This is a genomic window from Nocardia sp. NPDC005998, from assembly GCF_040614395.1.
GTDB lineage: Bacteria > Actinomycetota > Actinomycetes > Mycobacteriales > Mycobacteriaceae > Nocardia.
Map to the genome: position 1 here is coordinate 111,826 of NZ_JBEXUI010000007.1, position 57,671 is coordinate 169,496.

The 57,671-nt window shown below is 64.8% G+C and carries 37 protein-coding genes and 3 pseudogenes (1 of these 40 running past the window's edge); 24 read left to right on the top strand and 16 right to left on the bottom strand.

Annotation, left to right across the window (positions count from 1 at the left end):
- Positions 1-519 precede the first annotated feature (519 nt).
- Entirely contained in the window at positions 520-2,166 is a 1,647-nt protein-coding gene (locus tag ABZ293_RS13145) for an N-acetylmuramoyl-L-alanine amidase (RefSeq protein WP_355180179.1), read from the top strand.
- Positions 2,167-2,324: 158 nt separating this feature from the next.
- Here ABZ293_RS13145 and ABZ293_RS13150 read toward each other — a convergent pair whose 3' ends face one another.
- Positions 2,325-3,146, bottom strand: a complete 822-nt coding sequence (locus tag ABZ293_RS13150; RefSeq protein WP_355180372.1) for an HAD family hydrolase — start codon at positions 3,144-3,146, stop codon at positions 2,325-2,327.
- A 106-nt stretch (positions 3,147-3,252) separates the two neighbouring features.
- Complete coding sequence (locus ABZ293_RS13155; RefSeq protein WP_355180181.1) at positions 3,253-4,467, bottom strand: hypothetical protein; 1,215 nt, start codon at positions 4,465-4,467, stop codon at positions 3,253-3,255.
- 162 nt (positions 4,468-4,629) lie between these two features.
- Between ABZ293_RS13155 and ABZ293_RS13160 the strand changes: the two genes are divergently transcribed.
- The 9 genes from ABZ293_RS13160 to ABZ293_RS13200 all read left to right on the top strand — a co-directional run bounded on the left by ABZ293_RS13160 (position 4,630) and on the right by ABZ293_RS13200 (position 15,810).
- Entirely contained in the window at positions 4,630-5,607 is a 978-nt protein-coding gene (locus ABZ293_RS13160) for an ABC transporter permease (RefSeq protein ID WP_355180183.1), read from the top strand.
- A complete protein-coding gene (locus ABZ293_RS13165; RefSeq protein ID WP_355180185.1) occupies positions 5,604-6,545 on the top strand; it encodes an ABC transporter permease in 942 nt (313 codons plus the stop codon). Before ABZ293_RS13160 ends, ABZ293_RS13165 begins: the two co-directional genes overlap by 4 nt.
- On the top strand, positions 6,542-8,410 hold the full coding sequence (locus tag ABZ293_RS13170; RefSeq protein ID WP_355180187.1) for an ABC transporter ATP-binding protein: 1,869 nt from the start codon (positions 6,542-6,544) through the stop codon (positions 8,408-8,410). Before ABZ293_RS13165 ends, ABZ293_RS13170 begins: the two co-directional genes overlap by 4 nt.
- Positions 8,411-8,422: 12 nt before the next feature.
- Complete coding sequence (locus ABZ293_RS13175; RefSeq protein WP_355180189.1) at positions 8,423-10,105, top strand: ABC transporter family substrate-binding protein; 1,683 nt, start codon at positions 8,423-8,425, stop codon at positions 10,103-10,105.
- The gene (locus tag ABZ293_RS13180) at positions 10,102-11,784 is read left to right on the top strand and encodes an ABC transporter family substrate-binding protein (protein ID WP_355180191.1); all 1,683 of its coding nucleotides are present in this window, start codon (positions 10,102-10,104) and stop codon (positions 11,782-11,784) included. Before ABZ293_RS13175 ends, ABZ293_RS13180 begins: the two co-directional genes overlap by 4 nt.
- Positions 11,785-11,795: 11 nt before the next feature.
- A complete protein-coding gene (locus ABZ293_RS13185) occupies positions 11,796-13,469 on the top strand; it encodes an ABC transporter family substrate-binding protein (RefSeq protein WP_355180193.1) in 1,674 nt (557 codons plus the stop codon).
- Positions 13,466-14,164, top strand: coding sequence for a hypothetical protein (locus ABZ293_RS13190; protein WP_355180195.1), 699 nt, complete (start codon positions 13,466-13,468; stop codon positions 14,162-14,164). Before ABZ293_RS13185 ends, ABZ293_RS13190 begins: the two co-directional genes overlap by 4 nt.
- A gap of 93 nt (positions 14,165-14,257) precedes the next feature.
- The gene (locus ABZ293_RS13195; RefSeq protein ID WP_355180197.1) at positions 14,258-14,995 is read left to right on the top strand and encodes a FadR/GntR family transcriptional regulator; all 738 of its coding nucleotides are present in this window, start codon (positions 14,258-14,260) and stop codon (positions 14,993-14,995) included.
- A 104-nt stretch (positions 14,996-15,099) separates the two neighbouring features.
- On the top strand, positions 15,100-15,810 hold the full coding sequence (locus ABZ293_RS13200; RefSeq protein WP_355180199.1) for a sterol desaturase family protein: 711 nt from the start codon (positions 15,100-15,102) through the stop codon (positions 15,808-15,810).
- Between the two features lie 316 nt (positions 15,811-16,126).
- Here ABZ293_RS13200 and ABZ293_RS13205 read toward each other — a convergent pair whose 3' ends face one another.
- Positions 16,127-16,684: a TetR family transcriptional regulator gene (locus ABZ293_RS13205; protein WP_355180201.1), complete on the bottom strand. Its 558-nt coding sequence runs from the start codon at positions 16,682-16,684 to the stop codon at positions 16,127-16,129.
- A gap of 137 nt (positions 16,685-16,821) precedes the next feature.
- On the opposite strand from ABZ293_RS13205, the gene ABZ293_RS13210 reads away from it, so the two are divergent.
- From ABZ293_RS13210 to ABZ293_RS13225, 4 genes are all read left to right on the top strand, one after another.
- Positions 16,822-17,559, top strand: coding sequence for a carboxymuconolactone decarboxylase family protein (locus tag ABZ293_RS13210; RefSeq protein WP_355180203.1), 738 nt, complete (start codon positions 16,822-16,824; stop codon positions 17,557-17,559).
- Between the two features lie 191 nt (positions 17,560-17,750).
- Positions 17,751-17,969 (top strand): heavy metal-associated domain-containing protein, encoded by a 219-nt coding sequence (locus ABZ293_RS13215; protein ID WP_355180205.1) that lies wholly within the window; start codon positions 17,751-17,753, stop codon positions 17,967-17,969.
- A 23-nt stretch (positions 17,970-17,992) separates the two neighbouring features.
- Entirely contained in the window at positions 17,993-18,913 is a 921-nt protein-coding gene (locus ABZ293_RS13220; RefSeq protein WP_355180207.1) for a hypothetical protein, read from the top strand.
- A gap of 34 nt (positions 18,914-18,947) precedes the next feature.
- Positions 18,948-21,200 (top strand): heavy metal translocating P-type ATPase, encoded by a 2,253-nt coding sequence (locus ABZ293_RS13225; RefSeq protein ID WP_355180209.1) that lies wholly within the window; start codon positions 18,948-18,950, stop codon positions 21,198-21,200.
- A 95-nt stretch (positions 21,201-21,295) separates the two neighbouring features.
- Here the strand turns inward: ABZ293_RS13225 and ABZ293_RS13230 are convergent, their stop codons facing one another.
- Together ABZ293_RS13230 and ABZ293_RS13235 are read right to left on the bottom strand one after the other, a co-directional pair.
- Entirely contained in the window at positions 21,296-22,174 is an 879-nt protein-coding gene (locus ABZ293_RS13230; protein ID WP_355180211.1) for a hypothetical protein, read from the bottom strand.
- Positions 22,175-22,728: 554 nt separating this feature from the next.
- On the bottom strand, positions 22,729-24,408 hold the full coding sequence (locus ABZ293_RS13235; RefSeq protein WP_355180213.1) for a protein kinase: 1,680 nt from the start codon (positions 24,406-24,408) through the stop codon (positions 22,729-22,731).
- Between the two features lie 446 nt (positions 24,409-24,854).
- On the opposite strand from ABZ293_RS13235, the gene ABZ293_RS13240 reads away from it, so the two are divergent.
- A complete protein-coding gene (locus ABZ293_RS13240; protein ID WP_355180215.1) occupies positions 24,855-26,261 on the top strand; it encodes a protein kinase in 1,407 nt (468 codons plus the stop codon).
- A 353-nt stretch (positions 26,262-26,614) separates the two neighbouring features.
- Here ABZ293_RS13240 and ABZ293_RS13245 read toward each other — a convergent pair whose 3' ends face one another.
- Together ABZ293_RS13245 and ABZ293_RS13250 are read right to left on the bottom strand one after the other, a co-directional pair.
- Positions 26,615-26,962, bottom strand: coding sequence for a DUF5655 domain-containing protein (locus ABZ293_RS13245; RefSeq protein ID WP_355180217.1), 348 nt, complete (start codon positions 26,960-26,962; stop codon positions 26,615-26,617).
- A 788-nt stretch (positions 26,963-27,750) separates the two neighbouring features.
- The gene (locus ABZ293_RS13250; RefSeq protein ID WP_355180219.1) at positions 27,751-28,104 is read right to left on the bottom strand and encodes a DUF4870 domain-containing protein; all 354 of its coding nucleotides are present in this window, start codon (positions 28,102-28,104) and stop codon (positions 27,751-27,753) included.
- Between the two features lie 203 nt (positions 28,105-28,307).
- On the opposite strand from ABZ293_RS13250, the pseudogene ABZ293_RS13255 reads away from it, so the two are divergent.
- Positions 28,308-28,415 (top strand): annotated as a pseudogene (locus ABZ293_RS13255) (VOC family protein); the annotation flags it as partial.
- A 207-nt stretch (positions 28,416-28,622) separates the two neighbouring features.
- Here ABZ293_RS13255 and ABZ293_RS13260 read toward each other — a convergent pair.
- Entirely contained in the window at positions 28,623-29,810 is a 1,188-nt protein-coding gene (locus ABZ293_RS13260) for an epoxide hydrolase family protein (protein WP_355180221.1), read from the bottom strand.
- A 734-nt stretch (positions 29,811-30,544) separates the two neighbouring features.
- Between ABZ293_RS13260 and ABZ293_RS13265 the strand changes: the two genes are divergently transcribed.
- The 3 genes from ABZ293_RS13265 to ABZ293_RS13275 all read left to right on the top strand — a co-directional run bounded on the left by ABZ293_RS13265 (position 30,545) and on the right by ABZ293_RS13275 (position 34,915).
- Complete coding sequence (locus ABZ293_RS13265; RefSeq protein WP_355180223.1) at positions 30,545-31,621, top strand: serine hydrolase domain-containing protein; 1,077 nt, start codon at positions 30,545-30,547, stop codon at positions 31,619-31,621.
- Positions 31,622-32,751: 1,130 nt separating this feature from the next.
- On the top strand, positions 32,752-33,171 hold the full coding sequence (locus ABZ293_RS13270; protein ID WP_355180225.1) for a hypothetical protein: 420 nt from the start codon (positions 32,752-32,754) through the stop codon (positions 33,169-33,171).
- A complete protein-coding gene (locus ABZ293_RS13275) occupies positions 33,110-34,915 on the top strand; it encodes a caspase family protein (RefSeq protein WP_355180227.1) in 1,806 nt (601 codons plus the stop codon). The genes ABZ293_RS13270 and ABZ293_RS13275 overlap by 62 nt, the downstream gene beginning before the upstream one ends.
- Positions 34,916-35,406: 491 nt before the next feature.
- Here ABZ293_RS13275 and ABZ293_RS13280 read toward each other — a convergent pair.
- A pseudogene (locus ABZ293_RS13280) lies at positions 35,407-36,292 on the bottom strand (IS5 family transposase).
- A 550-nt stretch (positions 36,293-36,842) separates the two neighbouring features.
- On the opposite strand from ABZ293_RS13280, the gene ABZ293_RS13285 reads away from it, so the two are divergent.
- From ABZ293_RS13285 to ABZ293_RS13305, 5 genes are read left to right on the top strand one after another with little or no spacing between them, the layout of a single operon-like run.
- On the top strand, positions 36,843-43,082 hold the full coding sequence (locus ABZ293_RS13285) for a protein kinase (RefSeq protein ID WP_355180229.1): 6,240 nt from the start codon (positions 36,843-36,845) through the stop codon (positions 43,080-43,082).
- A gap of 3 nt (positions 43,083-43,085) precedes the next feature.
- Positions 43,086-46,016 (top strand): DEAD/DEAH box helicase, encoded by a 2,931-nt coding sequence (locus ABZ293_RS13290; RefSeq protein ID WP_355180231.1) that lies wholly within the window; start codon positions 43,086-43,088, stop codon positions 46,014-46,016.
- A gap of 2 nt (positions 46,017-46,018) precedes the next feature.
- A complete protein-coding gene (locus ABZ293_RS13295) occupies positions 46,019-50,182 on the top strand; it encodes a DNA methyltransferase (protein WP_355180233.1) in 4,164 nt (1,387 codons plus the stop codon).
- Positions 50,183-52,039, top strand: a complete 1,857-nt coding sequence (locus tag ABZ293_RS13300; RefSeq protein WP_355180235.1) for a DUF4357 domain-containing protein — start codon at positions 50,183-50,185, stop codon at positions 52,037-52,039.
- Entirely contained in the window at positions 52,036-53,256 is a 1,221-nt protein-coding gene (locus ABZ293_RS13305; RefSeq protein ID WP_355180237.1) for a hypothetical protein, read from the top strand. The genes ABZ293_RS13300 and ABZ293_RS13305 overlap by 4 nt, the downstream gene beginning before the upstream one ends.
- A gap of 1,162 nt (positions 53,257-54,418) precedes the next feature.
- Here ABZ293_RS13305 and ABZ293_RS13310 read toward each other — a convergent pair.
- The 7 genes and pseudogenes from ABZ293_RS13310 to ABZ293_RS13340 form a co-directional block, all read right to left on the bottom strand.
- Positions 54,419-54,754 (bottom strand): hypothetical protein, encoded by a 336-nt coding sequence (locus tag ABZ293_RS13310; RefSeq protein WP_355180239.1) that lies wholly within the window; start codon positions 54,752-54,754, stop codon positions 54,419-54,421.
- A gap of 97 nt (positions 54,755-54,851) precedes the next feature.
- On the bottom strand, positions 54,852-55,376 hold the full coding sequence (locus tag ABZ293_RS13315) for a hypothetical protein (protein ID WP_355180241.1): 525 nt from the start codon (positions 55,374-55,376) through the stop codon (positions 54,852-54,854).
- Positions 55,377-55,471: 95 nt separating this feature from the next.
- Positions 55,472-55,639 (bottom strand): hypothetical protein, encoded by a 168-nt coding sequence (locus ABZ293_RS13320; protein WP_355180242.1) that lies wholly within the window; start codon positions 55,637-55,639, stop codon positions 55,472-55,474.
- Positions 55,636-56,397: a hypothetical protein gene (locus ABZ293_RS13325; RefSeq protein ID WP_355180244.1), complete on the bottom strand. Its 762-nt coding sequence runs from the start codon at positions 56,395-56,397 to the stop codon at positions 55,636-55,638. Before ABZ293_RS13325 ends, ABZ293_RS13320 begins: the two co-directional genes overlap by 4 nt.
- The gene (locus tag ABZ293_RS13330) at positions 56,394-57,005 is read right to left on the bottom strand and encodes a hypothetical protein (protein WP_355180246.1); all 612 of its coding nucleotides are present in this window, start codon (positions 57,003-57,005) and stop codon (positions 56,394-56,396) included. Before ABZ293_RS13330 ends, ABZ293_RS13325 begins: the two co-directional genes overlap by 4 nt.
- 56 nt (positions 57,006-57,061) lie before the next feature.
- Positions 57,062-57,253, bottom strand: coding sequence for a helix-turn-helix domain-containing protein (locus ABZ293_RS13335; protein WP_355180374.1), 192 nt, complete (start codon positions 57,251-57,253; stop codon positions 57,062-57,064).
- An 84-nt stretch (positions 57,254-57,337) separates the two neighbouring features.
- A pseudogene (locus ABZ293_RS13340) lies at positions 57,338-57,671 on the bottom strand (recombinase family protein) (its annotated part continues 76 nt past the right edge of the window); the annotation flags it as partial.

Sequence of the window (57,671 nt, forward strand, 5' to 3'; positions counted from 1 at the left end):
GGCCAATCGGCTCCCGGCCGATCAATCCCAGGCCAATCGGCTCCCGGTCAAACCTTCTCCGGCCAAACGACTCCGGGTCATTCCGCCCCTGGCCAGGCCATTCCCGGCCAAACCACGCCGGGCCAGAGCCCCAACACCAGACAAGGCACCACCCTCGGTCAGGGCACCACACCCAGCCAATCCCTTCCAGGCCAACCGGTTCCGAACCAACCTGTTCCGGCCCAATTGGCTCCCGGGCAAACCTTCCCCAGCCAACCGACTCCAGGGCAATCCGCCCCTGGCCAGGCCATTCCCGGCCAAACCACGCCGGGCCATAGCCCCAACACCGGTCAGGGCACCGCCCATGGTCAGAGCATCACACCCAGCCAAACCACGCCGGGTCAAAGCCCCCGAACAAGTCAGCGCCCCGACACAGGTCGAGGCACCCTCGGACAGGGCATCACTCCAGGCCAAACCGGTCCCGCGCAGTCCGGCCAACGTCATCCTTCGGCCGCCGCCTTCATCGCCGACGAGGACCAGTTGGAACCCGGAATCACCCCGGACACACCCGCACTGGCACCCGGCGCTGTCCCACCGGAACTGCTCAGCCAGGTCGGTGCGCAGGTCAAGGAAGTCAGTCGGGATACACCGTTCAGCCTCGTCGCATTGACCGCGCACGATCTGGTGGACACCAAGGTGATGATCCGGGCCCGTCAGTCCGATGACACCTGGGGCCCCTGGTACGACAGCCAAGCCGTCGATACGCGTCGCAACGATCGAGTGGCGGCGGGCGGCACCACCGGCACCGAACCGATCTATGTTGGCAATACCAAGTCGGTGCAGATTCTGGTGACCCGCAAGCCGACCCCGGCCACCTCACCGCATTCCCCGATCGCGGATGATGCCGAGGGCGCGGTGCCGATGCGGCCCACCCAGGCCGCCCCTCGCTCGGATGATCCGGCTCAGACCGCTGCCGCACTGACGGCTGTGCTGATCGATCCGGGCCGAGGGGCCATCGACGGCACGCTCACCGATGTCGCGGCGGCGCTGCCCGGCGGCGGACCCAATGTCATCACCCGATCCCAGTGGGGCGCCGACGAATCCATTCGCTGCGAAGACCCCACCTACGACGACCAGGTCGGCGGCATCACGGTGCACCACACCGCGGGCCGCAACGACTACAGCAAGGCCGAATCCGCGGGCATCGTCCGCGCGATCTACACCTATCACGCAAAGACGTTGGGCTGGTGCGATATCGGTTACAACGCACTGGTCGACAAGTACGGCCAGATCTTCGAGGGCCGCTTCGGCGGACTGGACCGTCCGGTGCAGGGTGCGCACGCAGGTGGGTTCAACGAGAACACCTCGGGTGTGGCATTGATGGGCAACTACGAGTCCGAGGAGCCCTCCGCGGAGGCGCTCGACGCGGTCGGCCGGTTCATCGGCTGGCGGTCCAAGATTGCGGGCCTCGACCCCAAGGGTTCCACCACGATGTACTCCGAGGGCACCGAATTCACCCCCTATCCGGAGGGCGAGGCGGTCCGGCTGCCGGTGGTGTTCGCGCATCGCGACGTCGGCAATACCAGTTGCCCCGGTGACGCGGCCTATGCCGATATGGATCGCATCCGCGATATCGCCGCGGGCGTATCGGGCGCTTCCGGCACGTCGAGCAAACCGCAACAGCAGGCGCAGGCACCCCAGCAGCAGGCGCAGTCGCAGACCGCCCCGCGCCCCCAGCCGGATATCGCAACGCTGGCCGCGCTGACCGCCAAACTGCTCGGCATGGTGAATCAGAACCCGATCGCCAAACATTGGGCCGATAAGGGCGGTCCGGACGGCCCGCTCGGCGCGGCTGTATCGGAGCCGCTGCCCGCCACCCAGGGGCAGCAGTACGCCAAATTCGTCAACGGGTATGCCTACACCGGCGCGAATGGTCAGGTGTACGAGGTGATGGGCGCGATCCTGGACCGCTTCCTCGCCCTCGGCGCCGACGCTGGCTTCCTCGGCCTCCCGCTGAGCAATACCTATCCGGTGCCGAACGGACTGCGCACCGACTTCCAGTACGGCTCACTGATTCTCAACCAGCTGACCGGCATCATCACCACCGTCTGGAAGGCCTACAACGAAACCAACCAACAGCAGATCAGCCGCAATCCGGTCGGCCAGGCCAGCGCACCCGCTGGCTGACCAGCGCACCACGCCGAGCCCAGCTGCGACGACCGCGTCGACCAGTTGGGCTCGGCGCATTTCTGCACCGGAAACCGCCTGGGCCGCTTCGATATCTGTGCCCAGCCGGCCGAACTCTGCAACGGCTCACCGGGATTCGGTCAGTCCCGCTGACCAGCTCAGACCCACCAGCGCTCGAGTACTTGCGCCACACCGTCTTCGGAGTTCGCGGCGGTGACTTCGTTTGCGGCCGCGAGCGCCTCCGGGTGTGCGTTGGCCATCGCGACACCGTGGCCGACCATGGTAAGCATCGGTACGTCATTGGGCATATCACCGAACGCGATAATGGCTGAATGTTCGACGCCGAGGCGCTGGGCCACTATCGCCAGGCCGGACGCCTTGGTGACGCCGGGGGCGGAGAGTTCGATCAGGCCGTGGTCGGTCGAGTAGGTGATATCGGCGCGGTCGCCGATCAGCGGTGCGAGGACCGAGCGCATATCGGCGCTTCGGGTGCCGCGTAGTCGAACAAGCATCTTGATCGCGGGCGCATCGATGACTTCCATGCGCGAGACCTCGGTGTCATCCGGATTGAGCCATGCGTGCTCGTATTCCGGCGAGCTCACGAATTGCGGCGTCACCGCATCGTGCGCGCTGGCACCGACGCGTTCGGCGGCGAGGCCGCAGCCGGGCAGCGCGCGTTCGGCCAGATCCGCGATCCAGGACAGGGTGTCCACGTCGAGCGTGCGGCTGGCGAGCACCCGATCGGCGGCGCTGTCGTAGATCACCGCACCATTGCCGCAGACACACAGCGGCGCGTAGCCGAGCCCGTCGACCACCGGATCGATCCAGCGGGGCGGCCTGCCGGTGGCAAGGACGAATGGCACACCGTCGGTGATCAGCGCGGCCACCGCCGCCTTGGTTCGCGCGGTAACCCGCTCGTCGTGATCGATGAGGGTGCCGTCCACATCGGTGGCAACCATCTTCGGCTTGGGCAGGTGCAGGCGCGTCACCTATTCCATCCTGCCGGAAGACCATCTCGGCGAGGTCGCGGCTATCACCACGGCCTCGATCCGTGCCACCACGATCGGCTCGCGCAGTGTGCGGCTGTCACTTGGATGGCGGTCGCCGCCATACGGAGTCGTCGGCCTGCACTGTCGGGTCGGGCTGTTGTTCAGCCTGGTCAGGCTGTGGTTTCGCCAGATCAGGCCGCGGATGTGCAGGGGCTGCGGCGGGATTCGCCGACGCGCCCGGGTGTGTGCCCGGGGGTGCGGCATGTGGCCCGGCCTGACCCGGCGGCGGATATGCAGGCACACCCAAGGGATTCGCCGACCAGTCCGAGTACGTACCCGCCTGGGATGCGGCCTGACCCGGCCGCGGATATGGAGGGACTGCTGGAGGATTCATCGACCGGTCCGAGGGTGTGGCCGCCAGAGACGCGGCCTGCGCCGTCTGATCGGGCGGCGGATATGCGGGGGCCGCAGGAGGATTCGCCGACCAGTCCGAGGGCGTGCCCGCCGGAGACGCGGCCTTTGGCCCAGCCTGATCGGATGCCGGAGATGCAGGCCCTATCGAGGGATTCGCCGACCAATCCGAGGGCGTGCCCGCCGGAGATGCGGCCTGGGTTCCTGCCTGGTCGGTTCCCGAATAGGCGGAACCCGCGTGAGGATACGGTGCACCGGGGCTGTACTGCGGATAACCGGTCGACGCGGGCGGGTAGGGCGCCGCGCCCGATCCGGATGAATACAGCGCTGGTCCGGGAGGTGGCGCGGCAGGTCCGTACGGGTACCCGGCCACCGGTGGTGGGTAGGCGCTCGCCGGGTCATAGTTCAACCAGCGCGTCGTCGGGGCGATGAGGGCGAGGACCGCGGTGGCGATCGGGAAGACCAGCCCGATCAGACCGCCGACGCCACCGCTGATCGCTGCCGCGCCACCGCCCGAGGTGGTGTAGCGCAGTGTCACCGTGTACTCCGCGATTCCGGCGATCACGACCACCGCACACCCCGCCACGACCAGCACCCGGCCGAGCGGCTTCCTGGTGAACATCATGACTGCGCCGACACCGAGCAGGATCGCCGTGATCAGCGCGATAACACCGGTCACCAGCGCATATGTCCTGAACCACGGCTGCGCGAACAGGCCGGTCGAGTCGTAGTCGGCGAGGTCGGTCCCCAGGTCCGTGACCCCGAGCACGATATTCATACCGCCGCCGAGCAACTGGCCCGCGCTGCCGATACTCGCCAGCACTCCGGCGCTGATCGCGGTGCCGCCGCCGGGCGCGGGCGCCGGAGCCAGCGGATACGGCTCATATTGCGGATAACTCATTACGGTCCCCCTTAGAGCGCCGAGAAAAGCCTGGACGCACCGGCAACGACAGGATAAGGGACATGCCGATCTCACACGAGTCACGCACGGTCGCACCCACGTCCTTATGATCAGGGACTAATACTCGATGCTGGCCCGACCAGCCGTAAGACCAGAGGACTGATGACCGGCTTCCTGCTACGACGCGCGTTCAATTATGTCGTGCTGTTGCTGCTGGCTTCGTTCCTGACGTTCAGTCTGGCGTCACTGACGTTCAAGCCGCTGGACAGTCTCGAACAGCGCAATCCACGTCCGCCGCAGGCGGTGATCGATGCCAAGGCCGAACAGCTGCATCTCAACGAGCCGATCCCACAGCGCTATATCAGCTGGCTGAAGGGCATCCCGAAGGGTGACTTCGGCGAGACGCTGGCCGGACAGCCGGTCAGCGAGGAGCTGCCGCGGCGGGTGCTGGTGAGCCTGCGGCTGCTGATCATCGGTTCGATCGTGGGCACGGTGCTCGGGGTGTTGATCGGTGCGGCCGGGGCGATCCGGCAATACAAATTCAGTGATTACTTCACCACGGTCGTCTCGCTACTGGTGCTGAGCACGCCGGTGTTCCTGCTCGCCACCCTGTTGAAGTACGGTGCGCTGGAAGTGAATACGCTGACCGGATCGCAGATCTTCCTCTATACCGGTGAGACCTCGGCGAACAAGATCAACGGCTTTTTCCCGCAATTGCTCGACCGGCTCCAGCATCTGGTGCTGCCGACCGCCACTCTGGCCCTCGGCGCGATGGCCGGTTACAGCCGCTATCAGCGCAACGCCATGCTCGACGTATTGCAGAGCGATTTCATCCGCACCGCCCGCGCCAAGGGTCTGACCCGCAATAAGGCCCTCTACAAGCACGGTCTGCGCACCGCGCTGATCCCGATGGCGACGCTGTTCGCCTACAGCCTCGGCAGTCTGATCACCGGCGCGACGTTCACCGAGAAGATCTTCGGCTGGCACGGCGTCGGGGAATGGTTGGTCAACTCGATCAATGCCCAGGACCTCTACGTTGTCGTCACGGTGACGGCATTCGCCGGTCTGGTGGTGCTGGTTTCGGGCCTGCTGTCCGATGTGGTGTACGCGATTCTCGACCCCAGGGTGCGTGTGGGATGACGGAAGCCGAGATCATTGTCCAGGGCGCGCCGGAGGTCGCGGCCGCCACCGGTCGGCGCAGGCTCGTCCTGCGCCGCTTCCTGCGCAATAAGCCCGCCGTCGCCGGTGTGCTCGTGCTGCTGATCCTGGTGCTGGTCGCCTATGTGCTGCCCTACTTCTGGACCTGGGACTATCAGGAACTCGATGGCACGGCGCTGCGCAAACCGCCGAGTGCGAAACATCCCTTCGGCACCGATGCCATCGGCCACGACGTACTCGCACAGACCCTGCGCGGGATGCAGAAGTCGCTGATCATCGGCTTCTGTGTCGCCATTATCAGCACCACCATCGCGGCGCTGACCGGTTCGATCGCCGGGCTCATCGGCGGTTTCACCGATCGGGCCATCATGTGGCTGGTGGATCTGCTGCTGGTGGTGCCGAGCTTCATCATCATCGCGCTGTTCGCGCCGAAGACCAAGGGCAGCGGCTCGATCCTGCTGCTGATCCTGCTGCTGAGCGTCTTCGGCTGGATGATCAGCGCGCGCATCGTGCGCGGTCTGACGATGAGTCTGCGCGAACGCGAATTCGTGAGGGCCGCACGGTATATGGGCGCGCCGACGAGGACGGTGATCCTGAGCCATATCCTGCCGAATATCGCCTCGATCCTGATCATCGACACCACGCTGTCGGTGGGTGCTTCGATCATGGCCGAAACCGGTTTGAGCTTCCTCGGATTCGGTGTGCAGTCGCCGGATGTTTCGCTCGGCACGCTCATCGCGTCGGGCACCGCGTCGGCGCTCACCTTCCCGTGGCTGTTCATGTTCGCCGGTGGACTGCTGATCGTCATCGTGCTTTCGGCGAATCTGGTCGGTGACGGATTGCGTGACGCGTTCGATCCCAGCGCGAAACGGGCTCGTTCGCGGAAGAAGGCGGCGTCGGAAAAGAAGGTCGGGGCATGACGGGCGATATGGCCGCCATCGAAAAGAACTCCACCGCACCGCTGTTGGAGGTCTCCGATCTGCGGGTTTCCTTCCCGAGCGAGGAGGGACGGATCGACGCGGTGCGCGGGGTGAACTACACCGTCTCCGACGGTGAAGTGCTCGCCATTGTCGGCGAATCCGGTTCGGGTAAATCGGTTTCCTCGCTCGCGGTGATCGGGCTGCTGCCGGAACAGGCGCGGATCAATGGCTCCATCCGGCTGCGCGGACGCGAACTGCTCGGACTCGGCGATCGTCAATTGTCCAAGCTGCGTGGACGCTCCATCAGCATGGTGTTCCAGGACCCGCTCTCGGCGCTGACCCCGGTCTACCGGGTCGGCGATCAGGTGGCCGAAGCCCTGCTCGCGCATACCGATATGACCAGCCGCGAGGCGTCGGCGCGGGCGGTGGAGCTGCTGGATATGGTGGGCATTCCCGATCCGGCGGTGCGCGCTAAGGCATTTCCGCACGAATTCTCCGGCGGCATGCGTCAGCGGGTGGTCATCGCCATGGCCATCGCCAATGATCCGGCGCTGATCATCTGTGATGAACCGACCACCGCACTCGATGTGACGGTGCAGCAGCAGATCCTGAATCTGCTGCGCAAGGCGCGTGATATCACCGGCGCTGGCGTCATCATGATCACCCACGATATGGGTATCGCGGCCACCCTGGCCGACCGCGTCGCGGTGATGTATGCCGGAAAGATTGTCGAAACCGCGCCAGCGGCAGAACTTTTCGCCGCACCGCGGATGCCGTACACGGTCGGGCTGCTCGGCTCCATTCCCCGTATGGACGGACCGGCGCGCAGCCCACTGATCCCGATCGTCGGTGCGCCACCGGCGATGCACGCGCTGCCGCCGGGTTGCTCCTTCGCACCGCGCTGTCCGATCGCGATCGATGACTGCCGCGCGGCCGAGCCGCCATTGGAGAAGACCGGCCCTGGCCATTCGGCCGCCTGTATCCGCACCGCGGAGGTCACCTCCGCCGATCTGTTCGCGGCCTACCGCCAGGAGATTGCGGAGCCGAGCGCCGAGGCCGAGACCGATGGGCGGGTGGTGCTGCGGGTTTCCGATCTGGTCAAGACCTATCCGATCACCTCCGGCGTGGTGTTCAAGCGCCGCAAGGGCGAGGTCCGCGCGGTCGACGGCATCAGCTTCGAGGTGCGCGCCGGGCGCACACTGGCGCTGGTCGGCGAATCGGGATCCGGAAAATCCACCACACTCACCCAGATTCTCGACCTGGTGCAGCCGGAAGCGGGCACTATCGAGATCATGGGCAGCGATATCGCGACCCTGACCAAGGCGCGCAAACGCGAGATCCGCCGCAAGATGCAGATCGTCTTCCAAGATCCGACGGCCGCGCTGGATCCGCGGTTGCCGATCTTCGATGTGCTCGCCGAACCGATGCGCATCGATGGCCGCCCGCGCGCCGAAATCGCCAAGCGGGTACCGGCACTGCTCCAACAGGTCGGTCTGCGGCCCGAGCACGCCGATCGCTATCCCGCCGATTTCTCTGGCGGCCAGAAGCAGCGCATCAGCATCGCCCGCGCGCTGGCCCTGGATCCGGAGATTCTCGTGCTCGACGAACCGGTGTCGTCGTTGGATGTGTCCATCCAGGCGGGTGTGCTGAATCTGCTGCGCAACCTGCAGACCGAACACGGTCTGTCCTATCTGTTCGTCTCGCACGATCTTTCGGTGGTCCGCAACCTGGCCCACGATATCGCGGTGATGTACCGCGGGAAGATCGTCGAGGCCGGGCCCGCCGAACAGATCTTCGACCATCCGAGCAACGAGTACACCCGGGCGTTGATCGATGCGGTCCCGGTGCCGGTCGTCAGCCGATAGAGGGAGAGCGCGATGCCATCGAGAACCCGAGCCAGCCGGATGCGGTGGGCGGTACCGGTGGTCGCGCTCGGCCTGATCGTGGCGGGCTGCGGTTCGGGCGGCGATTCGACAGCGGGGCTGTCAGCCACACTCGGCACCACCAATGACATCAATCCCAAGAGCGTCGACGAGGTGCGCAACGGTGGCAATCTGCGCCTCGCGACCACGTCGTACCCGGCCAACTGGAACACCCTGTCCAATGACGGGAACGACGGCGAGATAGCCGATATCGAACGGCCGATGATGCCGCGATCGTTCGACACCAACGCCGCCGGCGAATTGTCGATCAATCGGGACTATTTCACCGATATCGCGCTGACCAGCACCGACCCACAGCAGGTCACCTATACGATCAACCCGAAGGCGGTCTGGTCCGACGGCAATCCGATCACCTGGGAAGACATCAAATCCGAGGCGAACGCGCTCAGCGGCCGGGATAAGCGCTTCCTGATCGCCATTACCAACGGCTTCGAATTCGTGGACAAGGTGGAGCGCGGCGTCGATGACCGCCAAGCTGTCCTGACCTTCGGCCATCCATATGCCGAATGGCGCGGACAGTTCGCGGGCAATGCCTCGCTGTTCCCGAAATCCGTTACCGCCGATCCGGATGCGTTCAACAACAGCCTCGCCAATGCGATGGGGCCCAGTGCCGGACCGTTCCAGGTCGTGTCCACCGATCGCGCGCAGGGCCGAATCGTATTGGGCCACAATCCGAAATGGTGGGGTGCCAAACCCAAACTCGACACCATCACCTTCAGCGTGCTCGATCACTCCGCCTGGACGACGGCGCTGCAGAACAACGAGCTCGACCTGATCCAGCTGACCACCGTCGACGACGTCCAGACCGTACGCAATACCGGTGGCCTGGTGGTTCGGCGCGCGCCGGGTAACCGCTGGCGCCACATCACCTTCAATGGCGCACCGGGGTCGATCCTTTCCGACCCCAGGGTGCGCGTGGCCATTTCCAAGGCCATCGATCGGCAGTCGATCGTCAACGCGATCCAGAACGGGCTCGTCGAGAATCCCAAGCCGCTGAACAATCACATCTTCCTGCAGGGTCAGACGGGCTACCAGGACAACAGCCTCGGGTTCGATCCGACGGCGGCCGCTCGCGAACTCGACGCGGCGGGGTGGAAAATCAACGGTAACGTGCGGGAGAAGGATGGGCGCAAGCTCGTCATCCGCGATGTCATGTACAACGATCCGACCTGGGTGCAGGTCGCTCAGATCATTCAGCGCAACCTCGCCGACATCGGCGTGGGGCTGACCATCGACACCAAGCCCGGTGCCGGGTATTTCACCGATGTCATCCAGCCGGGTGACTTCGACGCCGCACAGTTCATCTGGTCCGGTGATGCGTTCGCGTTCAGCAGTATTCGACAGGCGTACTACTACGACCCGAACGACCTGCAGGGCAATTACGCCCGCATCGGCTCACCGGAGCTCAACGCCCTGATCGATCGCACCCTCTCGGAACTGGATCCGAAGAAGGCGATCGAACTGGCCAATGAGGTGGACCGCAAGGTCTTCGAGGAGGGACATTCGCTGCCGCTCATGCAGAGCGATGGCAGCTTCGGCGTGCGCGCCGATCTCGCCAATATCGGGTCCCCTGGCCTCGCGTCATACGACTACACCAAGATCGGATTCGTGAAATGACAACAGCACACATCGCCCGACAGCGCCGGGTGGGAATCCGGATCGCGGCCCCCGCCGTCGCCATCGCGCTGATTTTGTCCGGGTGTGGGTCGAGCGACCTGGAGACCAGCAGCAGCTCGCTGACCAGCTCCAATGATATCAATCCAAAGGAAAGGGGCGAGCTGCGCGAGGGCGGGAATCTGCGTCTGGCACTGACGAATTTCCCGGCGACCTTCAATTCGTCACATATCGACGCCGACGGCGAGGTTACCGACCTCGTCGGCTGGACACTGCCGGGTTCGATCAAATCCAATGCGGCGGGTGAGATTTCGACTGACACCAACTACTTCACCGAAATCAAGCTCACCAATACCAGCCCGCAGACGATCGTCTACACCATCAACCCGAAGGCCGTCTGGACCGACGGAACCCCCATCACCTGGGAAGACCTGCGGTCGCAGTGGTACGCACTCAGTGGGCGCGACAACGCATTCCAGGTGCGCGCGACCCAGGGTTATGCCCAGGTGGACCGGGTCGAGCGCGGCGCGGACGATCGGCAGGCAATCGTCACCTTCGGCCAGCACTACGCGGAATGGCAGGGACTGTTCGACATCATCTATCCGAAGGCGTCGACGGCGACCCCACAGGCATTCGATGCCGTCGACCGCAATGGTCTTGCGGTGTCGGCCGGACCATTCGTGATCACCTCGATCGACAAGGCACAGCAGCGAATCGTGCTCGGCCGCAACCCGAAGTGGTGGGGCGAAACCCCGAAGCTGGATACGGTCACCTACAGCGTGCTCGACTATGCGGCCCGGCTCAACGCCCTGCAGAACAATGAACTGGATGCCGCGACCGTATCCGGTCTGGATGAGGTGAAAACGGCCTCGAACGCACCCGGGATCAAGGTGCGCCGGACCCCGGCACAGCGCTTCTCGCACTTCACCTTCAACGGAGCGCCTGGCTCGATCCTCGAGGATCCGAAACTGCGCGTGGCCATTTCGAAGGGCATCGATCGGCAGGCCATCGCGACCGCTAGCCAGCAAGGGGTGGTGACCGATCCCAAGCCGCTGAACAACCACATATTCGTGGCGGGCCAGAAGGGCTTCCAGGACAACGCGGCATCGGTCGCCTACAACCCCGAGCAAGCCGCCAAGGAACTCGATGACCTCGGGTGGAAGCTCAACGGTGACGTCCGCGAAAAGGATGGCCGCAAGCTCGAAATCCGCGATGTGATGTACCAGCAGGAACTCTGGCTCCAGGTCGCCCAGATCGCGCAGCAGAATCTGGCGAAGATCGGCGTCAAGCTGATCATCCAGACCTACCCGGGCAATGGCCTTTTCAAGGATGTGGTCGATCCGGGCAACTTCGATATCGTCCAGTTCAGCTGGACCGGTAGCATTCTCCCGCTCGGCGCACTGCCGCAGATCTACGCCTACAACCCGGCCAACCCGCTGAGCAATAAGGGCAAGATCGGCTCGCCGGAACTGAACGCGCTTATCGAACAGACCATTGCCGAACTGGATCCCGAGAAGGCCATCCAACTGGCGAACCAGTGCGACAAGATGATCTTCGACGAGGGCTTCTCCCTGCCCATCGCGCAATCTCCCGGCACCATCGCCGTGCGTGAGGGGCTGGCCAACTACGGTGCGTTCGGCCTGGCTTCACCGGATTACACCACGATCGGATTCGTGAAGTGAGGTTTCCCGCAATGACTTCCGCACGCTTTGCCCGGTTCGCCGTCCCCGTTGTCGCGCTCGGCCTGATCGCGACCGGTTGCTCCGACAACAGCATCACCCCGGGCACGGTCGATATCGGCAGTACAAACGACATCAACCCGAAGGATCGCAGCGAGCTGCGCGACGGCGGGAACCTGCGCCTGGCCATCACCAACTTCCCGGAGAACTTCAACTATCTGCATATCGACGGCACCACCGACACCACGGCCACGGTGATCAATCCGACGATGCCGTCTCCTTGGGTGAGCAATGCGGCGGGAGAACTCACCGTCGACCACAATTACTTCACCGACATCAAGCTGACGAATACCAGCCCCCAGCAGGTCACCTACACGATCAACCCGAAGGCCGTATGGTCCGATGGCAGCCCGATCACGTGGGAGGACCTGCGATCGGAGGCGGCCGCGCTGAGCACCAAGGACCCCGGCTTCCTCATCTCCTCACCCAGCGGCTTCGACCGGGTCGAGAAGGTCGAACGAGGCGAGGACGACCGGCAGGCGATCGTCACCTTCAATAAGCCGTATGCCGAGTGGCAGGGTCAATTCAGTCCGCTGTATCCGAAGTCTGTCACCGCCACCCCGGATGCGTTCAGCAATGCCGACCACGACACGCTCCCGGTCAGCTCGGGTCCGTTCATGGTCACCGGCATCGATCGCGCGCAGAACCGGATCACGCTGGGCCGCAATCCGAAATGGTGGGGCGATACCCCGAAGCTGGACACGATCACGCTCAGCGTGCTCGATAATTCCGCGGTGCTGCCCGGGATCCAGAACAATGAGATCGACTACGCCTATATGTCCGGCATCGAGAATGTGACCGGCGCGAAGAATTCGAAGAACGTGGTGGTGCGGCGCACGCCCGAGCCCAGTTGGTCGCATCTGACCTTCAATGGCGGCAAGGGCGCCCTGCTCGAGGATCCGCAACTGCGCATTGCCATTTCGAAGGCAATCGATCGGCAGGCCCTGGTGACCGCCGCCCAGAACGGTGTCGTCGAAAATCCGACGCCACTGAACAACCACATCTACATGAAGGGCCAGAAGGGCTACCAGGACAATTCGGCGCCGATCGCCTACGACCCCGCCGAGGCGGCGCGGATGCTCGACGCGCTCGGCTGGAAGCTCAATGGCGATGTCCGCGAAAAGGATGGGCGAAAGCTGGAACTGCGCGATGTGATGTACCAGCAGGAGGCCTGGGTGCAGACCGCGCAGATCGTGCAGCAGAACCTGGCGAAGGTCGGGGTGAAACTGACCATCCAAACCGTACCCGGCCAAGGGTTGTTCAAGGACGTGATCGATCCGGGGAACTTCGACATCGCCCAATTCAGCTGGGGCGGTAGCGTGTTACCGCTGGGGGCCCTGCAGCAGATCTACACGTATGATCCGAACAACCCGAACAGTCAGTTGAGCAATAAAGCACGCATCGGATCACCCGAACTGAATGCGCTGATCGAACAGACCATTGCCGAACTGGATCCGGCGAAGGCCATCGAACTGGCGAACAAATGCGATCAGATGATCTTCGCCGAGGGCTATTCGGTACCACTGCACCAGGCCTCGGGCACCTACGCCGTCCGCGATAACCTCGCCAACTATGGGGCCTTCGGCCTCGCCAGCCCCGACTACACCAAAGTCGGCTTCCTGAAGTGAAATTCGGACCGGGCCACCCCCTGGCCTATCCGGTCTCCGTGACGATCGGCGCCCTGGTTGTTTGCCTGGCCTGGGCGCCGTTCGCCGATCTGGACCAGCTCGCGGCCCTGGCGACGGTGGCGCTGGGCATCCTGGGTTACACGGGGTTTCAACTGGCAAGGGCGCTGGGGCGCCTGCCGCATGGATTGGCAGACGGCAACCGCGCGGGTTCCGGTGGGGACCATCGCGACAATATCCGCACCGTAGAGATCAAGCGGGTGCGACAGCAGCACCGGCTCGTCAGTCGCAGTTGGCTCGAGATCACCGAGAACTACCGCACCCGTTGGCTGCCGGTGTTTTTCGAGCCGGGACTGCTCGGCATGACCGAAACCGCGGCCGAGGTGTCCGACCGATCCGTCGACACCGCCACCCTCCACTTCTATCCCTCCGGAAAAACGCGCACCTCCGAACCGCCCGGTCGCCTGATCGATAACCCATCCCGCCCCGACCCCGATGCCCCGGACCTCGCAGCCGAATCCGCTCGGGTCCGCCGCCGCCTGCTGCTCGACGCCCAGTCCACGGTTGCCGCGCCCTTCGTGGGTCTGATGTGGGTCTACGTGGCCGAGGGCGGGTTCACCGCCTTCCTGGCCGCCACTTCGGTGGCCGCGGCCACCGCCATCTGGCTCGCCGCCGTCCGCGGCTCCGACCCCAGCTGACCCGGCCGGCGTCGGGCGAACCGGTGGGGCAGTACTGGTCATTTACTGGTCTGACCACTTGACCTCCTGACCTTTGTGGCGCAGAGTATGGACATGGCGTTGCAACCTGTGGTCAAGCGGTCGGTGTCGGGGGACGTATTCGAGCAGATCGCGGCGGATGTGCTCAGTGGAGAGTTGGCCCCAGGGGCGACACTGCCGAGTGAGCGGCAGTTGGCGGAGGCACTCGGGGTCTCGCGTCCCGCGGTGCGTGAGGCACTGCAGCGGTTGGCGGCGGCCGGGCTGGTGGCGGTGCGACAGGGGGATGCGACCACCGTGCTGGACTATCGGCGCGGCGCCGGGCTCGAGGTGTTGCCCAGGTTGCTGGTTCAGGCCGGGGAGTTGGAGCCGAAGGTCGCGCGCAGCATTCTGGAGGCGCGGCTGCACAATGGGCCCAAGGTGGCCGAACTCGCGGCGATCCGGCTCGGTAAAACCGACTCTGCCACCGTGCGCGCCGCCTTGGATCGCAGCGTCGAAGCGCTTGCCGCCGAACAGGATCCGATCGCACAGCAGCGGCACGCGATGGAGTTCTGGGATCACATCGTCGACGCCGCCGACTCCATCGTGTTCCGGCTGATGTTCAACATGTTGCGCGGCGCCTACGAACCCGCGCTCGCGGCGCTGGCCCCGATCATGTCCGCCGAGGTGGGCAATGTCGAGGCCTATCGAAAACTGGCCGCCGCCATCGAGGCCGGCGAGCCCGAACAGGCCGCCAGCACCGCTCGGGCCTTGCTCGAACCGGCGACCACGGCCCTGATCGAAGTATTGGAGGGCACTGAAAGCACCCGTCGCTGACGGCATTGTCACGATCCGGCGATCCGGATCACCGCGGCGGTTCGGAATAACGCTCGGTGCGCCACCGAATGGACGGCACCGACTGGCTGCACCAAGGAAAGACCATGACGAAACCCCAATCATCCAACAAGGATTCGGCCACGGCGCGCGAGCGCGTGCGTCAGGACGAGCGGACCCTGCGCCGCGGTCTCACGCTCGGCGGCGCATTCCGGGAATTCATTCGGCATCCCTCGCCCTGGCTGATCGGCAGCACCCTGGCGGCGGCGCTGGTCGCCCGAATCATCGTGGGCGACTGGCAATTGACCGATGCGCTGGTGCCCGCGGTCATGCTCGCACTCTTCCCGCTCTTCGAGTGGATCGTGCACGTGACGGTACTGCACTGGCGGCCGAGGCGGCTCGGCCCGATCCCGATCGACAGCGAACTGGCACGCAAACACCGTGAGCACCACGTCGATCCGCGCAATATCCCGCTGATCTTCATTCCGACCAAGACACTGTCGGTGCTGGTCGTCATCCTGGTCGCGCTCGCCACCCTGGCCTTCCCGCGCCTCGGTCTCGGCCTGACCTTCCTGCTGATGATCACCCTGCTCGGCCTCGGCTACGAGTGGACCCACTACCTCGTGCACACCGACTACAAACCGAAAGGCTCGCTCTACCGGGCGGTTTGGCGCAACCATCGCCACCACCACTACAAGAACGAGCACTACTGGTTCACCGTCACCACCTCCGGTACTGCCGACCGCCTCCTCGGCACCTATCCCGACCCCGCGACCACCGAAACCTCCCCCACCGCCCGCCACCTGCACTCGGCCTGACGGTCCGGGCCACGTGTAGCAGTCATTTGGAGCCGAGCGGCGGGCAATAGCGCGCCGCATCGGCATCCGATACCCGGCTTCGACGAACCCAATGGGCTGGCCCGACGCCGCACAGGCCATCGCGAGATTCACTTCGAATCAGTTGTCCGACGGCGCGAATTCGGCGCGCAGTCCCGGCTCTGCTGCACAGCGCAGATACCCCTGTCCCACAGCGGGATTCGAATGCTGCGCGCACAGCAGTAGGTTGCGACGGCACGCCCGATGCACGGACACACCCGTCGGCAGATCGCGCATCCTTCGACCGCAGCGGGCCGCGTCAGGCCGTCGCGAGTAGTCGGCCTGCGATGGTGCGGGCGCGGTCGGCGGCGGCCGGGGAGCCTTCGCGAAGGGCGGTGACTATCGCGCCGTCGACGAGCAGGGCGAGTTCGGCGGCCAGTTCCTCGGCGTCGGATCGGCCCGCGGCGGTGAGTAGTTCGGTGAGGTAGCCGATGACCCGGCGTTTGTGCTGGTCGGCTGCATGGTGGGCAGCAGAATCCGGGTCGGCCACCTCCACCATGGTGTTGATGAACGCGCAGCCGCGGAAGTCCTTGCGGGCGAAGCGTTCCGAGAGCGCGTCGAATACCGCGAGCGGCCGGTCCGCGGGCTCGCTCGCCTTGGCTTCGACGGATTCCCGCAGCCAGGCCAGCCAGCGACGATCACGATCCTCGAGCACCGCGACGACCAGGTCGTCCTTGCTCGCGAAGTGGCGGTAGAAGGAGGCGCGGCCGACGCCGGACTCCTGGAGCAGGCGGTCTACACCGACCGCTCTGATGCCTTCGGCGTAGAAGAGTTCTTCGGCGGTGGTGAGTAATCGCTGCTTGGCCTGTGTTGCCATGTCCTCACGCTACCAGAACGGCACCGATCAGTACCATCCGAATTGACGAATTCGGAACCGATCAGTACCGTATCAACTCGGCACCGATCGGTACCATTACGTTCGAGTTTGGAGTCACAATGTCTCGGCTACCGCTTGTGTCCATCGAAACCGCCGACGCCGAGCAGGCCGATCTGCTCACCGAGGTGCAGCGCCAGCTGGGCCGGATTCCGAATCTCTACGCCGCCATGGCGAACAGCCCCGCGACACTGCGCGGTTACCTGAACATGCGCGACGCACTGACCCGCGGCAAGCTCTCCGCCCGCGTCCGCGAGCAGCTGGCCCTGCTGGTCGCCAGCGAAAACGGTTGCGATTACTGCATTGCCGCACACAGCATGCGCGCGGGCCGGATGGGTTTCACCGAGGAGGCGATCGCGGCCACCCGCGCGGCGCACGCCGAGGATCCGCATGCGGATGCGGTGCTGCGGATCGCCCGCGAAGTGCTGCGGTCCCGCGGCCGCGTCGGCGATCAGATCATCGCGTCGGCCCGCGAGCACGGCGTGAGTGATGCCGAACTGAGCGAGATCGTCGGCCATATCGCTCTGAATGTCCTGTCCAACTACTTCAACCACGTCGCAAAGCCGGAACTGGACTTCCCACCGGCCGCACCAACGGAAGGCACCCAAATGACCGCGAAATGGCGCAAGGCCACCAAAGTCGCTCTGGTAGAAGGCTATGCACTGCTCGACCGGGACGGGGCGCAGGTGCGCACGATCGAAGATGTCGCGGTGTCGATCGAAGGCGGATTCCTGCACATCAAGGTCTCGGACACAGCTGAAGTGCAGGTGGTTTCGGCACCGGCGGTGGCCCTGGTCAGCTACCGCCCCGAATCCTGAGCATCAATAACGACCATCCCGAGCCCGGCTCGACGATCACTCGATCGCCGAGCCGGGCTTTTCGTATCTCAGGCGGCATGCTGCCTGGTACATACCCTCACGGGGTAGGCCTATCTTCTTGACAATGTACCCTAGGGGGGTATGGTAAACCCAGTTGGACGGCAGGAGCCGTCATCGGAGAAGGAGAGCAGATGAGCACCGCAGCCACCACCGCCACTGTCACCGTCACGGGCATGACCTGCGGCTGCTGCGCCAACTCGGTCAGCAAGGAGGTCGGCAAGATCGACGGCGTCACCAGCGTCGATATCGACCTCGCCAGCGGCCGGGTAACCGTCGACAGCACCACGGCGGTCGAATTCGGCGCCATCGCCGCCGCCGTCGACAAGGCCGGATACCGGCTCGCCGAGTAACGACACCAGAACGGAGCATCCCGATGAACGCGTCCAGCAAGTTCGCCGGTTACGCCCTCGGTCTCGCGGCGGTCTTGGGGATCGCGCTGGCCGTCGGTGCGACACTCGGGCCCGAGCCCACCGAGTCCGCGCACGATTCGAAGGCGCACGGTGCCATGGGCGAGTCGAAGTCCGATGCGGTACCCGCGGGACTCATGGCCAGCGAGAACGGATACACGCTGCGCCTGGATACCCCGCAGACCACCGCCGCGGCGAACGCACCCCTGCGCTTCCGAATCCTGAACCGCGCGGGCGCACCCGTCACCGACTATGTCCGCAGCCACGATAAGGACCTGCACCTGATCGTGGTCCGCCGCGATATGGCCGCCTTCCAGCATGTGCACCCGACGCTCGAGCAGGCGGGCACCTGGAGCGTGCCGCTGGATCTGAGCCGAGCCGGGGACTATCGGGTGTTCGCCGACTTCACCCCCGAAGGCGGCGAGAATCTGACGCTCGGCGCCGACCTGCGGGTCGCGGGCAACTACGACGTGCAGGCGCTGCCCGCACCGTCGACCACCGCCCAGGTCGGCGAGTACACCGTCACGCTGGACGGCACGGTCAACCCGGGGCAGCCGTCGAAGGTCGTGCTCACGGTGCGCCGCAATGGCAAACCGGTCACCGATCTGCAGCCCTATCTGGCGGCCTACGGTCACCTCGTGGCCCTGCGCGCCGCCGACCTCGGCTATCTGCACGTCCACCCGGAGGGCAGCCCAGGCGATGGTGTGACCCCGGCCGGGCCAGGCATAACCTTCTACGTCGACGCCCCGAGCGCCGGTGACTACCGACTCTTCCTCGATTTCCAGCACGAAGGCGTGGTCCGCACCGCCGAATTCACCGTCTCGGTCACCGACACCGGAGCCCCGGCGCCGGGACCCGCCGCGGAGCCTGCCGGACACGGTCACTGATCACTACCCTGAGTCGCACAGAACGGAGCACACGATGACCACCGCGACACAACCATCCGCCGGACAGGTCGAATTGGTGATCGGTGGCATGACCTGCGCATCCTGCGCCAATCGCATCGAGAAGAAGCTGAACCGGCTCGACGGCGTCACCGCCACCGTCAACTACGCGACGGAGAAGGCGCGCGTCGATTTCAGCGGCGATATCTCACCCGAGCAGTTGATCGCCACCGTCGAGGAGGCCGGTTACACCGCCGCGCTGCCCGCGCCGAAGATCGAGCAACCCGCGCGGACCGCTGCCGAAGAACCGGATCCGACGGCCGCGCTGCGGACCCGACTGCTGGTCTCGCTGGTGCTGACGGTGCCGGTCATCGCGATGGCGATGGTGCCAGCATTGCAGTTCACCAACTGGCAGTGGCTATCGCTGACGCTGGCCGCACCGGTCGTGGTGTGGGGAGCACTGCCGTTCCACCGGGCCACGTGGACCAATCTGCGTCACGGCACCGCCACCATGGACACCCTGGTGTCGATGGGCACCCTCGCCGCGCTGGGCTGGTCGCTGTACGCGCTGTTCTGGGGCACGGCCGGAATGCCGGGCATGAAGCATCCGTTCGAATTCACCATCTCGCGGATGGACGGCACCGGCAGCATCTACCTGGAGGCCGCCGCGGGCGTCACCACCTTCATCCTGGCCGGACGTTTCTTCGAGGCTCGCTCGAAGCGGCGGGCGGGCGCGGCGCTGCGGGCGCTGCTCGAACTCGGCGCGAAGGAGGTTTCGGTGCTGCGCCGCGGGATTGAACAGCGCATCCCGGTCGAGCAGTTGGTCGTTGGTGACACCTTCGTGGTTCGGCCCGGTGAGAAGATCGCCACCGACGGTGTGGTCGTCGAGGGCTCCTCGGCGGTCGACGCCTCGATGCTGACTGGTGAATCGGTGCCGGTCGAGGTCGGTCCCGGGGATGCGGTGGTCGGTGCGACGGTCAATGTCGGCGGGCGGATCGTGGTGCGCGCCGATCGAATCGGCTCCGATACTCAGCTGGCGCAGATGGCGAAGCTGGTCGAGGACGCGCAGACCGGTAAGGCGCAGGCCCAGCGGTTGGCGGACCGAATCTCCGGGATCTTCGTGCCCATCGTGATCGCGCTATCGGTCGCGACGCTCGGATTCTGGCTCGGCACCGGCGGTTCGGTTGCCGCGGCCTTCACCGCCGCGGTCGCGGTGCTGATCATCGCCTGCCCGTGCGCGCTCGGACTGGCCACACCGACCGCACTGCTGGTCGGCACCGGTCGCGGTGCGCAGCTCGGCATTCTGATCAAGGGTCCGGAGGTGCTGGAGTCGACCCGTCGGGTGGACACCGTGGTGCTCGATAAGACGGGCACCGTCACCACCGGCAGGATGACCCTGCTCGATGTCATTGCCGCCGCGGGCGAGGACATCGCCGAGGTGCTGGCGCTGGCCGGGGCGCTGGAGGATTCGTCGGAGCATCCGATCGCCCAGGCGATCGCCAAGGGTGCACGCGATAAAGTCGGCGCATTGCGGCCGGTCGAGGGCTTCGCCAATATCGAGGGCCTCGGTGTGCAGGGTGTGGTGGACGGACATGCGGTGCTCGTCGGGCGGCCACGGCTGCTCGCCGACTGGGCCCAGCACCTCGACACCGACCTGGAGCGGGCCATGTCCGCGGCCGAAGCCGATGGCAAGACCGCCGTGGCGGTGGGCTGGGACGGTAGGGCCCGCGGCGTGCTCGTCGTCGCCGATGCGGTGAAACCCACCTCCGCTCAGGCGATCTCGCAGCTGAAGGCGCTCGGGCTCACCCCGATCATGCTCACCGGAGATAACACGGCGGCGGCGAAAGCCATTGCGGCGCAGGTCGGTATCGACGAGGTGATCGCGGAGGTGCTGCCCGCCGATAAGGTCGACGCGGTCAAGCGGTTGCAGGCCGAGGGCAAGGTGGTCGCAATGGTCGGCGACGGCGTCAATGACGCCGCGGCCCTGGCCCAGGCCGACCTCGGCCTGGCAATGGGTACCGGCACCGATGTCGCCATCGAGGCCAGCGACTTGACGCTGGTCCGCGGCGACCTGCGGGCGGCCGCCGATGCGATCCGGCTGTCCCGCAGGACCTTGGGCACCATCAAGGGCAATCTGTTCTGGGCCTTCGCCTACAACGTGGCGGCGATCCCGCTCGCCATGGCCGGGCTGCTGAACCCGATGCTCGCCGGTGCCGCGATGGCCTTCTCCTCGGTCTTCGTGGTCAGCAATAGTCTGCGCCTGCGGAATTTCCGCTCCACCGCGCAGTAGAAACCGATCGGGCGGGACGATATCGTCCCGCCCGATTTCGGCCGGTGATCCGACACCAACTCCCAGCAAGATTTCGCGCCGCCCTTTCGTGGTGGTCACGAATCCGTTCCCCGGCCCCAACTGGGATGCTGCGCAATCTGCTTCGGATCGGTGAGACGTCGCGGGTTGCCGCCGTCGCTGTCCATCACCCAGACCTCCGCTCCGGACTTGGACGCTGAATCCTTGGTGAAACGGGTGAAGAGGATCTTCGTGCCGTCGGGGGAGAACGACGGGTCCCCCGTGTAGTCGTCGGTGAGCGGTCGGACGTGATCACCGTGCACATCCATCACATAGATCTCGGACCGGTCCTTCCCACCCCGATTACTGGTGAACACGATCCCGGTCCCGTCCGGGGTGAAAACCGGTTCGGAATTGAAATACGGATCCTCCAGCAGCTTCCGTGCGCCGGTTCCATCGGCTGCCATCTCCCAGACGGTGTTGGCCCTGGTGAACAAGATCTTCGAACCGTCGGGCGAGAATGCGGAATGCTGTGCCGAGGTCAGATCGGGACCATACGTGCTGGGGGCGCCGATGAGCTGCCTCAGCTCGCCACCATCGGTGTTCATCACGTAGATGACGCCACCGCGAGTGAAGGCGATCCGGCTACCGTCAGGCGAGAACGTCGGGTTGTACCCACCGTCGGCGAGCTGCACGACATTGCCGCCATCCGAATCCATTATCGATATCGACCGACCACCAACCACGATCTTCGAACCATCCGGAGCGAAGCTCGGATAAGAACCAGCGGCGATCCGAACAACCCCGGTGCCATCGGGATTCATCGCGAAGACCGACTCCCAGCCATCAGAAAATGCGATCTTCGCGGCCCGCGGCGGCTGCCCGCGATCCGTCCCACAACCAACGATCAACCCCGACAACACAACCCCGACGGCCAGCACCTGCAGCACCCGCGCTCTTGCCCGAATCCTCGACATGTGAGGCATCGTCCCTGAACCCACCACACCTCACCGGTCCTGGGAATCCCGAGCGGCCGAGCGTGGCCGGGGAGCTCGGGTCGGCCCCCGGGAACGAGGCCGCGAAGACCCATGTGATCGCTTCAGGGCACCGAGTTCGGTGCCAACCCCATCACCCCCTCATCGGCCCTGTTCAGCTCCGGCGCCAACTGGTCGCCGCAGCCCTGCACGGGTGCTGCGTGCCCGCATCCGCTGCGGGGTCCGCACCCAACCGGCCTTCCTACTTGCGGATTCGACGCGACCCCGGGCTTCCGCGATTCGAAGTCCAGTGTGATGTCGCAACTGGCGCGCGGCACAACCTCGATCACCTCGTCGGCGAGGGTGTCCGGGTGCCCCCTGCACACCATCTGGCTCAGCAGATACGCACTGCCGCCGAACTGGTGCCCATCCAGATACATTGGCTGCCCGCCGAGGGTAGTCGTATGGCGGTCGAATACGGCGCGGCCTGGGCGACCACCATTCGACCGCACCCCTGGTCCAGGGGGCGGTATGGCAAGAGCTAGCTTGACGGGCCGCTAGCCGAGCGGCACGGTCACGCCGGGGGACGACGAGGCACCGTGCAGGACCAACTGGCTCGGGACATCGATTTTCTTGTCGTTCTTCTTCCCGTTCTTGTCCTTGCCGGGTAGATCGAAGGCCAGCCGGATGGTGTGGGTGCTGCCGGGATCGATCTGGTCGACGCCGGTGCGGGACGGATCGAGTGCGGTGGTTGCGGGCGCGTCTGGGACGACGGTGCGCCCGGCGGCGGTGATCAGGCGCTGATCGGCGATGCGGAAGGCTTGCCCGCCTCGAGAGACATTGGTGACCGTCAGCGTCACGATGGTGTAGGAGCCGCCTGGGGCGCCGGTGGCGTTCACGTTGGACACCACCTCCGTCACGGTGAACGCGAGGTTCCCGTCGCGCACCGCACCAGCCGGGGGTTGGCCGCCGGTAGAGGGCGGCGGGGAACCGGTCGCGGCAATAGCGGAGGACGCTTGTGTCGTCGTGCCCGGAACGGAGTCGGACCCCAGGACACCGCTCAGCCACAGTGCCGCCGCAGCGACGAGTGCAAGCCCGGCGGCCACCGGTATCCATCGGCGCACCAGAAGCTTTCGCCGAGGGGCCCGCACAATCGGATGTGTCTGCGGCTCGGATGTATGTGGCTGCAGCCGGGTCTCGGGTGTCTGCGGCATCAGCGTGGTCTCGGGTGTCTGCGGATCGGGCGTATGCGAGTCCAGCCGGGTCTCAGGTGTCTGCGGCCCCAGCCGGGGCTCGGGTGTCTGCGGCACCGGCCGGGGCTCGACCAGGGTCGGGGGCGAGCCGACGGCGGTCATGACGCGGGTGGGCGGGTGCGGGCTCGATGTCGCAGGGGCCGCGACCGGCGCGGCCGAGTGCGCCGATCCGCCCAATGCCGCACGTGCTGCGGCGGCGAATTCGCCCGCGCTGGCGTGGCGGTCCCCCGGTTCCTTGGCCATACCGCGGGCGATAACAGCGTCCAGCGCTGGCGGGACACCTCGGGCAGCCCGCGAGGCATGCGGGGGTTCGGACATCAAATGCGCGTGCATCTGCTGTGCCGGGTCGCCGTCACCGTACGGCACGCTCCCGGTGAGGGTTTCATACAGCACGCAGGCCAGCGAATAGACATCCGAGCGAGCCTCGGCCGCCCCGGTGAACCGCTCCGGCGCCATATAGCCCAACGTGCCCACCACCAAGCCGGTGGCCGTGAGGGCGGTGCCGTCGGCGGCGCGGGCAATACCGAAATCGATCAGATACACGAAACCGTTGGCGTCCTCGAGAATATTGCCCGGCTTCACATCCCGATGCACAAGCCCCGCCGCATGAGCAGCATCCAGCGCCTCCGCGGCCTGGGCGATGACCTCGACCGCCCGAACCGGAATCAGCGCACCCGACCGCAGCCGCGTGGCCAGATCCACACCCTCGATAAACGGCATCTCTAAAAACAGATGACCATCGACTTCACCGAAGGCACGGATCGGCACGATGTGGGGGTTTCGCACGTGGGTACCCAACCGGGCCTCCCGCTCGAAACGGCGCCGATACCCCGGATCGGCGGAATACGCCGCAGACAACACCTTCAACGCGACGGCACTGCCGGTGCGGTCGCGCGCCAACCACACCTCACCCATACCGCCACGACCCACCAAACGATCGAGGTGGTAGTTCCCGAACAAGCCGCGGGCACTCAGCACCGACACACCCTGACCGTATCGCCCGGGATCAATGTCGGCGCGATCGGGAGACACCACAGCCCCTGGTCACTCACCCGCCAATGCACCTGTGAGTCGACATCGTGCCAGGACAATGAGCCTGCGATGCGAACCTCGTTGCTGATGACCAGCGACCGTCGCGACTCCCCGCAAACACCTCCACAAAGCGCTGCGAGTCCAAAGTTACAGGCCCTCAAAGCGGTTCACGGAGACCAAGAAACGTGTCGAGCAGCCGTGGGCAGCGAGGTCGGGCCCGGGAAGCACCAACCATCAACGGGCCCAACACTTCAGTCTGAGGCAGACACCGCGCTCATGGGCGGAGAATGGCACCGATTCGGTCCGTGTCGGCGCGCATGGACTGTGGGTTAGATTCCTGTGTGCCGTAGGACTGCTGAGAGTGTGGCGGCGCTGGTTGAGGAGATTGGGGCGCTAGGGTGGTTCTGCGGACTGGAGAAATGTTCGCCGGGTTCGTGATCGAGGGTGTCCTCGGCGCCGGTGGTATGGGGGTGGTGTACACGGCGCGGCATCCGCGGATGGACCGCCGGGTCGCATTGAAGGTCCTCAACGACGCCTTCGCCACCGACCCGCGCGCCCGGGCGGCGTTCGACCGCGAAGCAGCCTTGGCCGCACGACTGGATCATCCGAACATCGTCACCGTCTACGACCGCAGCGCCGCGGACGATCCGATGCTGTGGCTGGCAATGCGCCACATCCCCGGCGGAGACGCCAGCACTCTGCTCACAGATGCTCCCGGCGGGGTGGCGCCCGAGCTGGCGGTGGAGTTGATCGCCGACGCTGCGGCGGCGCTGGATTACGCGCATTCCCACGGGGTGCTGCACCGGGACGTGAAACCGGCGAATCTGCTGATCGAGGCCGACTCCCGCCGCGGGCAACGCGCCCTGCTTGCCGATTTCGGGATCGCTCGGACCCTGGACGGCACCGTCACCTTGTCGGCAATCTCGGCGAGTTTCGCCTATGCCGCTCCCGAACGCTTCACCCGCCAGGCCGCCGACCATCGCGGCGATATCTACTCCCTGGGCTGCACCCTGCACCATCTGCTCACCGGTCATCCCCCGTTTCCCCGCGACGACCAAGCCGCGGTCATCGGCGCACACCTAGGCGAGCCCCCACCCGCACCGAGCAGGCTTCGACCGGGCCTGCCCGCTGGACTCGACCTGGTGATCGCGACCGCCCTCGCCAAGAACCCCGCCGAGCGCTACCCGAGCTGTGCCGCCCTCGCCGACGCCACCCGACACGCCATCACTCCCGCACGCGCTAGGACCACTGGCGCCCCACAGCCAGTACCAGAATCCGAACCAACGGCGTGGTACGGCTTGGCAGCGGGAACCGGCACCGGTCCCACAACTGGATTCGACAGCGACTCCGGATCACCAGTGTCGTACATTCCGCCGCCGGAACCGACCAACCCGGCGCGGCACCTCGGCCCGGTGACTCCCGGCCCGAACGCCAGATACCCCGCACCCATCGCGCCGCCAGGTCCCCTATCTCCGAATCCTCCTCAGCAGCAACAACCCCGGGCGCACCCCAGCGCCGCAGGATGGCAACACGGTCGACAGCCGATCGACCAACGGCAGGGAATGGGGCCGGCTGTAGCGGCGGTGCTCCTCAGCATCCTCGGTTGTGTAGTCCCGCTGCAGCCGTGGATCGACCTGACCGGCATGCGAGCTTTTGTCGGCCTCCCGTTCGGAATAGCCGCACTCGTCCTCGGGATTGTCGGCTGTACCGGACAACGCCGCGGCAAGGTCCTGGCAGTCGCGGGAATGATCCTCTCCGCCATCGCACTCGCGATCGAGTTCATCGCGATCGTCATCGTCGCCTAGGAGTCTGCTGAATAAGCGGGAGTTGGGGCAGGAAGAACGCCGACATGGCCGTCTGTGCGGCGATTGGGGTCAGACCCCGTGAGGTCGACTGAGTGGTCGTTCTTCCTGCCGATGCTCGGCATTGCGGGTCGGGGTGGTGAAGGCAAGTGTTGTCCCTGGGCCCTCAGGCGATTGCCCAGGTTCCGTCGTGGGTGAGGCCGAGGTTGAGCAGACTGTCATTTGCCGCCATTGTGGGACCACCGACAGCAGTACAGAAGTGAAACGGGTTATCGCGCTGTTGATTGGCGGACGCCGCGTTTCCGAACGACCGATATGCGGCTCACTGGCTCGTGTAGCCGCCGAGTAGAAATGGTTCAGCTGACGTCATAACTGGCCCGCAGCAGCTTTTCCGCCTTGGCGAGGTCGGCTGAGTCCTTCAGGCGCACCTCGAGGTCGCCTGTGCCGAAGTGTCCGATGTTGCGGACATCGCGAGAGAAGCCGGGCTCGAGCTTCACGGTGTCCGGGTCGACCTTCAGATAGACCAAGAGCGCTCGACTCTGCGGATGCACTTCGACGCAGGCGAAATTCTCGAGCCGTTTGTAGGCGAAATACAGCTTGCGCGTCGTCTTCTGGACATCGTCGCCGAACGCCATCAGTTGCGCGTCGAGGTCGGCGAACAGATTCTTCAGGGACTCGGACGATTTCACCAAGCGGTCGTCCATTGTGGGCTCCGGGGTCCCGGACCCGACCGAACTTGTGTGCGTGGATCCCCGGGATGGCGCAGTGCTGATTGCGGTCAGCAACTCGAGGGCCAGTAGCTCACCACCGAAGTCGCGATATCGAACGAGTTCGATATTGTGGTTGATCTGTTGCACCGCATGCTCGTCGTGGCGAGTGAAGTCCCCGGCGATGCAGACGAGCCGGGGACTGGTCCAGTCGATCTGGCGTGCTGCGTCCGTCCCGAGCCGATCCATGACGAGTAGCTTGAACTCGCCTTGGTGGTCGAGGAGCCATATAGAACAGGCCTTGATTGATCACGTTCTCGTCGCGGGACCGCTTGTACTCGAAGATCACTGGTGACCCTGTTTCATCAACCCCCAGCGAGTCGATGCGGCCCCGATGCTTGGCGCCGGTGGAGTACTCCGAAGCTAGAAAACGAACGCCGAACAGCGCTTCCATGTTCGACTCGATGGTCTTCTGCAGTCGACGCTCCAAAGCGACTGAGCTACCACAATTCGAAGGCTTTGCCATCGTCGATCCGGAACAGCTCGAGGTCACTCATCAGCCACGGCTCTCCATGTCGATTCGTTTGAACTGCTTACCGGTACCGGAGGTCAGAGTCTATCGACACCAACATCCGCACATCGGCATTCTCGGACGTTCCACGCGGAGATCAACGGCCCGCGTAGCCTCGGGCCGTTGATCTTCGGACTGTCGCATCTGGCCCGCAGGCAGGGGTGCCGACAGCATCCTCGATGACGAAATCCAGCTGGGGACTCCAAATATGCCGCTACTTGACCGAGTTGGCCAACTGATCGGCATATGGGGCAGTGAATTTTCCGACGATGGGAAGTTCCGCGCGGACACCGCCAGTGTTATTCGCCTGGACCATGGCCATGATCCATACGACGACCGCGAAGACCGCGACGGCGAGTCCGGCGAGGCTGAAGATGATCCCCAGGCCTCCGAGGAGCGAGCCGACGATGCTCAGAACAATATTGACCACCGAGACCGCCCCGAAGAAGACGATCGATTGCGAGGCATGGAATTTCACATCGGGATCTCTCTTTCCCATGAACAGGAAGATGATTCCGGTGAGCCATCCCAGTGCGTACGACAGGATCGCGCTGGTCTTTTTGTCCAAGCCGGCGGGTTGCGGTTGGTTCGTGGGAGGTTGAGAAGATGTCATGGGGCAAGTAGATGCCGCGCGCGCCACCTACCGATCCCAGGTTTCAGCCCGAACCCACAGGTCCGGGCCAGCCGGCGACCGGGATCCCAGACGTGGTTCTCTCGTGCGTCATCTCCGAAATTCTTGCATCTATACCGGGCGGAAACTGTCCGGTATTGACTCTACCGTGGCATGCGGCGGCGGAACTGTTTCGCGACCCCGACGGCAACCTGATCAACCTCTTCACCCCGGTCACCGCGCAGGCCATCGCGAAATTCGCCGGCTGACAGCCGCTCATCCGCTCGTCGGCATTTCCGGACGTTCAGTTTGCCGTCGCCATGATCGGTCGACATAACGAATCTGGAACATGTTCTCCCAGCGGATCGCCTGATGTCGGTGGTCCCACGACTGGCAACGCGGTGTTCCGACAACGGTGGCAACCGACTTGACCAGCGGCGATGGCTCTAATTCCGAGTACAGGCATCCAGTCGCGTTCACCGATCAGCGGCCAGCACTGCCGCGAGGCCTTCTTGCAGGTCCTTGACGAAATACTCGGGAACCTCCAGCGACGGGAAATGTCCCCCGATTTCGGGCGACCTCCATCGGACGATCTGTCGGTACCGCTCCTGTGCCCAGGGCCGCGGACACTTGTCGATGTCGCGGGGATACATAGTGATTGCCGACGGGACGTCGACCCGAAGTTCGGGGTCGAGCGAGTTGTGGCTTTCGTAGTAAATGCGGGCCGACGATGCTCCGGTCCGCGTCAGCCAATACAGGGTGACGTCGTCAAGAATGCGGTCTCGCGAAATCGTCTCGAACGGGCTGTCTTCGGTGTCTGTCCACTCGGCGAACTTGTCGAGAATCCAGGCAAGAAGCCCGACTGGTGAGTCGACGAGCGAGTAGCCGATGGTCTGCGGTCGGGTCGCCTGCTGCTTTGCGTACGCCGCGCGGTGGCGCGTCGGCGATCCGCCCCAGAAATCGCGGGTTTCCTCGGTCCACTTGCGCTCGACCGCCGTCAGCCCGTCCGTTGTCAACCCGGGCGGTGCCTCCGCGAACGTTGTGTGGATGCCAAGCACGTGCGCCGGGAACCTGCCGCCGAGAACCGTGGTGATATTGCCTCCCCAGTCGCCGCCGTGGGCTGCGAACTTGCTGTAGCCGAGCCTTCCCATCAGTTCCACCCATGCGGCCGCGATCTTTTCGGTTCCCCACCCGGTGGTGGCCGGCTTGTCGCTGTAACCAAAGCCTGGTAGCGATGGAACCACGACGTGGAACGCCGGCGCGTCCGCATCTTTCGGATCTGCCAGCTCGTCTACTACATCGATGAACTCGGCAATGCTGCCTGGCCAGCCGTGCGTCAAGATCAGAGGAGTGGCATCTGCGCGCGCGGATCGGCGGTGCAGGAAGTGGATTCCCAGATCGTCAATGGTCGTGCGGAACTGGCCGATTCGGTTGATGCGCTCTTCGAACGACCGCCAGTTGTACCCGGTGCGCCAGTAGTTCACGACATCGACGAGGTCGGCGAGAGGAACGCCCTGTTCCCATCGGCGAGGGTCGGGCGCGGCGCGATAGACCGTCTCGGCCTCCGGTAGTCGCGCCGCGGCTAATCGCGCGTGCAGATCGTCGAGGTCAGCGTCAGTTGCGTGGGCTTCGAATGCTTGCACGTCGCTGGTTGGACGGGGCATGAGACCTCCTGGCCATCGTGGAACCGGCTACGACCTATCGCGAACCGGATCGGATCATCTCACCAGGCACCGACACCGCCATCACCGCTGGTCAAGGCAACTTTGTCGTTTTTCGCGCGACTACGACCGGAACCCTTCCTGGACCGGTTCGCCCGACACGTTTATCGACACCGCGTCAGGCTGGGCGGTTCTGGCAACTTCGTCCACCGGGTGGTCTGGTCGCGAACGTGGGAATCGTTTGGTCGTGAATCTCGACACCACTCGTCCGAGCGCGATGTTCGTGGTCGCGGATTTCGACACCGTTGCGCGGGTTGCGGTGGCAGGATGAGCGTGCCCCACCGCTGAGGTTATCCGGGCTGGGTGGACCGCGCTCGAATGAGGGAGTCGCCATGGCGATCGTGTTGCGGGCGGAGTTGCTCGCCGCGAGACGCCGGGATTCTCGGGACGGGTTGTCCAAGAGACAGATTCAGTGCAGGCACCGGGTCGGATACCGGACGGTCTGCCATCGAGGCGGCGCGCCGGATACATCTCGCGGGTGAGGCACGCCTGGCCCTCGAGTATCGAAAGACGGTGTGTCAGTTAGCTCTCGGGGGTGACGTGTGCCCTGGCCGGGGCTGCCTAGCATGAGGTCCGCCAAGCTGTTGGAGGACAAAATGCTCGGATTCGGGAAGGTTTTCGGCTCTGTGTGCGTCGCGGCGGCGTTGACGCTGTGCGCGTGCGGGACAGGCAGCGACGTGAGTACCCCAGCACCACCCGGCTACACCGATGTGCGCACCATCCTGCAACGGTTGACCGGCGCCGGCGGCGCACCTGGAGTGCTGCTCGCGGTGCGCGACGCGCGCGGCCGGACAGTGCTGACCAGCGGCGTCGCGAACATCGAGACCCACGCACCGATCGCGGGCGACAGCCGGTTCCGCATCGGCAGCATGACCAAGATGTTCGTCGCCACTGTGGTGTTGCAACTCGTGGCCGAACGTCGGGTCGTGCTCGACGCACCGGTCGAGCAGTATCTGCCCGGCGTGATCAGCGGGAACGGCAACGACGGGCGCGACATCACGGTGCGGCAGCTCCTCCAGCACACCAGCGGCCTGCCCGACTATCTGGAGTACCTCAGCTTGGGGGAGGTACTGACAGATCCTGTCGCGCACCATGATCCGCTGGAACTCGTGCAGATCGCGCTCGCCCACCCGCGACTGTTCGCCCCCGGGACCGGCTGGCAGTACTCCAGCACCAACTATGTGCTGGCCGGAATGCTCATCGAGCAGGTCACCGATCGACCGTACGAGCAGGAGATCGAGCAACGAGTCATCGGGCCGCTCGGCCTCCACGACACCTTCGTCCCCGGGGACGAATCGGCAATCCCCGGCACTCACCCGCAGGGATACGCCGAGCCGGAAGGTTCCCTCATCGATACCACCGAGGTCAACCCGTCGATCGCGGGCGCCTCCGGAGCAATGATCTCCAGTGCCGCGGATCTGGATCGTTTCCTCGACGCACTCGTGAACGGCGGGCTCCTTCGCCCGTCCGAACTGCAGGCGATGATGACGACCCACCCCACCGGCAGTTCATCCGGCAGTACCTACGGCCTTGGCCTGGAGAGCTCATCTCTACCGTGCGGCGGCGTGTACTGGGGACATGACGGCGGGATCTTGGGATTTCAGACCCTAGGCGGTGTGACGACCGACGGCCGCAGCGTCACCGTCATGGCCAATCTGTACCCGGGTGGCAGCGACGCACAGGCGGGAGCGGACATGCGCACCGCCCTCACCACTGCGCTGTGCGCAAGCACCCCCTCGAAGCCCCAGCGCTGACCGTGTGCGGCCGACATCGACTGCGGCGCAACCAAGTCCCGGACGAAACCGCGCGCATGCCACCGTGCCGTGGCGCCGTAGTTCACCGCGTGGAAGGCGAAACGCCGTGCCCGCTCCATCCGCCTCGGCAACCCCGACCACCTCGGCCAGCTCACACCAGCGCACCGCGGCCTCGAAGTCGTCGAAAGTCTCCGACGTCGACCGCCAACGACCGGTCTCGTCGTAGTAATGGAACGGAACCTGCCGGGCGATCGACCCGTTGCTACTGGGTCGCGGGCGGGGTGTGAGTATGAAGCCTCCCGAGCCGGTAGTTGCCCTGAGAAGCCGTTGAGAGCGCAATGGTGACGTGGTGACATACACGGCTAAACCAGGGTAGCTCACGTCACTGACCTGGCCTTTTCGTGGAGCGGATGACGGGATTCGAACCTTGGTTTGGCGCTTCACGATTGGCCTGGTCAATAGGCTGAGCTAGCCCAAATGTTGGGCCGCAATAGACCTTTCAGAACGCTTCAGTACATTACGAGACACCAAGCTACCACCTCTCTGGTGACATAGTCACCACACCTTTTGCTGCTGTGATCTTCGGGGTGGCGACACCGTCACCACCCCGCACCGGGTCACGGGACTGATCTGATCGTTGTCTCGCGGCAGACGGCTTCGTATCCGCCGGCACTGAATGCTTTGCGTCTGAGGTGCTCATGGGTAGCCGCGCGTAGCTGGCCCCGCAGGCGCAGCGTGAGTCCGAGCAGACCACTAACCTTCTGGTCCACGGTCCCCTGCCCTCAACCGGCCGATTTCGAAGTCGTCAATCGAGACAACGCACCAGTCCTTGGCCAGGAGAGTCTCTTCCTGCGCTCGCTTGGGCTTCTCAGCATTGTCAGGCATGACCACTCGCGTCTGCGCCTGTCCGATCATCGGCGCTCCGATATTTCGGCCACGCGCTCAGGACCGCATGGTTCAGTGGCACGGTGCGTGCACTCCACAGGCAACCGAACCAGACAGCGCATCGGTCGCACGCCACGATTCACGAAACAGTCAAACATCCTGTCGGACAGGGTAAATGAGCGTCACGGTAGCGGGATGCCACGCCATCGGCTGGTACGCTCCGGCATCGAGAGGGGAGGCAGCACATGGATGTGCAACTTCGTGTGGCGGGCAGCCACGATCCACACCGCGAACTCGTATCCCTACGGGACTGGACAAGCCGAGAATCCCTGCTGCGGGGCCGCGTGCGCGCCGAGCACCAACCGATCCGCCCCGGTGAAATGGGTGCATTGGAAGAGGTACTGATCGTCGCACTCGGCGGCGGTGGCGCTGCGACGGTGCTGGCGCGATCTGTCTCGGTGTGGCTTCAGCAGCGTCGATCCGAACTACGGGTCGAAGTCACCACACCGGACGGTACGCGGGTCGAGATCACCGGCGCTGGTCCGGCAGCGGACCAGATCGCCAAGATTTTTGAGACATATACCCCTGACGAGGAGATCAGCAATGCGGTTGCCGGACGGCCTTCGCTCCCGGGCGGTCCTGATCGGCACGAGCAGCTACCGTGACGTAGCGCTGCCAAGCCTGCCTGCGGTTGCCCACAACGTCTCGGATTTGTTCGACATCCTTACCGGTGATCGTGGTCTCGAACTGCCAGTGAAGAACTGCGAGGCCATCATCGATAAGACGGATCCAGACGACGTCCTGTCCTCCGTGCTCTCGGCAGCGAGCGAAGCCGAAGACCTGCTGCTGGTCTATTATGCTGGCCACGGACTGCTGGATTCGCGCGATCGGCTCTTCCTTAGCCTTACGAATTCGCCCAGGTTACTGGACCGGTTCTGGCTAGCGATCAACATCGATCACATCCGCGACATCATGGCCAAATCCCCGGCGAGGAATCGGGTCCTGATCCTGGATTGTTGTTTCTCCGGGCGCGCTTTCGAAGCGATGGGCGCAGGAGCCGCTGGATCAGCCATAGCAGCCATGGAGGTGAGCGGCACATACACGCTGACCTCGACCTCGGAGAACCTAACCGCCCACGCTCCGGAGGGCGAACAGCACACAGCGTTCACCGGAGCGCTCATCGACCTGCTCGACAATGGCGTACCGGACGGGCCGGAATACCTAACCCTCGACACCATCTACGAGAACGTCCGCCATACCCTTCTCGCACGTCGCGCTCCGGAACCGAAGCGCAAATGCGTCGACCGCACGGGCGAACTCGCGCTGATGAGGAACCGGGCGTGGTGCAGCGACTCGACCGATCGCTCCGCCCGGGTGGCCACGCCAGGCGCCCGATTCCGCGAATTGTCCGCACACCCGTCATATCCGATGGTCCAGCGTCTGGTTAGCTGGTACATCTGCGAGTGCATCCCGGACGTGCATACGAATCAGCGAGACCGCTGGAATGTTACCGCACTGCCGTCGACAAAACAGCCGAGCGGACGCAGGCTACTGACGGTCAATTGCGGCGGCCAGGAGGTCTTGTTCATCTCCGAGGTCGCACGACGCAACGGATCACGTCAGGTCATCGTCGTCTGCAATATCGCGCCTCCGCTGGACCGAACGACGTCAGAACTGAACTTCACCAGCGAGTTTGTTTTCGGACGACCGATGAAATACCAGAAGCTCGTCTGGGCATGGCAGTTCGATCTTATCGACGATCTCTCGACTCTACGCGGGCCGATCAGCACCCTCGAGTTCATTAACCTTGCTCGCCAGCTCAACGGCGAACTGATGGATTCGAAATCACCATACGCCCGATTCCACAACGCGGATCTCGCCGAAGATCTGCTCTCCGCAGCCGCACACCTCGCCAACGAGGAGCGCCTGCCGTTCGATTCGCTGCACCTCGTCGTCGACCGTGCCGACATCGAATCCGGCAACATTGAACCGACACTGCGTGTACTCCAACGGTTAGTGAGTTCTCGCGAATTTGCCCGTGCAGCACAGGGAATACTGGACCTCCGTATCGACGGATACGATGACACCGACGCCGAGCTGTTCGAAATCGAGTCCGTTCGCGCATTTATTCAGGCGCTGGATGAAAAGTTTCCCTACTGGTTGTTCTTTTCGAGCGTCCACACATCCTCTCTTCAGATGATCGCATGGTGCTTTCTACCGCCATTTCTCAACGAGGAAGGAAAGAAGCGGCACTTCCAACCTCGTCTCGCGCAGCTACTCACGAACAGGTGGGTTCCCGCTCTGAATTGGGTAGCCGCGTACGCCGGACTAGATGATGCCGAGCATCGAGCACGGTCCGACGAAGCCTTGGGCTACTTCGCCAGACCGCGCACCGAACTACGTTTCTAAAATCGGGCGGTCGTCACCATCCGCGCGCCGGCCGCGCGCCGCTCAATCCACCGGCTCAAGGATCGGTACCGTGCTACCTACTTAGGTCACGTTTTGATCTTGACGCTGGCGTCGGGGCGTTGATCTGCTGTTTTGCTGGCTGGTCGGCCGACGCTCAGCCCGGACCCGCTCGAAGCTGTCCACCCGACCTGGCCGCGGCGTCTCCATCCATGCCGGGAGGACGTGCAGGTAGGTCTCCGTCTACGCGAAAACCGCGACAGCCGGGCAGGTCCTCGACTCCCGAATGCCTGTCCTTCACCAACGAGTACATCATCGCCAACTCTGCCGGCCTGGATCGCACCGACATCCCGGGCTTCGATCGGCACCTCCGGCGCGTCATCTCGAGTGCCCGACATTACCGGCCAGCTATCGAACTCGTCACCCGTCGCTGAAGCTGGCCTGGACACTCTTCCTGCCGCATCCGCGCCGTCCGAGCGTGCTAGGACGCGTCCTCAAAGCCACATGAGCAGGGTGGCCAGGTCGAGCATGCCGCGGTAGGAGGTTGCCGTCTTGTCGTAGCGGGTGGCGATGGCCCGGTATTGCTTGAGCCGGTTGAAGCAACGCTCGACGACATTACGTCGGCGATAGGCCACCGGATCGAACGTCGGCGGACGGCCACCAGCCGTGCCACGGCGCCGCCGGTTGGCCTGCTGGTCGGCGCGTTCGGGAATCGTCGCGGCAATGCCGCGACACCGCAGGTGTTCCCGGATCGCACGCGAGGAATAGCCCTTGTCCGCCAGCACCCGCCGTGGCCGCGTCCACGGCCGCCCGCGCCCGGGCCGTGGCATCCAGATCCCGGCCAGCACCCTGGTGAACACGGTGCAGTCGTTAACGTTGCCGCCGGTCAACACAATCGACAACGGTCGCCCGAGCCCATCACAGGCCAGGTGGATCTTCGTCGTCGGCCCACCACGAGACCGGCCGATCGCGTGATCAGCGGGCTCGCTATCTGCCCCGGGGTAGAACCCGCCTCCCGCCGGTGTGGATCACCCGCCCGCGCCGGGCACCCGCAGCATGCTGGTGCGCACGCACGATCGAGGAATCCACCGACACCTCCCGGTCGAGCTCAGCGACAGCGTCGGCGATCACCCGCACCCGCTCGACCAGCAGCGTCAGGGTTCCGTTGCGTGACCACCGCCAGAACCGGTTGTAGACGGTCTTCCACGGCCCGTACCGCTCGGGCAGGTCCCGCCACGCGATTCCGGTCTTGGCCTTGTACAACATGCCGTTGACCACCCGCCGGTCATCGATCCGCGGACGCCCCTTCGCACCCGACACCGGCAACGACGCCTCCACGACCTGCCACTGCTCATCGGTCAACTCATGCCTGCGCACCACAACCCGACATCAAAACAGACCAGCAACCACCGCAAAGCAAATCAGCCACAACCACTTTGAGGACGCGCCCTAGTCGAGTCTTCCGGTCGGTGTGGTGTACGACTCATATCCGATGGTATCGGCTATGATCCCTAGTCGAAATTGCCTGCATTTCAATGTGATCCAACCGCACTCGGGTTGAGGGGAGTCGTTGCTTGTTCAGCGGGTAGCGCTCAAACGGATGCCCGATGCCACGGGGCCTTGCTGCCTGGATCATTCGGCATTGTGGAGAGGAATGGCGGGAACCGACGAGGTCGGAGATAGGCGGATTGCTTCGGCCGACGCCATCGGAAAGGGGCCGGTAGTCGGTCGCGCCAAGCGTGGCGACCTGGCGGCTCGCAGGATCACTTAGGGAATTACGGGAGGGTTGTTCGATGAGGGCAAGGGTGGTGCCCGATGATGGATGCATGTACGCATGGGGGCTGCCCGCTGATCATCCGGATGTTGGGATGCTGGGCCGTGTCAGTGGTCGCCCCACTCACTGTCGGGTGCGTCTCAACAGGGCTCGAGCATGACCGGCCATCTGGTCGGCAATCGCTTCCGATTGCATGAGGTCATCGGCAGGGGTGGTGTCGGCGTGGTCTATCGGGCCGACGACACGCACGCGATCGACGATCTCGGTGAGGCAACGGTTGCGGTCAAGATGCTGCTGCGCAGCCGATCCGGCACCCCGATCGACTCGATAACCGATCCGAAGACGGTCCGCCGGTTCGAACGTGAAGTTCGCATCATGCGCAGGCTCGATCACCCCAATCTGCCTCGCATGATCAGTGGTGGCTTCGCCAAGGATGGGCAGCCCTATCTGGCGATGGAGCTGCTCGACGGCGTCGACCTGCGTGCGCTGCTGGAGCGGACACCGCGATTGCCGGTCTCCTGGGCAGCCGCGATCGGTGTCGGTATCGCCGACGGCCTTGCTGACGCGCATGCCGCCAACGTCATCCACCGAGACATCAAGCCGTCGAACGTGATGCTGCTCCGCGGCGGCGCTGTCAAGGTACTCGATTTCGGCATGGGGCGGATATTGGACGACGCGAGCCCGGGGCGGATCACCAGCACGGGAACCACCGTCGGCACCGCCCGCTACATGGCTCCCGAGCAGTTCCGGGCGGCACGGGTCACCCCCGCCGCTGATCTCTACTCCCTCGGATGCATGCTGTTCGAGCTGGTGACCGGCGCCCCGCCCTTCGACGCCGAGTCGACTCTCGAGTTGGGCCGCAAACACCTTGACCACACGCCGATCCGGGTCGGCGAACTTCGGTCCGATGTTCCCGCCGAGCTCGAGGATCTCATCGCCCGGCTACTCGCCAAGCATGCCTTGGATCGGCCCACTGCCTACGACGCACACGCGGTACTGCTGCCGCTGGCTAACGGTACCGACAGCATGGCCGAATGGAACGACTTCAACCCGCTGCGACAACGTGTCCAGCCTGGCGACGGTCCGGCATCAACCCTGGTCACGTCCGGGACTACGGGGGAGTCCGCGCCGAATACGTTGACGGGCATGGACGTCTTCGCCGTTCACGAACAGTTGATCGCCGACTATCGCGCGTTCACTGAAGGCGGCATGCTGATTCGTGATGACCGGATCGCCGAGTTCGTCGAGGACGATCTGGACAGCAAGTCTCAATGGCCGGACCCTTGGCTGGCGATCAACCCATCCTTCGCGCCCGGCGGCACGGTCGGCGAACTGACAGCCGCAGGCTTGTTGCACCCCGAATGCGCCCAAATCTTCCAGCTCGGAAAGACGAAGGGCGGCAAGGCATTCGACGGTCGGCCTGTCGCGCTGTACAAACACCAGCGCGACGCACTCGAAACCGCCCGCACCGGCGCATCGTACGTGCTGACCACCGGCACTGGATCGGGCAAATCGCTGTCGTACATCCTGCCGATTGTCGATCGAGTGCTGCGTGATCGCGATTACGGGCCGGATCGGCAGGCACGGGTTCGCGCCATCATCGTTTACCCGATGAATGCCTTGGCCAACAGCCAGCGTGAGGAGCTGTCGAAGTACCTGCGCGATGGCTATGGCGAGGGCAACGAGCCGGTCACCTTTGCGCGCTACACCGGGCAGGAGTCCGACAAGGATCGCGAACGGATCCGCGACAACCCCCCGGACATTTTGCTCACAAACTACGTGATGCTGGAACTGATGCTGACCCGTCCGAGTGAGCGCGAGTCGCTGATCCGGATGGCCCGGGGCCTGGACTTCCTGGTTTTCGACGAGCTGCATACCTACCGAGGTCGCCAGGGTGCTGATGTCGCCCTGCTGGTCCGCCGGGTTCGCCAGGCATGCGCCGCCGATCGGATGCAGTGCATCGGCACGTCGGCGACCATCGCCGGTGAGGGATCGCTCGACGACCAGCGCCGCTCTGTCGCGGACACGGCGTCGACGCTGTTCGGTGTCTCGATCGAGCCACGACATGTGATCGGCGAAACCCTCGTGCGCGCAACGGATCCGGAACCGGATTCGATGTCCGTCCGGCGGCTGCGGGCACCCATCGCACCGCGATCGTACGAAGATCTGGTCTGTGACCCGCTTGCCAGCTGGATTGAATCCGCGTTCGGTGTCACCACGGTTGGTTCGGGCCGTCTGGTACGGCAGCATCCCACCACGATTGAGGAGGCGGCCAGGCGACTCGCTGACACGACTGGTGTCGACACCGACGACTGCGCCCACGCCATCCAGGACACGTTACGGGCCGGGGCCGCGGCCAAGCATCCGGTCACTGGGCGACAGCTGTTCGCCTTCCGCCTGCACCAGTTTCTGTCCAAGGGTGATTCGATCTACGTCACGGTGGAGGACCCTCGCACCCGCCACATCACGCGCGACTACCAGCTGGTCCAGCCCGGTACCGACGACAAGATCCTGCTCCCCGTCGCCTTCTGCCGTGAATGCGGCCAGGAATACCTGACCGTGTGGCGGGTGAGTGCGAAAGGACACACGCGCTACGAGCCGCGGCGGGATACCAACGCCACCGGAGGACAGTCCAACGACGGCTACCTGCTCATCGATCCGGATCGGCCGTGGCCGTCGAGTATCGATGTGGCGATCGCGGAGCGACGACTACCAGAATCGTGGCTGCTCTCCGATGGTTCAGGGCAGGACGCCGTCCGCGATTCGTTCCACGCGCGGGTGCCGAGCGCTGTGGCCGTCGATGCCCGCGGATATGAAACCGAGAGTGGACTTCCCGCCGCGTTCATTCCCGCGCCGTTTCTGTTCTGCCTCTCCTGCGGTGTCAGTTATGAGCAGACCCGTGGGAAGGACTTCGCCAAACTGGCCACACTCGACCGGGAGGGACGCTCGTCGGCCACGTCGCTAGTGTCGATGTCGATCGTCCGGTCGCTGGACCAAGCGCCCCCGGAGGCGCTCGACGAGAAGGCGCGCAAACTGCTCACCTTCGTCGACAACCGGCAGGATGCGGCCCTGCAGGCCGGGCACTTCAACGATTTCATCCAAGTCGCACAGTTGCGGGGAGCAGTGTTCCGGGCAGTCAGCGACGCGGGACCGGAGGGCTTGACCCATGAACAGATCGGTGTCGCGGTCACACGTGCGCTCGGTCTGGAGCCCGCCGACTACGTTCGCGGCGAGGATCTCGCGCCTACGCTGGCCCGCATCGCGGCCAAGACCCTGCGTGACGTCATCACGTTCCGGCTGTATGTGGATCTCGAACGCGGCTGGCGGGTCACGATGCCCAACCTGGAGCAGACCGGACTGCTGCGAATCGACTATGCCGACTTGGAATGGCTTGCCGTACAGCAGGATCGATGGTTACAAGCGCATCCCCTGCTCCGCGACGCCCCGGACCGGCAGCGAGCCGAGATCCTGCGTGCCCTGCTCGACGAGATGCGGAGGGCGCTGGCGATCGACGTTCAGCTATTCCGCGACGAGTTCGACCTGTTGCAGCGAGCGAGCGAGGAGCGCCTCGTCGACCCGTGGGTGCTGACTCGCTCTGACCGACCGCGCGTGGCCATCGCCTATCCGCAGGCATCCTCGGCTGGAGCGGACCGCTCCGGCCTGTTCCTATCCAGCCGGGGATTGTTCGGAAAGTATCTGCGCCGCGGCCACTTCGGTGATTGTGAGAGCGCCGATATCCAGGCCGTGATCACTGGTTTGCTCGAAGTGGCCAAGAACGCGGGCCTGGTCGTCGAGGTGTCGGAATCGCCCCGTCCGGTTGGCCGATATCGCCGTGCCGCCACCCGGCCGCAGCCCACCGGCTACCGGGTGGCGGCGGCGGCACTTATCTGGCGGGTCGGCGATGGCAAGCAGGGCATCGCCGACCCACTGCGGCGCACCTACGAGAAGGACCGGGCACCGCAGGTCAATGCGTTCTTCCAGCAGCTGTACAGGGACACGGCCCAGACCTTGGGGCGGATGCTGGCGAAAGAGCACACTGCTCAGGTGGATCCGGGCGTGCGCGAGCAGCGTGAGGAGGACTTTCGCGCCGCTGATCTGAAAGTGCTGTACTGTTCGCCCACCATGGAGCTCGGCGTCGACATCGCCGAGCTGAACGCGGTCATGATGCGCAATGTCCCGCCGACTCCCGCGAACTATGCCCAGCGCAGTGGGCGGGCCGGACGATCGGGCCAGCCCGCGCTGGTGGCCACTTATTGCGCCACCGGCAACAGTCACGACCAGTACTATTTCCGGCGCTCCCAGCGAATGGTCGCCGGTTCGGTGACCCCACCCCGCATCGACCTGGCCAACGAGGACCTGATCCGCTCCCACGTGCAGGCGATCTGGCTGTCAGAGACCGGCATCGCGCTCGGCCACGCGATCCCGCAGGTCATCAAGATCGCCCAGCTCGAACACTCATCGGTCGCCGATCTGTCGCTGAGCCTCCATGACGACATCACTGCAGCCATCCACGACACGGCGGTCCGCGACCGTGCAGTGGCGGCAGCGGAGGAGGTTCTCGCCGCTCTCTCCGGTCTGGCCGACACCACCTGGTGGGATGAGCACTGGACCCAGGAGATCATCCGCAGTGCGCCGGATCGTTTCGACGAGGCGTTTGACCGCTGGCGCCATCTTCTCCGTGGGGCTCTGGCAGATCAGCGGGAACAGAATCGGAGGGTGCTCGACCACACGCTGTCGGAACGGGACCGTACTCTGGCCTCGCGGCGGCGACTGGAGGCGGAAACCCAGATCAACCTTCTGAAGAACGAGGTACCCGACCGCAAGGCTGTGCTCGCGGACTTCAGTCCGTACCGGTATTTGGCCAGCGAGGGCTTCCTGCCCGGATACTCCTTCCCACGGCTGCCGCTGGCCGCATACATCTCGGTGACCGGCCGCCGCCGCGGGGACGGTGACTTTTTGCAACGCCCGAGGTTCCTCGCAATCCGCGAATTCGGTCCGGGCGCACTGATCTACCACGAGGGCGCGCGGTACCAGGTGACGCGAATCCAGCTGCCAGCCAACAGCGGCGGCGACGTCGCCACGCACACCGCCAGGCGATGCACGGCGTGTGGGTACCACCATCCGGTGCAGGACAGCACAGGCGCTGATCGCTGCGAGATGTGCGACGAACCGTTACGCGCCACCACCTACCATCTGCTGCAGCTGCACACAGTGTTCACCCGGCCTCGTGAGCGCATCACCTCCGATGAGGAGGAGCGCCGCCGAGCGGGGTTCCGGCTGGTAACCTCCTACCGCTTCGCCGATCACGGCACGCGGGCCGGCCGCCGCGACGCCCGGATCGTCGCGGCAGGCCACCCGCTGGCCACGATGTCCTACGGGGACTCAGCCACTGTGCGGATCACGAATATCGGTCGACTGCGGGCCAGATCCGAAGAGCCGCCGGGCTTCTGGCTCGACCCCGACGACGGCCGCTGGCTCAACGAGCGTGACGCGGCTGATGCGGTCGGCGCAGGCACAGACGTGCCGCTGATCGACGAGGACGGCACCGAGCGCCGTCGTCGGCTGCGGGTGTTGCCGTTCGTGGAGGACCGACGAAACATCCTGGTTCTCCGGCTCGCCCGGCCGTTGCCGAGGCCGGAGGCGCTCAGTCTGATGTACGCGCTGGAGCGCGGCATCGAGGCGGCCTTCGAGCTAGAGGATTCCGAGCTCACCAGCGAGTTGCTGCCACCGGATGAGGGTCCGCGCGACCGCATCCTGTTCACCGAGGCGGCCGAGGGCGGAGCGGGCGTGCTGCGTCGCTTGCAGTCCGAACCCGAAGCGTTCCAGCAGGCCGCCGCGGTGGCCCTGTCGATATGTCACTTCGACGAGGCTGGAACCGATCTTGGCGGTCCGCATCCGGACCGCCCCTGTGCGCTGGCCTGTTACGACTGTCTGCTCAGCTATGGCAATCAGCCCGATCACACCTCGCTCGATCGTCATGCCATCGCCGAGCTGCTGAAGCGATTCGCTTCTGCGGCAGCAGAAGACGTACAAGGCGATGAGTCCAGAACCCAGCAGGTGTTGCGGCTCGCCGAGAATGGGCCGAGCACGCCCAGCGGCGCCGCCCCGGCGGATCGGCTGCTTGGCTGGCTCACCGAGCGCGGCCTGCGGTTGCCCGACACGGGCAGCGCCGAGGTGACCGAGGCGGGAGCCCGACCGGACTTCGTCTACCTACTGCCGGGTGTCAATGTCGCGGTGTTCGTCGGCGGTCCGGAGCGCAGCGGTGATCCGGAGCGCGGCGTGGCTGCTGAGGACCGACTCGTCGACAACGGCTGGGACGTTATCCGATTCGGTCACGAGGCCGACTGGGCGGCGACAGCCGAGCAGTTCACGGACTATCTGGGTAAAGGACGGTGATTCGTGACCGAATTCGGAGTCGGTACGTTGGTGTCCGCGCGTGAACGGGAATGGATCGTGCTGCCGGACAGCACCGATGACATGCTGGTCTTGCGCCCGCTGGGCGGATCCGACGACGATATCGCGGCGGTGTTCCCCGCCCGCGAACAGGTGTGCCCGGCGCAGTTCGATCCACCGGATGTTGACGACCTCGGCGATGCGCAGGCCGCCGGGATGCTACGTGCGGCACTGCGCGTCGGATTCCGTTCGGGAGCCGGGCCGTTCCGCTCGCTTGCGGGTCTGGCCGTCGAGCCCCGGGCATATCAACTTGTGCCGCTGATGATGGCGCTACGCCAGCGCACCGTGCGCATGCTGTTGTCCGACGATGTCGGAATCGGCAAGACCGTCGAGGCGGGGCTCATCGCCGCTGAGCTGATCGCCCAGGGCAGTGCGCGGCGCATCGCGATACTGTGCTCGCCGGCGCTGACTGAACAGTGGCAGGACGAATTGCGCACGAAATTCGGGATCGACGCCGAGCTCGTGATCGCCTCGACGGCGCCGCGACTCGAGCGTGACCTCGATTACGGGAAGTCACTGTTCGAACAGCACCGCAATGTCGTGGTGTCCACCGATCTCATCAAGTCCACCCGTCACCGCGACGATTTCGTTCGGCACTGCCCGGACCTGGTAATCGTCGATGAGGCACACACCTGCGTGGCCGCCGATGTGGCGGCATCGCGGCAGACCCAGCTGCGCTATGAGCTGTTACAGCGGGTGGCGGCTGATGCCGACCGCCATCTGATTCTGGTGACCGCGACCCCGCACAGCGGTAAGGAGAGCGCGTTCCGCAATCTCCTTGGCCTGGTGAAACCCGAGCTCGCCACCGTCGATTTGGAGTCGGACGCGGGGCGGCGGACACTGGCTCCGCACTTCGTGCACCGTACCCGCGCCGATGTCCGCCAGTATCTCACCGTGCGGGACGGCCTGGCCGACAACAGTCTCGTTCAGGTGACGGCCTTTCCGTCCGACCGGCATTTCAAGGACGAGCCCTATCGGTTGGATTCCGCCTACCGCGAGCTGCTCGACGATGCCATCGTCTATGCCCGCGAGCAGGTCGCCGTGGCCGGCGACCGCACCAAGCGCGAAGCCCGCATCGCGTGGTGGTCGGCCATCGCGCTGCTGCGGTCGCTGGTGTCGTCGCCGCGTGCGGCGGCGCAAACGTTGCGTACGCGTTCGGGTGTGAGCGCGGCGACCACAGCCGAGGAAGCCGACGTGCTCGGCGCCGCGGCGACCCGCGACCTCCCTGAGGACGATTCCAGCGAAGGGCTCGATGTCGTTGCGGGCGTAGTGATCTCGGATACCGATTCCAATGGTGTCGATCAACGTTTGCTCGAACTCGCCCAGAGGGCGTCCGAGCTGGAAGGTCCGGCCACCGACAAGAAGCTTGCAACACTAACTAAACAGCTCAAACAGCTGATCGCCGACGGCTATCACCCGATCGTCTTCTGCCGCTACATTCCCACCGCCGAGTACGTCGCCGAGCATCTCACCGGAAAACTCGGCCGCAAGACGGTGATTCGCGCGGTTGCCGGTGATCTGTCACCGCAACAGCGATTGCAGCGCATCGAGGAGCTCGCCGAGGCCGCTGGTGACGACCCGGCCGCCCGCCGGGTCCTGATCGCCACCGACTGCCTGTCGGAGGGTGTGAACCTGCAACGGTATTTCGATGCGGTCGTCCATTACGACCTGGCGTGGAATCCGACCCGCCACGATCAACGCGAGGGTCGTGTCGACAGGTTCGGGCAGGAACGCGACACGGTGCGCGTCGTCACTCTGGTCGGCAGCGACAACATTATCGATGGCAAGGTACTCGAGGTCCTGATCAAGAAGTATCGCCAGATCCGCAAGGACATCGGGATCGCGGTGTCGGTTCCCGACGCCGCCGCCGCGGGCGTGACCGACGCGCTGGTAGAGTGGCTGCTCGCCCAAGATGGCGGGAGCGGCCAGCAGGGCCTGTTCGGTCTCGATGAGCTCACCGTCGCGGACGTCAAAGCCGCCGAGCTGGAAGCGGAATGGAAATCCGCGGCCGAACGGGAGAAGGCGTCGCGGTCGCGGTTCGCCCAGCGCACGATTCGGATCGACGAGGTGGCCCGTGAAGTGATCGCGATTCGCGATGTGCTCGGCGGGGGCGATGAGATCCCACGATTCGTGCGGACCGGCCTTACCGCACTGCACGGCGTGCTCGCCGATTCCCCGGACGGTTCCGGTGATTTCACCGCCGATCTGAGCGGTTCTCCCGCGGGACTGCGCAATTCGATCGCGGTGGCGATAGGTGCGGACCCGAATGCCGCCGAATTGGTGACGACCTTTCGCGTGGCCGCGCCGGTTCCCCGAGGCGAATCCGCTTTGGTGCGAACCGATCCCGTGGTCCGTGCCGCGGCGTCCTATGTCCTGGACACCGCTCTCGACGACAGGGTCGCCGGTCCGCGGCCAGCCCGCCGAGCCGGGGTGGTCCGGACCAGGTCGGTAATTGCCCGCACCACCCTGCTCGTCGTCCGCTACCGATTCCACCTGGTATTGCCGTCCCGCAACGGGATTCGCGACATCGTCGCCGAGGATGCACGCATGGTGGCCTTTGAGGGCGCGCCCGAGGCGGCCACGTGGCTCACCGACGACGCCACGTTCGCCTTGCTCGACGCCGCCGCGGACCAGAACACCGACCGTGCCTTCGCGCGCCGTACGATCGAACGTGTGCTGGGCGGTCTGACGGCCGTGACCGACCACATCGACGCTCGCGGGCAACGGCTCGCCGACGAGCTGCTGGATTCGCACCGCCGCGTCCGCGGCGCTTCGGGAGAGATCGTGCGCGGCCTGCGCGTCAGTGCGCAGCCTAGAGCCGATATCCTCGGTGTGTACGTTTATCTGCCGGCCGCGTCGGCGGGGGAGGTCGCCTGACCATGTCGGCCCCCTTGCGAACCCAGGACCTGACCAGTGTTCAGGTTGTCGGCGGCCTGCTTCCACCCGAGATGCTGCGCCGCATTGCCCGCGACGGCAAGGACGTAACCGGCCGTGCTCCAGCCGATTACGGCGTGGCCGGTGTGCGGTCGGTGCACGCCGAGGCCGAACGGCACTGGAACTATCTCAAGTCGGTGTGGCGGGAACTACGGGAGAATTTGCCGCTCTCACCCGAAACCGAGCTGCCCACCGATCCCACCGGTCTGGCAGTGTCCCAATGGCTGGAACCGCTATTCGCCGAGCTCGGATTCGGTCGGCTGACGCCGCTCGGACCGGACGGGATCCGGTCCGACGACGGCACCACTGTCTTCCCGATCAGCCACCGGTGGAACAATGTTCCGATCCATCTCGTCGCATGGAATGCGTCACTGGACAAACCCGGTCTCTCAGGGATTCGGCCGCAGTCCATGGTGCAGGAATGCGTGAACCGTACCGAACACCAGCTGTGGGCGGTGCTGTCCAACGGCCGTCAGATCCGCTTACTGCGGGATTCCAGCGCGCTGGCCTCGGCCGCCTATGTGGAGTTCGATCTCGAAGCCATCTTCGACGGCGAGCTGGTCAGCGAATTCGTGCTGCTGTATCGCCTGTTGCAGGTATCCCGGTTCGCCGTGCCGACGAGCGCTTCACCCACGCAGTGCTGGCTCGAACTGTGGCGGCTGGAGGCCATCGCCGCGGGCGCGCGGGCGCTCGACCATCTGCGCGACGGCGTCGAAGCGGCAATCAAAACGCTCGGATCCGGTTATCTGGAAGAGAATTCGCAGTTGCGCACCGGCGGTCTAGATGTGCGGTTGTTCCACGCGGGACTGCTGCGTCTGGTGTACCGGCTCATCTTCTTGTTCGTGATCGAGGACCGCGGCGTGCTGCATGCCCCAGACGCATCCGCCGAGGCCCGGCGGCGCTACGAGGCGTACTTCTCCACCGATCGGCTGCGGCGGATCGCTACCCGCCGCACCGGGACTTCGCACAAGGACCTGCACCAGGCGCTGCGCCTAGTGCTCGAAGGGCTGGGCGCGGAGGCCGGTCTGTCCGAGCTGGGGCTGCCTGGCCTCGGCGGACTTTTCGACGACACCCCCGCCGATCGCCTATTGCATCCGCTCGCGCTGACCAACGAAGCTCTGCTGACCGCGATCCGGCACTTGGCCCGGATCAAAGACCCGGCCACCGCCCGCTGGCGACCGGTGGACTACCGCAATATGGACAGCGAGGAGCTCGGCTCGGTGTACGAGTCCCTGCTCGAGGACGAACCGCGGATCAGCATCGTGGACCGCGTCTTCGAGCTGGTCAACACCCAGGGCAACCAGCGCAAGAAGACGGGCTCCTACTACACGCCGAGCTCGCTGATCGAAACCCTGCTCGACTCCGCCCTCGACCCGCTTATTGCCGAGGCGCAGAAGCGCGGGGAGCAGCGCGCTGCCGCGGGCAGTTCCGCGGATGCGACCGAACACATTGCGGCGGAGCTGCTTTCGCTGACCGTCTGCGACCCCGCGTGTGGTTCGGGGCATTTCCTGGTGGCCGCGGGACGGCGGATCGCCAAACGGGTTGCGGCCGTGCGGGAAGGCAATCCGGAACCTACGCTGGACTCGGTCCGGCACGCCATGCACGAGGTGGTGGCGCGCTGCCTGTACGGAGTGGATTTGAATCCGATGGCGGTCGAGCTGGCGAAGGTGTCGCTGTGGCTGGAGTCGATGGAGGCGGGCAAGCCGCTGAGCTTTCTGGACGCCCATATCAAGCACGGCAACGCGCTGATCGGCGCGACGCCCGCACTGCTGCGCGACGGAATACCGAACCGAGCCTTCAAATTCGTCGAGGGCGACGAGCAGAAGGTCGCGGATGCCTTTGCGCGGCAGAATGATTCCGAACGGCTCAACCAGCTGAGCCTGTTCGCCCGCAGCGCCGCCGGCCCGGTCGCGAACGCGGACTTCGCCACCGGGCTGCTCCGCATCGCCACCGCACCCGCCGACGAACTGGCCGACGTGCGTCGCCAGGCCGCCGAATACCGCGAGTGGGCGGCGTCTCCGGAATACCGGCATGCCCTCCGCGTCGCTGACGCCTGGTGTGCGGCCATTGTCTGGCCCAAGACTGGCGTCGCGCCCACCCCGATCACCCAGGAGGTGTTCCGGGGATTGCAGAACCGCGACGGCGCTGCCGCGACAGCCGACGTGCACGCCATGATTGACGATCTGGCGCAGCAAGAAGAATTCCGATTCTTCCACTGGCACTTGGAGTTTCCGGAGATCTTCATCGTGGGCGAGGAACCCGGTGGGCCGGATGTGGACACCGCCACCGGCTGGTCGGGGGGATTCTCCTGCGTGCTGGCCAATCCGCCCTGGGACAAGATCGATTTCGAAGACAAGAAGTACTTCGAGCACCGCGAGCCGGCGCTTGCGGCCAAGGCCGGGGCGGCGCGGCGGGCCGCCATTGCGGCGTGGGAGGCCGAGGAGGCCAATGCGGTTGCCGCTCAACACTATCGGCGTGAGCGGCGGGGGGTGAAGGCGACTTTTCATTTCGCGGCGGATTCGGGTGTCTTCCCGCTCTGCGCCAAGGGCCTGACCATCGACGGTGTCAACTCACTGCAGAAAGACCAGCTGTTCGCCGAGCTATTTGCGACGATCACCGCGCCGCAGGGTCGCATTGGGTGCGTCATCCCCACGGCCATCGCGACCGGGTCGGGCGGTCAGTATCTGTTCCGGGACTTTACCCGGCGGGGGGTGATTCGGCTTCTGTACGACTTCGAGAACCGGAAGAAGTTGTTCGATGTCCACGCCAGCTACCGGTTCTGCCTGCTTTCGTTGACCGGGCGGCAGTCGCATGAACCGCAGGCCGAGTTCGCCTGTCTGCTGCACGATGTGGTCGATCTCGAGGATCCGGAGCGGGTGTTCACTTTGGAACCGGACGAGGTAACGCTGATCAATCCCAATACCGGGACCTTGCCAGTCTTCCGGACCCGACGGGATGCCGACCTCACCGCAGCCATTCAGCGCCGCATTCCGGTGCTGTGGAATGAGAGCGCCGTCGGCGGAAACTCTTGGCACATCACGCCGAAGCGGCTGTTCGACATGACCGATGATTCCGACCTATTCCGCACGCGTGAGCATCTGGAGGGGGAGGGCTGGCGGTTGCGGGGAGCCGTATTCGAAAAGGATGGTCAGCGAATGCTGCCGTTGTACGAGGCGAAGATGGTCGACTTCTTCAATCATCGGGCTGCCGACGTCGTCAAGAGCGAAACTGCGGTCAACCGGCAGAATCAACCCCGTTACATCACCAACGGTGATCTGCGTGATCCCCATCGCAGCGCGCTGCCGTTGAGCTGGATCCAGGAATCCGAAACCATAGCCACCGTTCGAAAGAACAAGGAGGTCGACATTCCAGGAGTCGACCTTCGCCTCCAGGCATTGCGTTGGGACAGGGACTGGCTGTGCGGCTGGTGCGATGTCACCTCCGCGACCAACGAGCGCACCGCAATTCCAGCGTTCATACCGCGCAGTGCGGTAGGGCATACGTTCCCCCTAATGTTCCCTCGAGCGGAGCCCGACGCGACAGCCGCCTTGATTGCGGCACAGAGTTCACTGGTCTTCGATTACGTTGCACGTCAGAAGGTTCCAGGTACCCACATGTACCTCTTCTTATGGAAGCAACTCCCTGTCCCGACCCCCGCCATGCTGAAGCCTCACCTCCCCTTCCTCATCCCCCGTGTCCTAGAGCTCACCTATACCGCCCACGACATGTCTGGCCTGGCCCGCGACCTCGGCAATCCCACCGATCTCGGCCCATTCATATGGGACATCGACCGCCGCGCCCAGATCCGCGCCGAACTCGACGCCTTCTTCTTTCAGCTCTACGGTGTCGCCCGCCCCGACGTGGAGTACATCCTGGATACTTTTCAGACCGAGACAGGCGGGTTGAAGCACAACGAGATTGCTCGCTTCGGCCGATACCGCACCTGGGAGCTGGTGCTCACCGAGTACGACCGCATGGCGATGGCTGGTCTTGACCTGGACAGGCCCGTGATCGACGGCGAGAATTACACCTCGCCACTGAGCCCGTTGCCGGGTCACGGTCCACGCCATACCCCGGCGGCCAGCGGGAGTGAAAGCGAGGATCGGTAGATGCTCGACGGATCCGGCGACTACCGGCTCACCCTGCCGCGCAAGGGGCCGCAGGCACAGGGTCGGCTGTTAGATGCGCGTGGCGAGAACTACAGCAAAATGTTCGTCGTCCGCGAGGGGTCGCCGGTCCGCCAGGATGTGGTGCCATCCTTTCCGACCCGCGGCAGGAGCCAATACCGGCGGCGGCAAGAGCTTATCGAGAACGGGACGATCGTCGAATCCCGTCGGTACCCAGGTTATTTGGAGGCCGCGGAAGACATCGAGTGCTATTCCCCCTCCGAGGCGGCCTCGATCGTGCTCGGCCGCAAGGCCAACGGCTGGACCGAGTGGGTGGACGGCGACGGGCGTACCCTGGGCGAATTCCTGGGCCAGGACCGCATCCCCGGCAGCGCCTGGTTCGTCCGCAGCTCGGCCGTGCCCGGGTCCAATGTTTTCACCCGGATGTGGCTGCCGAGACATCTGGTCACCCTGCCCGCGAGCCTATTGCGCCACGGCATCAAGCCCGACATCCCCCGAGAACGCCTGTCGCAGTATGTCGATGAGGACTATGGCTCCGCTTCGACCTATAGCCAGCGGCAGCAGTACCTGGAGGAGTTCTACAACTTCTGGTCGCGGATGCAGCCCGGCGACACGGTGTGCACCATCTCCGAGGGAAACCTCTACCTGGGCGAAATCACCGGCCCCGCGCGTCAAACCCGTTCGGAGGGTGGGCAGGCCAATCTGCAGCGTGCGGCCGACTGGCAGGACTTTCCCTTCGAGTACACCGAGCTTCCCGACGAGATCCAGCGCCGGATCTCAGTTCGGGGCGACGTCGCCGATCTCAGTCCCATCGTCGCACTGCTGGCCGGACTGGGGCGCTCCGACGAAGAACTCGAGGCGGAGATCGCCGACGATGACGCCAGCGCCGAAATTGTGGTGCTGGAAACCCGCAAGGAACTCGAGCGCACACTGGAGCTCCCCGTCATCACGCCCCAGTTCGCCAAGGATGACCTGCTCGTCCATGACATCTCTTGGCCCCAGGAACTCCGGGAGATCCTGTGGGAGGAGAAGCAGGTGATCCTGTACGGTCCGCCTGGCACCGGAAAGACCTATCTGGCTCGCAAAATCGCCCACTTTCTCGGTGGCAGTCCCGAGCGGGTCACGTTCGTTCAGTTCCATCCGTCGTATTCGTATGAGGACTTCTTCGAAGGTTTCCGTCCCCAGCTGGGCACCTCCGGTGAGGCCACCTTCAAGATCGTCGATGGTCCGCTGCGCACGCTTGCCAATGAGGCCGCGAAACCGGAGAACCGCCACCTGCCCTACTTCCTCGTCATCGACGAGATCAACCGAGCGCACCTGGCGAAGGTCTTCGGCGAGCTGTATTTCCTGCTGGAATACCGATACGAAAAGGTCAAGCTCACCTACTCGCCGCAGGAATTCTGGCTGCCCGACAACCTGTTCATCATAGGGACCATGAACACAGTGGACCGCTCCGTCACTTCCCTGGACGCCGCCATTCGCCGCCGCTTCGCCTTCCTCGAACTGTCGCCCGCCGAAGAGCCGACCCGCGGCCTGCTGCGCCGCTGGATCGAGCAGCGGGCCGGCGGCTCCACGCCGTCTGCGGTGGAACTGGAGGCGGCGAATCTGCTCGACGAACTGAACCGGCGAATCCCCGACCCCGACTTCCGCGTCGGTCCCGCTTACCTGATGAAGGACAGCGTTTACCGCGACGGCGGCATCGACCGTGTCTGGCGCACGAAAATCCTGCCTTTGCTGGTCGAATTCCACGCTGGGGATGGCACCGACGTGCCGGGGGAGTACGGCCTGGACGCATTGCGGGACGGACTCACCACGGCGGGTGGTGAGCCCGCCTCGTGATCCCCATCGACCTCGATGAGAACGAGACGAAGTCCGTCGCGCTGGATCAGGACCAGGCCGACGCGATCACCGCGTCGAAGATCGTCGATATCACGCCGGATCGGGACAATCACGGACACTGGCTGCTCAAGCCATCGGGCAAGGCGGGTACCGCCTTGGTGCGCACCGCGACTGGAGCAGATGTCTTACTCCGCATTGCGCCGAAGATCCCTGTGGCCAGGCTGTTGTTCCTCGTCGGGTACGTCCTCAACCCCCGGGGCTGGCGCGACGAGGAAGTGCCGGTGGGCACGGAATCCGACCTTGTGCCGGTGATGGCGGTGCTCTTCCAGCGCTATGCCTCGATAGTGCTGCGGCGAGGCCCTGTCAGCGACTATCGCGCGGTCGAACGCACGGATGTCATCCTGCGCGGCAGACTGCGCGCGGCAGAGCAGCTGCACAGACACCAGAACCGGATGGTGCCCGCCGAGATCTCGGCCGATGAACGCACCTTCGACCTTCTCGAGAACCGGCTATTGCGTACCGCCTGTGACCGCTTGCTGTCGTTCTCCGCCGTGCTTCCCGACAAGGTCACGGCGGATCTGCGGAGGATCGGCCGTGAGCTTCGTCGGGTGAATGTCCTGCCGGTTCCAGTGCACCGCCCCGTGCCCGCCTGGCGGCCAGCCCCACGTAACGCGGGATACCGAGAGGCGCTGAAACTTGCCGGTTTCGTCCTGCGGGACCTGTCGGTGGAACGTGCCACCACCCCGCGCGATCCGATCATGGTTCACGGATTCATCTTCCAAATGTCCACGGTATTCCAGGATTTCGTCACCGTCGCGCTGCGCGAGGCGATTCGCGAACGCGGCGGCCGCTGCGAAATCGCCCCGATGGGCAAGCACTTTCTTGCCGACCGGGAGCGCGCCGAACTCAAGCCAGACCTCGTTGCCTATGCTGGGAACAGGCCGATCCTCATCGTCGACGCCAAGTACAAGGTCGACAAGCTGCCGAAGGCCGACGTCTATCAAATGCTCGCGTATTGCGTGGGTCTCGGCCTAGACGAGGGACATATCGTGCACCCGGCCGGTGCGCGGTCATCGGGCGACTACACTATCCCCCGTGCGAACATCCGGGTGCGCTATCACGCCATCGACCTGAACCAGCCCAGGGAAGCACTGCTGGCGGATATCGATGCCTTGTCGCGTCGGCTGCTTCCGACGATCCCGCGCGGGACGGCATGAGGTCGATCGAGCAGCGATGTGTGCTCGTCGGTGTCTGTTCGTAGACTCGCAGATAAAGTGGGCGAAGAGAATTCGTTGGGTAGATTCCGAAACATCTCAGCGATGGAGCGCGCACCACAGTGCCCATGGTGCGGCGGAGCGATCCGATCAATGACCGACAAGCCGATCTCCTGGTACGGATCGCTGGCAGTGACGCCTTGAGCAAACCGGATGACGTTTCGCAGCGAACGACCGCATACGCTCTGCAGGCTCGTGGGCCTGATTGCCATCGCGAAACGCGCGGGTGTGTTCACTGCCAACATCATTGACGCTGGCAAAGTAATACGTTGAGCATGGGTGCCACCCGGAGGCGGCGGCATCGACCACAGACTGGCGTCGGTGTCCCTGCACGTGTCCGCTTCCGAGGGCTAGTCACGTGACAGGAGAAGAGGTCCCGTTTGCTGCTATGCAGCGAGCGGGGCCTTCTTCTGTTGGTGGGGTTCGCGCAAGTCTGACGACGGTGCGCACCACCATGTACCTAGTGTTGCACGAAGCACGGTACCAGTCTAAGACTTCTCAATTCGGGAAGACTCGCTGTGGTCGAAATTTTTGTTCTTTCGTATCAGTCATTGGTTTCGTGCAAACTTTTCAGTCTTCGTATCTGATGATTCGGTCTTCATTTTTGAAATTCGTGATGACTGGCATGAGCGAACATCCACGAAATATTTCGCAAGATGTTCGTTGCTGTAAGGCGTGCCTGTACATCTTTTCAAGTTCCGCATCAGTCATCTCGAACTACTGTGTGAACTTTCGTATCAGTCGTCATGATGCGCTGTTGTGAACTCTCGTATCAGTCGCGATCGCCGCGATGGGGCGGAGCACTTTGGGAATCTTCGAAAGATCGACAGATCGGAAGTTCCAAGGTCCGAACCGCACGGGCTGGAAGCCGCCTGCGCCGGGAATCTCGCATCTACCAGGGCTGTCCCGTAAGGCGACTGGCCAACAGATGACCTACTCGGCTGCCGCGGCTTCGATCACCGGCGTCCGGTCGTGGCCGAGTTCCAGTCCGATGTGTCTCCGATGGCGAGGCCGCGCAACCTGCCGATTCCAGGCTCCACGGCCTGAGGCACGGTGCGCAGAATGGCCTTCAGGAACGCTGCTGGATCGGGGTAACCGTGATGGGTCAGCAGGGCGTTGTCTGGAATGGGAAGCAGGTCTGCGGCGCGGCGGTCGTCCGCGCGGGCGCGACGGTCGAGGGCACCACGGCGGTGTCGGCCGGTCTGTCAGGGGACACCATGTGGGTGAGGGTCAGCACAACCAGCAGCAGGACCACACCACCAAGGAGCACCCCGAGACCCCACAGGATCGGCGTGGGCGAGGCACTGCTATAGCCGGGGTAGTACGGGGACCGGGAGCGCGGCCGTCGCGCGGGTCGGTCGGTGAAGCGGACCGATCCGCGCACGTAACTCCCGCCTATCCGTCCCCTGCGAGAATGCGGCCGCACGGCTTCATACCCCATGACCGTCAGTATGAGGTGTGGGTCCGACACTATCGGCCGGTCGGCGAGCCGTGCTAGGTGCTCTAGTCGGCATACCCTGCTGAACCACCCCACGCGGTTATGGGTTATCGATCCGTTCGAGGGCTGCGACGATCAGCGGCAAGGTGCCTTTGACGAGGTAGTACTCCAGGATCACCGGATTCTGCGGATCGTCGGATTTACGTGTCTCGATCAACCGCGGCGGCGGGACTGCTCTGCTGATGCCATGCGTGGCGCGGCGCATGGTCGTCACCATGCCCCCCAGGGCTTTTGCGCCGGTGATCTCCTTGATCCGGACCGGGGTCGCTGAACCGCCTTCGGCGACCAGGGCCCGAATCCACCGCCGCCCGGCAGGCCCGAGGTTGCGCAGAACCTGCTCGATCAGCTCGTCGTCCCACACGAATTCGTCTTCGTCATCGCGCAACACCTCGGTCGTGCCGTTGATCCGGAGCGGAAGCCTCTCGGCCAAGGCCACCTGCGCTGCGAGCAGGCCCAGCTGCAGCCGGTTTTCGAAAGTCATCGGTCCACCAGGATTGATGATCATCGCGTAGCGCAGCTGCTCGCGCGCTACGTCAAGTGCATCGAAATCCCCCGGCTCCCTCATGTCGATCAGGGTAGTGCGTAGCTATCCGAGTTGCGGCCGGAATGCGCCTGTGCCGGAGGCATAGCCCTGTACTACCTCGGCGGGCACGATCCTGTTCAGCTGAACAACCAGTCGATGAGCTTGGCGCCGCCCTCGCCGGCCGCGCCGACAAGCGCTGCTGTCACCACGGTGATCGCGAGGGCCCGGCTGCGTCTCCACCACGGGACGGATCTTGTCTCCTGCGGTGCTGAGGGGTCGTTCTGGTCTGGTACTTCACTACTCATGGCCGCGCACCGTAAACGGCCGGGGTGCAACCGATGCGACGCTTGATCTTCCGGCGTACCGACTCGCCGTAAGCGGGTGGTTGCCCGTTGAGTGCCGCGGCTTCCGCCCACGTCCAGCCCTCGGAGTGTCGTATGGCCACATTCTGCTCGACCGGGTCGAGATCACTGAACAGCGTCTGCAGCCGGGGATCGACCAGCTGTGTCCCCACGAGCAGCTCTTCCGGAGTGGGGTTCAGCGATGCCAGCCGCATTCGCTCGGTGGTGTCTGACTCAAGCGTGGGGACATCGAGTGAGCCGATGTAGAAGCGCTGGCGCTGGTGCTGGTGGCGCGACTCGAAGATAGGCCTTTGGAGCTTCGCCAGTTGAAGTGTCTTGTCCCGAAGGAACTTCAGCAGCTGGCCCGGGGCGATCTGGTCCCAGGGGCCGAGCAATGCCTCGACGGCGCCCTCGCGTACAGCTTGGGTGATCCGTCGGATCTCGAGCCAGTACCTGATGAAGTCGTTGACGATCTCCTCGAAGTCGGGGTCGCCGCGCAGGATCGCAGCGCGTGCCCACCGGGCACCGATCACCGCGCGGTTCGCCAGACCTGGCACATGACGGATCAGCCGTGCGGCGACATCGCGTATCGAGTCGAGCATCGGGATGTCGCTGAACACGCATTGGTCGACGGCCTGGATTCCGATGCCGGAGGTCCGGAACAGTCGCGCGCCTATGGTGTCGGCGATGCTGCGCCCGTACCCGCCGAACAGGTTGTTCATGGGAGGAATGGCGGCGATGAGGCCGAGACCGTGTGTAACTGGGGGTCTATCTCAAGCAGGTCCTTGAAGGTCGGGGCGGTGCCGCCGAATCCGACACCGGCGTAGGCCTGTCGGCTGATGGCGGCCGCGGTGGTCGCCACGCTGTCGTCGATGAGGCTCTTGAAGGACGGGGTGCCGAATCCGAGAACAGCCGACTGTCGTCCGAGAGGCGCCGCCGTGGTTCTGGATACGTTGTCGTCGATCAGGTTCCTGAAGGGCATGGTCGAAACGACGCTGCCGCTGATCGCGCGCTGCACCTGCTCGCCGACCTGGAAGGCCGGGCTTGCAGCCAGGGTGTTCTGCAGTCGCAGGAGGTTGTTGCTGGCGAGCCGTGACCCGAGTATGCGGTTCTGGAGAGTCGGCCCGATTGCACTCATCTGCCGTGCCACGGATTCGTCTGCTGGGGCTTCGGGCGACTTCTCGAGCGCGTCTCGCAAGACTTGGAGCCTGTCCGGCTCGGACGCCGCCGCCGTGTCCGGGGCTTCTTGATTCGGATCGTCCGCCGTCACCCGGGTGCCTTCTCCCGCACCGCCCACCCCTACCTCCTCTGCCGGATATTTCTGTGCCATATCTCTTCAGGCACTGGAGGCGTCGAAAACAGCACTCGTGAGGCGTGATCTACGTCTCACTTTGACGAGGCCTTGATCTGCTGCCCGTTCGGCGGCTTGATCCCGTCGGACGACGCCGAACTGCTCAACTCGGGCAAGTACTTGTAGATCGTCGACCGCGAAACCCCAAGCAGTCTTGCGACCGAGCAGACGGTTTCTTCCGGCTGGGTGAGGATGGCTCGGGCCTGGCGGATCTGCTCGCCGGTCATGGCCGGTGGCCGCCCCAGGCGCTGCCCGCGGGCGGCGGCCAAGCCCTCGTTGGTGCCGTCGACGATCAGCTCGCGGATGAACTCGGCGAGCGTGGCGAACACATGGAACACCAGCCGCCCGCCAGGGGTGGTGGTGTCGAGCGCTTCGTACAGAGACCGGAATCCGATGCCGCGCTTGCGGAGTCCGGCGACAATCGAGATCAGATCCTGCAGCGAGCGGCCGAGCCGATCCAGCGACGGCACCACCAGGGTGTCACCGGGCCGGAGGTAGCGAGGCACTTCCACAGTTCCTCGCGCTCGACATTCTTCCCGGACTTCTTGTCGGAGAAGATCTTCTGGCAACCGGCCTCGCGCAGGGCGAGCATCTGCCGGTCAAGGTTCTGGCCCTTGGTCGATACTCGCCCATAGCCGACGAGCG

Excerpts from the sequence above, each read along its gene's own strand:
- ABZ293_RS13330 (WP_355180246.1), bottom strand. The coding sequence starts at position 57,005 with ATGGCACAGAAATATCCGGCAGAGGAGGTAGGGGTGGGCGGTGCGGGA.
- ABZ293_RS13195 (WP_355180197.1), top strand. The coding sequence starts at position 14,258 with ATGGCGTTGCAACCTGTGGTCAAGCGGTCGGTGTCGGGGGACGTATTC.
- ABZ293_RS13245 (WP_355180217.1), bottom strand. The coding sequence starts at position 26,962 with ATGGACGACCGCTTGGTGAAATCGTCCGAGTCCCTGAAGAATCTGTTC.
- ABZ293_RS13320 (WP_355180242.1), bottom strand. The coding sequence starts at position 55,639 with ATGAGTAGTGAAGTACCAGACCAGAACGACCCCTCAGCACCGCAGGAG.
- ABZ293_RS13315 (WP_355180241.1), bottom strand. The coding sequence starts at position 55,376 with ATGAGGGAGCCGGGGGATTTCGATGCACTTGACGTAGCGCGCGAGCAG.
- ABZ293_RS13185 (WP_355180193.1), top strand. The coding sequence starts at position 11,796 with ATGACTTCCGCACGCTTTGCCCGGTTCGCCGTCCCCGTTGTCGCGCTC.
- ABZ293_RS13325 (WP_355180244.1), bottom strand. The coding sequence starts at position 56,397 with ATGAACAACCTGTTCGGCGGGTACGGGCGCAGCATCGCCGACACCATA.
- ABZ293_RS13270 (WP_355180225.1), top strand. The coding sequence starts at position 32,752 with ATGGATGTGCAACTTCGTGTGGCGGGCAGCCACGATCCACACCGCGAA.
- ABZ293_RS13170 (WP_355180187.1), top strand. The coding sequence starts at position 6,542 with ATGACGGGCGATATGGCCGCCATCGAAAAGAACTCCACCGCACCGCTG.
- ABZ293_RS13295 (WP_355180233.1), top strand. The coding sequence starts at position 46,019 with ATGTCGGCCCCCTTGCGAACCCAGGACCTGACCAGTGTTCAGGTTGTC.
- ABZ293_RS13160 (WP_355180183.1), top strand. The coding sequence starts at position 4,630 with ATGACCGGCTTCCTGCTACGACGCGCGTTCAATTATGTCGTGCTGTTG.
- ABZ293_RS13335 (WP_355180374.1), bottom strand. The coding sequence starts at position 57,253 with ATGACCGGCGAGCAGATCCGCCAGGCCCGAGCCATCCTCACCCAGCCG.
- ABZ293_RS13275 (WP_355180227.1), top strand. The coding sequence starts at position 33,110 with ATGCGGTTGCCGGACGGCCTTCGCTCCCGGGCGGTCCTGATCGGCACG.
- ABZ293_RS13165 (WP_355180185.1), top strand. The coding sequence starts at position 5,604 with ATGACGGAAGCCGAGATCATTGTCCAGGGCGCGCCGGAGGTCGCGGCC.
- ABZ293_RS13220 (WP_355180207.1), top strand. The coding sequence starts at position 17,993 with ATGAACGCGTCCAGCAAGTTCGCCGGTTACGCCCTCGGTCTCGCGGCG.
- ABZ293_RS13175 (WP_355180189.1), top strand. The coding sequence starts at position 8,423 with ATGCCATCGAGAACCCGAGCCAGCCGGATGCGGTGGGCGGTACCGGTG.
- ABZ293_RS13230 (WP_355180211.1), bottom strand. The coding sequence starts at position 22,174 with ATGTCGAGGATTCGGGCAAGAGCGCGGGTGCTGCAGGTGCTGGCCGTC.
- ABZ293_RS13285 (WP_355180229.1), top strand. The coding sequence starts at position 36,843 with ATGACCGGCCATCTGGTCGGCAATCGCTTCCGATTGCATGAGGTCATC.
- ABZ293_RS13310 (WP_355180239.1), bottom strand. The coding sequence starts at position 54,754 with ATGGGGTATGAAGCCGTGCGGCCGCATTCTCGCAGGGGACGGATAGGC.
- ABZ293_RS13155 (WP_355180181.1), bottom strand. The coding sequence starts at position 4,467 with ATGAGTTATCCGCAATATGAGCCGTATCCGCTGGCTCCGGCGCCCGCG.
- ABZ293_RS13225 (WP_355180209.1), top strand. The coding sequence starts at position 18,948 with ATGACCACCGCGACACAACCATCCGCCGGACAGGTCGAATTGGTGATC.
- ABZ293_RS13205 (WP_355180201.1), bottom strand. The coding sequence starts at position 16,684 with ATGGCAACACAGGCCAAGCAGCGATTACTCACCACCGCCGAAGAACTC.
- ABZ293_RS13300 (WP_355180235.1), top strand. The coding sequence starts at position 50,183 with ATGCTCGACGGATCCGGCGACTACCGGCTCACCCTGCCGCGCAAGGGG.
- ABZ293_RS13260 (WP_355180221.1), bottom strand. The coding sequence starts at position 29,810 with ATGCCCCGTCCAACCAGCGACGTGCAAGCATTCGAAGCCCACGCAACT.
- ABZ293_RS13200 (WP_355180199.1), top strand. The coding sequence starts at position 15,100 with ATGACGAAACCCCAATCATCCAACAAGGATTCGGCCACGGCGCGCGAG.
- ABZ293_RS13180 (WP_355180191.1), top strand. The coding sequence starts at position 10,102 with ATGACAACAGCACACATCGCCCGACAGCGCCGGGTGGGAATCCGGATC.
- ABZ293_RS13215 (WP_355180205.1), top strand. The coding sequence starts at position 17,751 with ATGAGCACCGCAGCCACCACCGCCACTGTCACCGTCACGGGCATGACC.